Origin of the sequence: Desulforamulus aeronauticus DSM 10349 (assembly GCF_900142375.1) — a bacterium.
In the GTDB taxonomy this organism is placed as follows: Bacteria; Bacillota; Desulfotomaculia; order Desulfotomaculales; family Desulfotomaculaceae; genus Desulfotomaculum; species Desulfotomaculum aeronauticum.
The window spans coordinates 1-47,944 of record NZ_FRAR01000029.1 but is presented as its reverse complement, the minus strand read 5'-3'; the positions used below and the strand labels follow the sequence as shown (position 1 = coordinate 47,944).

Annotated in this window: 50 protein-coding genes and 2 pseudogenes; 46 read left to right on the top strand and 6 right to left on the bottom strand. The window is 43.4% G+C overall.

Going from position 1 to position 47,944, the window contains the following annotated elements; genetic code table 11:
- Nucleotides 1–516, top strand: a pseudogene (locus tag BUA78_RS17325) (collagen-like protein); the annotation flags it as partial.
- 171 nt (nt 517–687) lie between these two features.
- Here BUA78_RS17325 and BUA78_RS17320 read toward each other — a convergent pair.
- On the bottom strand, nt 688–1,602 hold the full coding sequence (locus BUA78_RS17320; RefSeq protein ID WP_072917058.1) for a choline kinase family protein: 915 nt from the start codon (nt 1,600–1,602) through the stop codon (nt 688–690).
- A gap of 388 nt (nt 1,603–1,990) precedes the next feature.
- On the opposite strand from BUA78_RS17320, the gene BUA78_RS17315 reads away from it, so the two are divergent.
- The 25 genes and pseudogenes from BUA78_RS17315 (at nt 1,991) to BUA78_RS17195 (ending at nt 22,755) form a co-directional block, all read left to right on the top strand.
- Nucleotides 1,991–3,079: a hypothetical protein gene (locus BUA78_RS17315; protein WP_072917056.1), complete on the top strand. Its 1,089-nt coding sequence runs from the start codon at nt 1,991–1,993 to the stop codon at nt 3,077–3,079.
- 4 nt (nt 3,080–3,083) lie between these two features.
- Nucleotides 3,084–3,350, top strand: a complete 267-nt coding sequence (locus BUA78_RS17310) for a hypothetical protein (RefSeq protein WP_072917054.1) — start codon at nt 3,084–3,086, stop codon at nt 3,348–3,350.
- Nucleotides 3,351–3,491: 141 nt separating this feature from the next.
- The gene (locus BUA78_RS17305; protein WP_072917053.1) at nt 3,492–3,791 is read left to right on the top strand and encodes a BMC domain-containing protein; all 300 of its coding nucleotides are present in this window, start codon (nt 3,492–3,494) and stop codon (nt 3,789–3,791) included.
- A gap of 28 nt (nt 3,792–3,819) precedes the next feature.
- Nucleotides 3,820–4,110 (top strand): BMC domain-containing protein, encoded by a 291-nt coding sequence (locus BUA78_RS17300; protein WP_072917051.1) that lies wholly within the window; start codon nt 3,820–3,822, stop codon nt 4,108–4,110.
- A 49-nt stretch (nt 4,111–4,159) separates the two neighbouring features.
- Nucleotides 4,160–5,668, top strand: coding sequence for an acetaldehyde dehydrogenase (acetylating) (locus tag BUA78_RS17295; RefSeq protein ID WP_072917049.1), 1,509 nt, complete (start codon nt 4,160–4,162; stop codon nt 5,666–5,668).
- Between the two features lie 13 nt (nt 5,669–5,681).
- A complete protein-coding gene (locus BUA78_RS17290; protein WP_072917048.1) occupies nt 5,682–6,818 on the top strand; it encodes a 1-propanol dehydrogenase PduQ in 1,137 nt (378 codons plus the stop codon).
- A 39-nt stretch (nt 6,819–6,857) separates the two neighbouring features.
- On the top strand, nt 6,858–9,401 hold the full coding sequence (cutC, locus tag BUA78_RS17285; RefSeq protein ID WP_072917046.1) for a choline trimethylamine-lyase: 2,544 nt from the start codon (nt 6,858–6,860) through the stop codon (nt 9,399–9,401).
- 75 nt (nt 9,402–9,476) lie between these two features.
- A complete protein-coding gene (gene cutD, locus BUA78_RS17280; protein ID WP_072917045.1) occupies nt 9,477–10,430 on the top strand; it encodes a choline TMA-lyase-activating enzyme in 954 nt (317 codons plus the stop codon).
- A 122-nt stretch (nt 10,431–10,552) separates the two neighbouring features.
- On the top strand, nt 10,553–10,906 hold the full coding sequence (gene eutS / locus BUA78_RS17275; RefSeq protein ID WP_072917043.1) for an ethanolamine utilization microcompartment protein EutS: 354 nt from the start codon (nt 10,553–10,555) through the stop codon (nt 10,904–10,906).
- Nucleotides 10,903–11,358: a EutP/PduV family microcompartment system protein gene (locus tag BUA78_RS17270; RefSeq protein ID WP_072917042.1), complete on the top strand. Its 456-nt coding sequence runs from the start codon at nt 10,903–10,905 to the stop codon at nt 11,356–11,358. The genes eutS and BUA78_RS17270 overlap by 4 nt, the downstream gene beginning before the upstream one ends.
- A 74-nt stretch (nt 11,359–11,432) precedes the next feature.
- Nucleotides 11,433–12,104, top strand: a complete 672-nt coding sequence (locus tag BUA78_RS17265) for a cobalamin adenosyltransferase (protein ID WP_072917040.1) — start codon at nt 11,433–11,435, stop codon at nt 12,102–12,104.
- A complete protein-coding gene (eutJ, locus tag BUA78_RS17260) occupies nt 12,092–12,934 on the top strand; it encodes an ethanolamine utilization protein EutJ (protein WP_139257442.1) in 843 nt (280 codons plus the stop codon). Before BUA78_RS17265 ends, eutJ begins: the two co-directional genes overlap by 13 nt.
- Nucleotides 12,935–12,954: 20 nt before the next feature.
- Nucleotides 12,955–13,248 (top strand): BMC domain-containing protein, encoded by a 294-nt coding sequence (locus BUA78_RS17255; RefSeq protein WP_072917035.1) that lies wholly within the window; start codon nt 12,955–12,957, stop codon nt 13,246–13,248.
- 7 nt (nt 13,249–13,255) lie between these two features.
- Nucleotides 13,256–13,516 carry a EutN/CcmL family microcompartment protein gene (locus tag BUA78_RS17250; RefSeq protein ID WP_072917032.1) on the top strand — a complete coding sequence of 87 codons (261 nt, stop codon included), beginning with the start codon at nt 13,256–13,258 and terminating at the stop codon, nt 13,514–13,516.
- 21 nt (nt 13,517–13,537) lie between these two features.
- The gene (locus BUA78_RS17245) at nt 13,538–14,875 is read left to right on the top strand and encodes a 4Fe-4S dicluster domain-containing protein (protein WP_072917030.1); all 1,338 of its coding nucleotides are present in this window, start codon (nt 13,538–13,540) and stop codon (nt 14,873–14,875) included.
- Complete coding sequence (locus tag BUA78_RS17240; protein ID WP_072917027.1) at nt 14,868–15,416, top strand: BMC domain-containing protein; 549 nt, start codon at nt 14,868–14,870, stop codon at nt 15,414–15,416. Before BUA78_RS17245 ends, BUA78_RS17240 begins: the two co-directional genes overlap by 8 nt.
- Before the next feature lie 48 nt (nt 15,417–15,464).
- Nucleotides 15,465–16,145: a cupin domain-containing protein gene (locus tag BUA78_RS17235; protein ID WP_072917026.1), complete on the top strand. Its 681-nt coding sequence runs from the start codon at nt 15,465–15,467 to the stop codon at nt 16,143–16,145.
- An 11-nt stretch (nt 16,146–16,156) separates the two neighbouring features.
- On the top strand, nt 16,157–16,735 hold the full coding sequence (locus tag BUA78_RS17230) for a BMC domain-containing protein (protein WP_072917022.1): 579 nt from the start codon (nt 16,157–16,159) through the stop codon (nt 16,733–16,735).
- 49 nt (nt 16,736–16,784) lie between these two features.
- On the top strand, nt 16,785–18,269 hold the full coding sequence (locus BUA78_RS17225) for an acetaldehyde dehydrogenase (acetylating) (RefSeq protein WP_072917020.1): 1,485 nt from the start codon (nt 16,785–16,787) through the stop codon (nt 18,267–18,269).
- A gap of 1 nt (nt 18,270) precedes the next feature.
- A complete protein-coding gene (locus BUA78_RS17220; protein ID WP_072917018.1) occupies nt 18,271–18,912 on the top strand; it encodes a phosphate propanoyltransferase in 642 nt (213 codons plus the stop codon).
- Nucleotides 18,913–18,933: 21 nt separating this feature from the next.
- Nucleotides 18,934–19,224 carry an ethanolamine utilization microcompartment protein EutM gene (eutM, locus tag BUA78_RS17215; RefSeq protein WP_072917015.1) on the top strand — a complete coding sequence of 97 codons (291 nt, stop codon included), beginning with the start codon at nt 18,934–18,936 and terminating at the stop codon, nt 19,222–19,224.
- Nucleotides 19,225–19,575: 351 nt separating this feature from the next.
- The gene (locus BUA78_RS17210; protein WP_072917013.1) at nt 19,576–20,787 is read left to right on the top strand and encodes a histidine kinase; all 1,212 of its coding nucleotides are present in this window, start codon (nt 19,576–19,578) and stop codon (nt 20,785–20,787) included.
- A gap of 2 nt (nt 20,788–20,789) precedes the next feature.
- Nucleotides 20,790–21,548: a response regulator transcription factor gene (locus BUA78_RS17205; RefSeq protein ID WP_072917011.1), complete on the top strand. Its 759-nt coding sequence runs from the start codon at nt 20,790–20,792 to the stop codon at nt 21,546–21,548.
- 84 nt (nt 21,549–21,632) lie between these two features.
- Nucleotides 21,633–21,953: pseudogene (locus BUA78_RS17200) on the top strand (DMT family transporter); the annotation flags it as partial.
- Between the two features lie 205 nt (nt 21,954–22,158).
- Nucleotides 22,159–22,755, top strand: coding sequence for a class I SAM-dependent methyltransferase (locus tag BUA78_RS17195; protein WP_072917007.1), 597 nt, complete (start codon nt 22,159–22,161; stop codon nt 22,753–22,755).
- A 96-nt stretch (nt 22,756–22,851) separates the two neighbouring features.
- Here the strand turns inward: BUA78_RS17195 and BUA78_RS17190 are convergent, their stop codons facing one another.
- Nucleotides 22,852–23,448 carry a DedA family protein gene (locus tag BUA78_RS17190; protein ID WP_072917005.1) on the bottom strand — a complete coding sequence of 199 codons (597 nt, stop codon included), beginning with the start codon at nt 23,446–23,448 and terminating at the stop codon, nt 22,852–22,854.
- Between the two features lie 569 nt (nt 23,449–24,017).
- Here BUA78_RS17190 and BUA78_RS17185 point away from each other — a divergent pair.
- The 11 genes from BUA78_RS17185 (at nt 24,018) to BUA78_RS20905 (ending at nt 35,652) form a co-directional block, all read left to right on the top strand.
- Nucleotides 24,018–24,752, top strand: coding sequence for an SDR family NAD(P)-dependent oxidoreductase (locus BUA78_RS17185; protein WP_072917002.1), 735 nt, complete (start codon nt 24,018–24,020; stop codon nt 24,750–24,752).
- Nucleotides 24,753–24,888: 136 nt separating this feature from the next.
- Nucleotides 24,889–26,079, top strand: a complete 1,191-nt coding sequence (locus tag BUA78_RS17180) for an agmatine deiminase family protein (RefSeq protein ID WP_072917000.1) — start codon at nt 24,889–24,891, stop codon at nt 26,077–26,079.
- Nucleotides 26,080–26,280: 201 nt separating this feature from the next.
- On the top strand, nt 26,281–28,905 hold the full coding sequence (locus tag BUA78_RS17175) for a heavy metal translocating P-type ATPase (RefSeq protein ID WP_072916998.1): 2,625 nt from the start codon (nt 26,281–26,283) through the stop codon (nt 28,903–28,905).
- Between the two features lie 161 nt (nt 28,906–29,066).
- Entirely contained in the window at nt 29,067–29,429 is a 363-nt protein-coding gene (locus BUA78_RS17170) for an ArsR/SmtB family transcription factor (RefSeq protein ID WP_238456863.1), read from the top strand.
- Nucleotides 29,430–30,062: 633 nt separating this feature from the next.
- Entirely contained in the window at nt 30,063–30,608 is a 546-nt protein-coding gene (locus tag BUA78_RS17165) for a TnsA endonuclease N-terminal domain-containing protein (RefSeq protein WP_139257392.1), read from the top strand.
- Nucleotides 30,590–32,653, top strand: coding sequence for a hypothetical protein (locus tag BUA78_RS17160; protein WP_072915549.1), 2,064 nt, complete (start codon nt 30,590–30,592; stop codon nt 32,651–32,653). The genes BUA78_RS17165 and BUA78_RS17160 overlap by 19 nt, the downstream gene beginning before the upstream one ends.
- Before the next feature lie 15 nt (nt 32,654–32,668).
- Nucleotides 32,669–33,655, top strand: coding sequence for an AAA family ATPase (locus BUA78_RS17155; RefSeq protein WP_072915547.1), 987 nt, complete (start codon nt 32,669–32,671; stop codon nt 33,653–33,655).
- Nucleotides 33,656–33,860: 205 nt separating this feature from the next.
- Nucleotides 33,861–35,039, top strand: a complete 1,179-nt coding sequence (locus BUA78_RS17150; protein WP_139257390.1) for a hypothetical protein — start codon at nt 33,861–33,863, stop codon at nt 35,037–35,039.
- Between the two features lie 32 nt (nt 35,040–35,071).
- Nucleotides 35,072–35,236: a YvrJ family protein gene (locus BUA78_RS20995; RefSeq protein ID WP_338011623.1), complete on the top strand. Its 165-nt coding sequence runs from the start codon at nt 35,072–35,074 to the stop codon at nt 35,234–35,236.
- Between the two features lie 71 nt (nt 35,237–35,307).
- Nucleotides 35,308–35,511: a hypothetical protein gene (locus tag BUA78_RS17140; protein WP_175549027.1), complete on the top strand. Its 204-nt coding sequence runs from the start codon at nt 35,308–35,310 to the stop codon at nt 35,509–35,511.
- A gap of 6 nt (nt 35,512–35,517) precedes the next feature.
- Nucleotides 35,518–35,652 (top strand): hypothetical protein, encoded by a 135-nt coding sequence (locus BUA78_RS20905; RefSeq protein WP_274377397.1) that lies wholly within the window; start codon nt 35,518–35,520, stop codon nt 35,650–35,652.
- A 155-nt stretch (nt 35,653–35,807) separates the two neighbouring features.
- Here the strand turns inward: BUA78_RS20905 and BUA78_RS17135 are convergent, their stop codons facing one another.
- The 4 genes from BUA78_RS17135 to BUA78_RS17120 all read right to left on the bottom strand — a co-directional run bounded on the left by BUA78_RS17135 (nt 35,808) and on the right by BUA78_RS17120 (nt 40,100).
- Nucleotides 35,808–37,328, bottom strand: coding sequence for a methyl-accepting chemotaxis protein (locus BUA78_RS17135; protein ID WP_072915544.1), 1,521 nt, complete (start codon nt 37,326–37,328; stop codon nt 35,808–35,810).
- A gap of 92 nt (nt 37,329–37,420) precedes the next feature.
- On the bottom strand, nt 37,421–38,107 hold the full coding sequence (locus tag BUA78_RS17130; protein WP_072915542.1) for a PepSY domain-containing protein: 687 nt from the start codon (nt 38,105–38,107) through the stop codon (nt 37,421–37,423).
- Nucleotides 38,108–38,214: 107 nt separating this feature from the next.
- Nucleotides 38,215–39,432 (bottom strand): sensor histidine kinase, encoded by a 1,218-nt coding sequence (locus tag BUA78_RS17125; protein WP_072915541.1) that lies wholly within the window; start codon nt 39,430–39,432, stop codon nt 38,215–38,217.
- Entirely contained in the window at nt 39,432–40,100 is a 669-nt protein-coding gene (locus BUA78_RS17120; RefSeq protein WP_072915539.1) for a response regulator transcription factor, read from the bottom strand. Before BUA78_RS17120 ends, BUA78_RS17125 begins: the two co-directional genes overlap by 1 nt.
- A 119-nt stretch (nt 40,101–40,219) precedes the next feature.
- On the opposite strand from BUA78_RS17120, the gene BUA78_RS17115 reads away from it, so the two are divergent.
- From BUA78_RS17115 to BUA78_RS19745, 9 genes are all read left to right on the top strand, one after another.
- Nucleotides 40,220–40,777, top strand: a complete 558-nt coding sequence (locus BUA78_RS17115; RefSeq protein WP_072915538.1) for a hypothetical protein — start codon at nt 40,220–40,222, stop codon at nt 40,775–40,777.
- Between the two features lie 211 nt (nt 40,778–40,988).
- Nucleotides 40,989–41,675, top strand: coding sequence for a response regulator transcription factor (locus tag BUA78_RS17110; RefSeq protein WP_072915530.1), 687 nt, complete (start codon nt 40,989–40,991; stop codon nt 41,673–41,675).
- A complete protein-coding gene (locus tag BUA78_RS17105; protein ID WP_072915528.1) occupies nt 41,665–43,029 on the top strand; it encodes a sensor histidine kinase in 1,365 nt (454 codons plus the stop codon). Before BUA78_RS17110 ends, BUA78_RS17105 begins: the two co-directional genes overlap by 11 nt.
- Nucleotides 43,022–44,320, top strand: a complete 1,299-nt coding sequence (locus BUA78_RS17100; protein ID WP_072915525.1) for a phosphatase PAP2 family protein — start codon at nt 43,022–43,024, stop codon at nt 44,318–44,320. Before BUA78_RS17105 ends, BUA78_RS17100 begins: the two co-directional genes overlap by 8 nt.
- 222 nt (nt 44,321–44,542) lie before the next feature.
- Nucleotides 44,543–45,139: a ferritin-like domain-containing protein gene (locus tag BUA78_RS17095; protein ID WP_072915523.1), complete on the top strand. Its 597-nt coding sequence runs from the start codon at nt 44,543–44,545 to the stop codon at nt 45,137–45,139.
- Between the two features lie 402 nt (nt 45,140–45,541).
- Nucleotides 45,542–45,724: a hypothetical protein gene (locus BUA78_RS20715; protein WP_238456827.1), complete on the top strand. Its 183-nt coding sequence runs from the start codon at nt 45,542–45,544 to the stop codon at nt 45,722–45,724.
- Nucleotides 45,712–46,002, top strand: a complete 291-nt coding sequence (locus tag BUA78_RS20710) for a CBS domain-containing protein (protein WP_238456826.1) — start codon at nt 45,712–45,714, stop codon at nt 46,000–46,002. Before BUA78_RS20715 ends, BUA78_RS20710 begins: the two co-directional genes overlap by 13 nt.
- A 206-nt stretch (nt 46,003–46,208) precedes the next feature.
- The gene (locus tag BUA78_RS17085; protein WP_072915520.1) at nt 46,209–47,303 is read left to right on the top strand and encodes a YVTN family beta-propeller repeat protein; all 1,095 of its coding nucleotides are present in this window, start codon (nt 46,209–46,211) and stop codon (nt 47,301–47,303) included.
- A gap of 183 nt (nt 47,304–47,486) precedes the next feature.
- Nucleotides 47,487–47,944 (top strand): four-helix bundle copper-binding protein (locus BUA78_RS19745; RefSeq protein ID WP_207650506.1); only part of this gene is annotated, 458 nt, incomplete at its 3' end.

The following is a 47,944-nucleotide window of genomic DNA, read 5'->3' as shown; positions in this document are numbered from 1 at the left end:
GGAGCAATCGGACCCACCGGTCCCATCGGTGACACTGGACCTACTGGACCCATCGGACCCACTGGACCCACGGGGGCAACCGGTCCCACTGGAGACGTCGTTTTGGCTTTTGGATCTTTAAGAGGAGCTAGTGCAGAGTTACCTGGAGCAACATTCACACCCGTACCATTCAGTGTGGTTGGACCTTTATCAAATGTCACAGTTAGTATGTCAGGCAATGGATTAGTGGTAGGAGAAAGCGGAATTTTTCAAATAACGATATCTATTAACGCTGAAGCCACTGTTGATCCGGACCCAGATCAACCATATCTTGATGCTATTATTACTGTCAATGGTCTACCAATTTTTGGCGATACTACTACTTTCTTCAAGATACCTAATAGAAGCAGTTCAACGTTTGTCGTTCAAGCCTCTTTAACAGCAGGAGATGAAGTAGGAGTAGATATTAGTACTACTTTTGGTGGTACTTTAGGTTATATGAATCGCTCTTTAACTGTTGTTCAATTAAGTAATTAAATAATGATTTTTTAGAAAAACTTGGCTTGCGCCAAGTCTTTAGACGCCGGCGGAAGCCTTGGTTTTTCTTATACTTTCTGAAAGTGCAAAAAAAGCGTAGGTTCTGGGCTATGGTTAGTCCGTGAACCTACGCTTTTTTGTGTCAACACATTTAGGGAGATTGAAATAACATCAACTCAGGACCATACTGGCAATGGAACAATGGGATGATTTGGTCATTATTTTACTATTTTTTCGGAAGCGTTCATATCGAAAACAGCAGTATTCCAGAAAATCGTCACCATTGTAATGCCTAATCAAAGCCCAGACTGTCCAGAGCAAGTCCTGTGCCATCATAAAGCTTTTTATTTTTAATTCTTCCTCCGGGGTCAATGGATGACCAAAGTAGCTCTGTGTTAAATAGTCGATAGCTTCTATAGATAGTTTAGATTCAAGAATGTAGGCTGCCACATCCCAACAGGGATCATTCATTCCGGAATACTCCCAGTCTATCAGATAGGTTCTGCCAGTGCCGTCAATGACAAAGTTCTCAGGCACCGTATCATTGTGACAGGGGACTAAACTTGTACTTTTAATATTTTTTTGCACAAAATCAATTAATTTCTCTTTTTGAGTTGTGTAATCATAGAAAAAATCACCGCGTTGTTGTTGAATAATCCGTTCGTATTTGGCAAGTTCCTTCTGCCAATCGAAGTGGTTTAAAAAATGTTTTGGAAAAGAGTGAATTTTTTTCATTAAGCCGGCCACGGCTTCCATATTTTGAGGGGTGCTTGGATTGGCTTGCGCCATATTTTGGCTATTTTTGATGCAAATACTTATTTTGATGCCGCTGTCTTCATCAAAGTAAATGCAATCGGAGTTTACACCATACTCAGAGGCAATATTATTATTTACCCCTTCAATTTTTCGATCAATAATCTGTTCCGTCATGCCGCCGGGTTGCCTGATGACATATTCGATTCCCTGAATGTTCATGATGTAGTTGTAATTGGTAAGTCCGCCGGCAAAGCGGGATTTATCGAATACAATGCTTGCGTCCTGAAAAACATGGCGCAGCTTTTCTTGAACTAATTCTTCCATTCTCATATATATTACTCCACCAAGTATAGTGAAACTTGGATTTTAGAATTATTGTAAACTTACTTTAGCAAAAAAAACTAACAAAATCAATGTATTTGGACCGATATATTGGTCTAACAATGGATTTCGGCTGGTTCCTATCGTGTGGAAGTTTCATATCTAGTATTTCGTTAAATCAACCCTCTTGTCCCTATTTTTAAATAAAGTCATCTTAGTACAATAACTAAATTTTACTGGATATAAAAGTACAAATTATAGCTATTGATTATTCAAAAAAATAATTACTGCATGCGATATCATAAAGGCAACTAATTATCTAGGGAATTATCAGTCAATTGTTATGGTGAGCAAAATGATACCCGGGCAAATCAAAAGCAAATGAAAGGAATTTTCTATGGACAACACTTCATCTTCTGCGAATGCAACTGCGGTTGCTGCGAAAAAACAGCTATCATCTAATTTTTTCAAAAAGGGAGTTACCGTCGCTATCCTTTCCGGCATGTTTTACGGACTTTATACCGCTTTTATGACTCTGGGTATGGCGAATGGCGTCTGGGCAGACTGGTATGGCGTAAATAACGCCGCTCTGTCAGCCTTTGTGATTACCTACATGCTCGGGGCGCTGGGGAGTGCGCTGAACGACACCTTAAGTGCGCTATGGTGTATCGGGATTGCCGCTTTCAAAGGAAAGCTAGGCGATTATTTCAGGACGCTGAAAACAAAACCGGGCAGAGTGATGATCTTTGCCGCCCTGCTGGGAGGACCGATTGCCAGCACCGCGTATGTTGTCGCCCTTCAAATGGCTGGTTCTATCGTAATTCCAATCACTGCTCTTTGTCCTGCCATTGGGGCAATCATGGCCAGAATCTTATTCAAGCAAAAGCTGACTCCTCGTATGCTGCTTGGTATTGCAATCTGTTTCAGTGCTGCTCTGATGATCGGCAGCACCAGCATGAGCGCTGATGCACCGCCAAACCTACTTCTCGGAATTTGTATCGCTTTCATTTGTGCCTTCGGCTGGGGTCTGGAAGGCTGTATCGCAGGTTACGGAACTTCCATGATCGACTACGAGATTGGGATTACCATCCGTCAGAGCACCTCCGGTCTTTCCAATTTGCTTATTCTGGTTCCGATTCTGGCGATGCTGGCAGGAAATATCGGTCTGGCCCCTTCACTGGTGGTCCAAGCCGTTACCAGCGGACCTGCTATCATTTGGTTTGTGGTCAGCGGTTTCTTTGCCGTATTTGCCTACAGCCTATGGTATAAGGGCAACAGCATGTGCGGTGCGGCGCTCGGCATGGCCTGTAACGGCGCCTATTCCTTCTGGGGACCGTTTTTCTGCTGGCTGGTACTCGGCGTATTTGCCGGTATGGAAGGCTGGGCTCTGCCGCCTATCGCCTGGGTGGCCGCGATCGTGATGGCATTCGGTATTTTGATCATTGCGATGAATCCGTTAGACTTATTCAGAAGGAAGGAGGCGTAAGCCAATGAAACCACTGAATTACGCTATTTTAAAGCATTTTACAAAGGTGAAGGAAGCCTGTGCCGACGACGTGATCGAAGCTTTAAAGAAGGAATACGGCCATTTCAAAGCGTTGAAAAAACCAGCTGTCATTGAAGCCATCATGACAGGGGAGGCTAATGGACTCCTGGAAGAAACGAGATATGATCTTGATGAAAAGGGAGAACTGAGAGTGTATTACCGCGCCCACGAAGAAGGAGCGGCAACGATAAACAACTACATCCCCGATTAGTCATAGTTCCTTTTTCAGGCAGGGACGGCGTTTACGACCGGTTCCTGCCTGAAGTCGAGCAAAATGTGAACGTATTTTCCTGAGAATGAATATGCCCTGATAGGTTGGCTAGGGGAGTAATGTGAAAAAGGAGTTGTTTCGATGAAATACTCTGGCGAGGAAGCATTGGGCCTTGTTGAGACAAGGGGCATGGTACCGGCCATTCAAGCGGCGGATATCATGTTGAAAACTGCTGACGTTGTTCTTGTTTCCTATGAAAACGTGGGTTCCGGTCTTGTCACAGTCATGGTGAAAGGCGATGTGGCAGCCGTGAGGTCAGCTGTGGAAAGCGGTGCAGCGGCAGCGGCAGCCATTGGTGAGCTGACGGCCTCTCACGTCATGCCACGCCCCATCAGTCGGGTAGGCAAGATTGTTTCGCAGCATGACATTGATGCGAAATAAACATTGATTAGCTGGAAGGAGAAGCCGCATGGAGAAAAATTATGCTTTAGGGTTCATAGAAACCTTTGGCTTGGTTTCAGTACTGGAAGCTGCGGATGCCATGTGCAAAGCCGCGGATGTGGAATTAATTGGTTATGAAAATGTAGCTTCCGGTTTAATTTCTGTGGTGGTTCGTGGTGACGTGGGAGCGGTGAAAGCGGCTGTGGAGGCGGGCATCAAAGAAGCCAGCAAGGTGGGTAAGATTTATAGCTCCCTGGTCATTGCCAGACCACATGCGGATATACAGAAGATTATCGCCAGGTACAGTCTCGACTACTAAATGATAAATATCCTTATTTTACGGGTGGAAAGGGGGGAGAGACTGAGATATGACTAGAATTGACAATGATTTACTCTCCGTCCAAGAGGCTCGGATTCTTGTGGAAAACGCCCGCGAGGCGCAAAAGATACTGGCGACTTTCCCCCAGGAAAAACTGGATAAAATTGTCGGACAGATGGCTAAAGCAGTGTCAGGGCAGGCCAGAGATCTAGCCATGATGTCCCAGGAAGAAACAGGCTTTGGTAAATGGCAGGACAAGCTTATTAAAAACGTTTTTGCCAGTGATTTTCTCTATCAGAAACTTAAGGATATGAAAGTCGTTGGTATTATTGCTGAAGACAAAGAAAATAAGACTCTGGATATTGGTGTACCCGTTGGCGTGGTTGTCGCTTTACCTCCGTCAACGAATCCTGTATCCACTACCATATATAAGGCTCTCATTGCCATAAAATCCGGTAATGCTATTGTTTTTTCTCCTCATCCGAAAGCTAAAAAAACCATCGCCAAAGTGCTCGATATCCTGATTCAGGCGGCGGAAGAAAGCGGCCTGCCCAGTGGTGCCCTTGGATATTTGCGGACACTGGCTGTGGACGGTACGGTTGCCTTGATGAACCACAAAGACACGTCACTTATTCTAATTACAGGTGTACCCAAGATGGTCCGGGCGGCCTATACCTCTGGAAAACCAACCATTTATGGAGGCCCGGGTAATGGCCCCGCCTTTATTGAGCGTTCTGCCGACATCAAAAAGGCCACAGCAGATATTATTGCCAGCAGAACTTTCGATAACGGAATTGTCTCGGCTTCGGAACAATCGATTGTTGCTGAGGACTGTATTGCCGATGAAGTAAGGCAAGAACTTAAGCGAAATGGAGCTTACTTCATGTCGACCCTGGAGTCGGAGCAGCTCAGTAAGTATTTTTTCCGCCGTGATGGCAGTATAAATCCAGAAATTGTCGGGAAATCGGCTACGGAGTTGGCGCGGCGCATTGGTCTGTGTGTTCCGGAAGGTACCAAAGTATTAATTTCAGAACAAAAATATGTGTCTCCCACTAATCCGTACTCCAGAGAAAAACTTTGCCCGGTCCTGGCATTTTACGTTGAAAAGGACTGGATGAATGCTTGTGAAAAATGCATAGAATTACTGGTCAATGAAGGGCGAGGACATACCCTGGTTATTCACTCGCAGAATGAGCATGTAATTCGCGAGTTTGCTCTGAAAAAACCCGTTTCAAGAATACTGGTGAATACTCCCTCCAGTTTAGGGGGAATCGGAGCAACAACCAATCTCTTTCCGGCCCTGACCTTGGGTTGCGGCGCAGCAGGCGGCGGGTTTACATCTGATAATGTCACACCCATGAACTTGATTAACATCCGCAAAGTCGGCTATGGTGTGCGGCAACTGGAGGATCTAAAAAATATCGTGCAAGTTGGGGAGGTTTCTGGAACAGGTAGAACTCGTTGCTCTAGCAATCAACCTTCCATTGAAAGCACAGATGATTTGAAAGAGTTGCTGGAAAAATTACTTAACAACCTACGCAATGCGGAGAAGATTTGAGGTGACAGTGCTAATGAAAACATTTGTCATGAAACCCAAGATTTATTTCAGTGAAGGATCCATGGAATTTCTGAAAGAAATCAAAGGATCTTGTGCGTTTATTGTTTCTGATTCGATTATGGAGAAGTTAGGCTATCTCCAAAAAACGATTGATTATCTCAATGAATCGGGCATAAAGTCTGCTGTTTTTACAGAGGTACACCCTGACCCGGATGTGAAAGTCATTGCCGCAGGAATGAAGCGATACCTGGAAACCAATGCAGATACCATTGTTGCTTTGGGCGGCGGCTCTGTCATTGATGCCGCCAAGGGTATTTTGTATTCCTTGTGGCAGTTTAGAAAAGCTGCCGGGGAGGAATTTAAAAAACCACTGTTTATTGCTATTCCCTCCACCAGTGGCACAGGCTCTGAAGTGACGAACTTCTCCGTTATTACTACGGAAGGACAAAAAGTGTGCATCGTAGATGAATGGATGGCTCCGGATATAGCCATACTTGATTCCACTTGTCTCCAACATGTTCCCCAGCAAGTGGTGGCCGATACCGGTATCGATGCGCTGGTACATGCCATTGAGGCCTATGTTTCTACCGAGGCAACCGATTGCACAGATGCCCTGGCTGAAAAGGCAGTCCAATTAATTTTTCAAAACCTTAAGACACTCTACAACGATACCAGTGATGTCTGCGCCAGAGAACGTATTCAAAATGCATCTTGTATAGCGGGTATGGCCTTTACCAATGCAAATCTCGGGATTAACCACAGTCTGGCCCATGCTTTGGGGGGAACTTTTCACATTTCCCATGGACGAGCCAATGCATTGTTATTGAGCACAGTGATTGAATATAACGCAAATTTGAATGATAGCAGCAATCGATACGCAGCTGAAAAATACGCGAAATTGGCTACTGTACTGCAATTGCCTGCTCGGACCTACCGGGAAGGAACGGTAAATTTCATGCAGGCCATCAAGGATTTGAAAAAATCTCTGGGCATTCCTACTAGCATTCGCGAGTTTGGAATTGATCAAGGCAAATTTGAGAACGAAGTGGCTACAATGGCTGACCTGGCCCTCCAGGATCGGTGTACCCCCACGAGTCCCAGACAACCGTCCAGAGAAGATCTGATCGCTATCTTGCAAAAGGCATTTTAATTATAGTAAGAAACGTATCGTGAAAGGGAGGAAAGAGGCTTGGATATAAAAGAGTTTTCCAATAGATTTGCCGATGCCACAAAACATTTGTCCCCGGAAGAAACGGCTGCCATTATGAAGCTGTTCCAGGGAATTTCCCAAGAACTAGCCACAAACAGCCCAACAACGAATGGTGACACAAAGTCACCTGTGTACGAAGGAGAAATCACCGGCTTAACACCTCGTTTGGAACGTTTACGGGCTAATTATTTAAAGGCTAAGCCCAGTGTTAGTACCTATCGTGCCAGAGCTTTTACCCAAGTGACCAAGGAAAATGCGGGTTTACCTAAAATTCTGCTGCGGGCCAAGTGCTTTAGAAAAGCCTGCGAGACTGCTCCCCTGCTGATTCAAAAGGACGAACTGATTGTCGGACATCCCTGCGGCAAACCGAGAGCTGGTGCTGTATCCCCGGATATTGCCTGGAGATGGCTTCGCGACGAACTGGACACCATGTCAACCAGAGCACAGGATCCCTTTCAAATCAGTGAAGAGGACAAGCGTATTTTACGGGAAGAGATTTTCCCCTTCTGGGAAGGTAAGAGCGTAGATGAAGTTTGTCAGCAACAATATGAAGAAGCCGGTGTATGGTCATTTTCAGGTGAAGCTTTTGTCAGTGATCTTTCTTATCATCAGGTCAATGGCGGTGGGGACACCTGCCCAGGCTATGATATCATCCTGATAAAAAAAGGCATCAATGGTGCAAGACAGGAAGCCGTCGAGAAACTCAGTAAATTGTCCATGGAAAACCCGGATGACTTAGATAAAATTTATTTCTATAAAGCGGAAATTGAGACCTGTGACGGCATTTTAGCGTATGCCAAGCGGCTTTCCGATTATGCCAGAGAACTGGCTGATAAGGAACATGATGCAGCTCGGCAAAAAGAGCTTTATAAAATTTCCGAAATTTTAACCTATGTACCGGCTAATCCGCCCCGTACCTTCCATGAAGCGCTCCAGTCCATCTGGACGCTGGAATCCCTGTTTGTGGTGGAAGAAAACCAGACCGGTATTTCCCTCGGACGTTTGGATCAATATATCTATCCCATGTTCCAGGCCGACCTGGAAGCTGGCCGCCTGAACAAACTGGAAGCCTTTGAACTGTTGAGTTGTTTTATTATTAAATGCTCTGAAGTCATGTGGCTGTCTAGTGAACTGGGAGCAAAATATTTTGCCGGCTATCAACCCTTTGTCAACTGTACCGTCGGTGGACAGAAGAGAACCGGTGGCGACGCAACCAATGACTTGACGTACCTGATCATGGATGCCATTCGTTTTACCAAAATGTATCAACCGTCCTTGGCTTGCCGGATTCACAACAAATCACCACAACAATATTTAAAGAAAATTGTCGAGGTGGTAAAAGCAGGACTTGGCTTCCCAGCCTGCCATTTTGATGATGCTCATATTAAAATGATGCTGCTTAAGGGCTTCGGCATTGAAGATGCCCGGGATTATTGCCTGATGGGTTGTGTGGAACCACAAAAATCCGGCAGAATCTATCAGTGGACCTCCACCGGCTATACCCAATGGCCCATTGCCATAGAATTTGTTCTCAATCGCGGCATGATGAAATGGCATGGCACCAGACAAGGGCTTGATACAGGGGATCTTGACAATATCAAGACCTATGAAGAATTTGACGCTGCCTGCAAAAAACAAATTGAACATATTATCCGCCTATCTGCCATCGGCACCATTGTCAGCCAGCGGATTCATAAAGACCTAGTTCCTAAGCCGCTCATGTCCCTGTTGGTAGAAGGTTGTATGGAGAAAGGTACCGATGTGACAAACGGCGGCGCTCTGGTTAATTACGGCCCCGGCCTGATCTTCTCCGGCCTCGGAACCTATGCTGATTCGATGGCAGCGATTAAAAAGTTGGTCTTTGAGGAAAAGAAATATACATTAAGCCAAATGCGGGATGCCTTGGCTGCCAATTTTGTAGGCTTTGACACCCTGCGGACGGATTGTCTGAATGCTCCGAAATACGGCAATGATGATGACTATGTTGATGATATTGCCTCGGATATCATCACCTGGACAGAACGGACGCACAACCAATTTAAAATGCTGTATTCACACTTTTCCCATGGTACCCTGTCCATCTCCAACAATACGCCCATCGGCGAAATTACTGGCGCCACGGCCAATGGACGGCTGGACTGGACACCTCTGTCAGACGGCATCAGCCCGACCCAGGGTGCGGATAAATTGGGTCCCACAGCCATCATTAAATCGGTTAGCAAGCTGAATGTTGAATCCATGAATATTGGTATGGTGCACAACTTCAAATTGTTACGTGGCATTCTGGAAACCCCGGAAGGTGAAAACGGCCTGATTACCTTGCTTAGAACAGCTTCTATTCTGGGCAACGGTCAAATGCAGTTCAGCTACGTTGATAATGAGGTTTTGAGAAAAGCTCAATTAGAACCCGAAAAATATCGTGACTTGATCATTCGTGTAGCTGGGTACAGTGCCTACTTCGTAGAACTGTGCAAAGAAGTACAGGATGAAATTATCAGTAGAACCGTATTGGATCATTTTTAAGCAAAAAAGAGGAAGCATATCTAGCCTACTGAGGCGGGAAAGTTGATTGCTGACCAGTAAAGGGATGGGGACAATATGACGACAGGAATCAGTGGCTTTTTAGAAAGAAAAGCGAGAATCTTCAATGTGCAAAAATACTCCATCTATGATGGACCGGGCGTTAGAACACTAATTTTCTTCAAAGGCTGCCCCCTACGATGCAAATGGTGTTCGAATCCCGAGGGACTGGAAAGAAAATACCAAGTCATGTACCAAGAAGAACTTTGCATTCACTGTGGCAACTGTATTCCTGTTTGTCCCGTCCACATCCATTATTTTCAAAATGAGGATACCCGGCATCAAGTAAACAGAAGCATTGATTGTGTCGGTTGCCGCAAGTGCGAAACCCTTTGCCCTAAACAGGCACTGTCCATTGTCGGCTTGGATAGAACCATTTCCGAAGTGCTGGACATCATCCAACAAGATGCACTTTTCTACCACAGTTCAGGGGGCGGCGTCACCCTAGGTGGAGGAGAGGTCACAGCACAGCCGGAATTTGCTACCCAGCTGCTGACAGAATGCCAGCGCCTGGGCATCCACACAGCCATTGAAACCTCCGGCTATACCAAACTGGAGTCGCTGCTCAAGATCGCCCAGTTTACCGATTTGTTTCTTTATGACATTAAGCATATTGACTCGGAACGGCATTATGAACTTACCGGTGTACCCAATGAACGTATCCTGGATAACCTGACAGAACTCATCCAGCGTGGGTTCACAGTGAAAGTTCGCATGCCCCTCATCCGGGGATTCAATGATAGTGCCGACATCCTACGCAGAACCATGGAATTTCTGCAACCCTTTCAACATTACAAAAATTTTCAAGGCATTGACTTACTGCCTTATCATAAATTGGGTATCAACAAATACAAGCAACTAGATATGAAATACGCCATTACCGAAGATTTGAGCTTCAAAGAAGAAGAACTTACAAAAATTGAAGAGCTTATCAAAGGATACGACTTACAGGTTGAGGTCATCAGACATTAGTAGGGGCTGGGCTCTGCTCAGCCCGTTATATGGTGCTATCGGCAACCTAACGGGAGGAGCAGAGCCCCTCCCCTACAGGATAAAACAGGCATAGAAAAAATATAGTATAGGGAGGGATTTTTATGGGCGCAGCAGATGAATTTACTAAGCAACGGATTATCCAGGAATATGTGCCAGGCAAACAAGTTACACTGGCTCACATTATTGCTTCGCCTGTACAAGACCTCTATGAACGTCTGGGTATTGAAGAAACAGGTGCCATTGGCATTTTAACCCTTACTCCCTATGAAACAGCCATTATCGCAGCCGATATTGCCACCAAGACCTCTGACGTAGAGATCGGTTTTCTGGATCGTTTTACAGGCTCTCTGGTCATATCTGGTGATGTGGCAAGTGTCGAAGCCGCCATGATGGCCATTAATGACACCCTGGAAAAATTGCTGGACTTCACGTCCGCCAAGATTACTCGTACATGAAAAAACGAATTATGGTTGTCGGTCCAACCCAATCCGGCAAATCTACACTAACCAATGTTTTAAATGATACCGAGCGACCTTTAAAAAAGACCCAGGATGTTATTTACGGAAAAAACACCATTGATACACCGGGCTCATATATTGAAAACCCATCTATGTACAAATACCTGATCGCCACAGCACAAACCGCGTCCCATGTGCTACTGCTGGTGGATCAAGCCAGACCCATTGAAGTATATCCGCCTGGTTTTGCAAAAACCTTTACTTGTCCAGTTTTGGGAGTGATTACCAAGATTGATTTGGCGCCGCAAAATGCCAATCTTTCTATCCAGCAATTGAAACGAATGGGGCTTGCCGAACCGTACTTCTGGATTTCTTTAAAGAACCATACGGGTGTGGCAGCTTTGAAAGAATATTTACTAAGAAAACAAGAAACACCTGACAAAAATTAAGTTTCTTCAATATATAACCATAAATCGCTTGGAAATCTGGTAAAAGAGGATTTCAGGAAGGGTAGGTGAGGTTTATGAAATTCATCACCGAAATGGAACTGCGAGATTTATATAAAACAGAGCCCTTTACTACGTATGTTCTGGAGCCAGATGTAAAGATCACACCAGGCGCCCGCCAATTTCTTGTAGATAGACGTGTTACGCTGGTACAAGCAGCGTGTAGTGACAGCAAACAATCCCTTTCTGACGACTCGAATCAGGAACCGGGAAGGGAAAACTGGTGCACCTTACGATTGCGTAGAAGAATGGATTGCATAGAATCTTTATTTCTCCTTATGGCCGCAGAACTTTTACACGCCGGAGATACTGCCCTGTCAGAAGAAGTCATGGCCCTGGGCAAATATTTCCAGCATGTGCGAAAGGCGGAACGGGAACAGCTAGCCCCAGAGGTTATTCGATTTTGGGACTGGTCTGCAGAGGAAATTAAAGAACGATCTAATAAACTGGAAAATTACCTTGATATCAGTGAGTTTCACGTGGGATTAGAAAATGGCAAAGAGCTTGCTTTGTTAAACCACCTACGTGCTTCCCTCCGCGAGGTTGAACCAGCCCTTCTGGAAACCTATTGGAACGAGGCGGAGCAAGTTTGCTCACGGCAAGACTTGATTGATACGGTTAATCTGATCATTAACATTCTCTGCATCATGATGTGGAAATGTTTAGGGGGGAAAGAATGGAAGCGCTAAATTCAACTTTTTTGTACTGTGATCAACTGGTGCGGGATTTTGAGAAAGTTATCAAAACACCCATAGTAAATAAATCTGCCGTTTATTACACCGGCATTGACCTAGGCACAGCTTACATTGTATTGGCTGTCCTGGATGAAAATTATCAGCCTGTGGCCGGTGCCTATCGTTTCGCCAGTGTTGTTAAAGATGGCATGGTGGTTGACTATATCGGTGCTATTCGCATTGTCAGAGAACTAAAACAAGAACTCGAACAGAAACTTGGCACAGAACTGATCTATGCAGCAGCGGCGCTTCCACCGGGAACCTTTACCCTTGACTCCGGAGCGATTAAGCATGTGGTACAGGGAGCTGGTTTCGAAATCACCAATCTGTTGGATGAACCTACGGCAGCCAATGCCGTGCTTAAGATCAAAGACGGTGCGATTGTTGATATTGGCGGCGGTACGACAGGGATTGCGATCCTGAAAGACGGTAAAGTGATTCATGTCGCTGATGAACCTACCGGCGGCACTCACTTTTCTCTCGTCATTGCCGGAGCCTATAAACTGAGCTTTGACGAGGCGGATCAATATAAGCGGGATTTCAAAAACCATCGGGAATTAACTCCCGTATTACGACCGGTTATTGAAAAAGTCTCATCTATTATCAATCGCCACGTAGCTGACTACCAAGTAAAAGAAATCTATCTGGTAGGTGGAACCTGTTGCCTGGAAGGAATCGAAGATATCATCGCCAAACAAACCAACCTTCCTACCTATAAACCGCAAAATCCCATGTTTGTAACACCTTTGGGTATTGCGTTGAACTGCACACAGGAAATCCTTTAAGATTGGGGTGACTTTTCCGCATGGAGTACCGCATCATCAAATCCCCCTCCAAGGGGACCTTAGATATTCTCTTTCGAAGAAAAAGTTCTCCTTCAACCACCTCCATTGAAAACTATGATGCTGTGGGTTTGGTTCAGGGACGGCTGATTGATATGGTCTTCGCTGCTGATATCGCAGAAAAAGCAGCTGGGGTGGTAGTAGAAGATATTCGAGGGCATTGCCCGCAAAATATGATTATGATTGCCATCTTCGGAGATACAGCGTCGGTGGAAGCAGCTATGAAAGATATACAAATTAAATTTGAAAATAGGTGAGGCCTATATGATAGCAGTCAAGGTAATCGATAATATCTGGTCAACTAGAAAAGCAGAATCCCTCATAGGACTGAAGTTCATGTTGGTGGAAGTCCTCGGCGGCATTGACGCAGGGCGTCTGATGATAGCTGCGGATACCATCGGTGCCGGCATTGGCGAGCGAGTGATTGTCTGTACTGGCAGCTCCGCCCGCAAAATGTTGGATCGGGACGATGTTCCTGTTGACGCCGTCATTGTCGGCATCATTGACGAAGACTGCGTGTTTTAAGAAATCTGGGGGTGGAGAAACTTGGATTTACTGAACCTAATCAAGGATGCAGGAGTTATTGGGGCGGGGGGAGCAGGCTTTCCAACTCACGCTAAATTAACTTCCAAAGCCGAGTATATACTACTGAATGGAGCCGAATGTGAACCACTGCTCAGGGTAGACCAACAATTGATGGAACAGTTTCCTGATGAAATCATCAAAGGACTGGAAGCTGCGGGAAGAAGCATTGAAGCTCGCAAGGCCATCATCGGTATCAAAGGCAAACACAAAGAAGTCATTCGCATTTTGCGGGAGAGAATTACTGCCCTAGGCCTGGTCGATTACATGGAAGTCATGGAACTGCGGGATGTCTATCCTGCCGGTGACGAACAGGTGCTGGTTCATGAATTAACGCAAAGAGTTGTTCCTGAAGCATCCATTCCCTTAAAAGTGGGTTGTGTGATCATCAATTCGGAAACAGCCTTAAATATCTACCACGCCATAGCTGGTAAGCCTGTTACGGAAACGTATATCACCATTGCTGGCGATATTCCCCACCCGGTGACCGTTAAAGTGCCCGTGGGCGTGCCCATCCGGGATGTCCTAAATCTTTGCGGCGTGGCAAATCTGGATGATTATACCGTAATAGACGGCGGCCCCATGATGGGCCCTGTCATGAATAACCTGGATGGGTATGTCAGCAAAAAGAACAAAGGCTACGTACTGCTGAAAAAGGATCACTTTCTGATTCGTAAAAAATCCGTGAGTCTTAATCGAGCAAGGGTAATCGGCAGAACCGCCTGCGAACAATGCCGCATGTGTACCGATTTATGTCCCCGCTATCTTTTAGGACATAATCTGCAACCCCATAAAATCATGCGGGCCCTAAGCTACAATCTGGGTGACCTGAAAGATCAGCAAATCGCTCAATTATGTTGTGAATGCAATATTTGCGAATTATTCTCCTGTCCGGCCAATCTCCATCCGAAGTCTGTCAATATTCTTTATAAGCAGAAGCTGGCAGAACAAGGCATTCGTTATCAGCCGACACAGGTGGAATTCAAACCACGATCAGCCAGAGAGTATCGCTTGATTCCAAGCAAACGCCTGATTGCCAAAATCGGTCTAACGGCTTTTGATAAACCAGCACCCCTGACGGAGATCGAATTTAGACCAGAAACCATTCGTATTGCTCTGCGCCAGCACATCGGCGCACCGGCCATACCTGTTGTGGCTGTAGGGGAACAAGTGAAAGCCGGGCAATTGATTGGAAAAATTCCTGATAACAGTCTGGGCGCTGCGGTTCACGCCAGCCTCGATGGGACAGTTGTCGAAAGCACAGAACATTCTATTGTCATAAAGGTGGGTTCGTATGTATAACGCCATAGGTATGATTGAGCTTACAAGTATTGCCAGAGGAATTTATGCCACAGATCTGATGCTCAAAACAGCCTCTGTTGAAATAGTTAGTGCAACTCCTGTCTGCCCGGGCAAATATATCGCCATTGTCCATGGCGATGTGGCTGCCGTAGACAGTTCTATCAGCGTAGGCGTCGAAGCAGCAGGAGAATATTTGGTAGATAGCTTTATCCTACCCAATGTTCATCCGGCCGTTTTCCCGGCCATTACGGCCACCACCCTGCCGGATGGCACCGGAGCTCTTGGAATTATGGAATCCTTTTCCCTGGCCTCCATGGTTATTGCAGCCGACGCAGCACTGAAAGCCGCGGACATCCAGGCTTTGGAACTCCGTATGGGCAGTGGCATAGGCGGCAAAGCCTACTTTACCTTTACCGGAGATGTTGCCGCTGTGAAGGCAGGTCTCGAAGCTGGGACAGTTGTCGCTCTAGAAAAAGGTTTGTTAGTCGATACCGAGGTAATTCCTTCTCCCTCCAATAGATTGTGGACAACCTTATTCTAACGTAACAATCACATTCTTCTATAGCAGTCAGCGAAAGGAGGTGGTACCTTGAAAAAACTGGTTTGTGCAGATGAGGTAAAAGCAGCAGCAGACAAGGGCCAGAAAGTACTTTACGTAGAAGGCAATACCATCATTACACCGGCAGCCCAGGATCTAGCCAAAGAACTGGGTGTGGAATTTGCAGCAGATTCATCTGCTACCAAAAATCACATTTGTAAAGATAGTGGTCTACAGAAAAAAGATAACCAGGAAAAAACGATTGACAAAGATTTAATCTATCAAATCGTCAAAGCGGTATTAGCGAATAGCCTCCTGGCCAATGTTCCCGCACCATCTTCTGACCCGGCTTTTCTTACCGAGGGTGACCCGAAAAGTGGCCTGAAAATTGTGCGCGGCAGGACCGTAAAATACGAGACCTTTGATACAGGAAACCCCAACACCAAGGTAGCTTATCGTGAAGTGATCAGTAAAGATGATTCCCAAATGAGCGCAGGCTTTTTGACCATTGAGAAATCCAGCTTTGAATGGGAATTGTGCTATGAAGAGATTGATATTGTGCTTGAGGGAAACCTGTCCATTACCATCAATGGTGAGACTTACGAGGCCTGCCAGGGAGATGTGCTCTTCGTACCCAAAGGTTCCAAAGTAACCTGGAGTTCTTCCGGGTATGTGAAGCTCTTCTATGCAACCTACCCGGCGAACTGGGCTGATCTTATGGCACAACAATAGGGGGGTAAGTCATGCAGGCACTTGGACTAATTGAGACACGGGGACTCCTGCCAGCTATTGAGTGTGCCGATGTCATGCTTAAAACGGCGCAAGTGGAACTTGTGGGGAGAACCTTTGTCGGTAGCGGCCTCGTAACAATTACGATAACCGGTGATGTGGGAGCTGTGAAGGCCGCCGTGGAAGCAGCTGTAACCGCGGTTGAAAAGATTAGTCAGTTGTCCTTGGTCTCTCAGCATGTAATTCCCAGACCGCATCATGAGATTGGCAGCATGGTCGAACCCATAAACGATCCCTTGGCAAACCAGGATACAGCAACAGAATCAGAACCAGCCGAGAACACAAAAGAAAGTACTCCGTCCGAGCAGATCATACTAAATCAAGTTCGTAAAGAGGTGGTAGATGCTCTCGTACAGGAATTTGGTCTTGAAAAAGTTGTGGATGTCCTGAAATCGCTTTCTGTGGTAAAACTTCGGAATCTAGCCAGAGAATACAAAGATCTTGGTCTAGCCGGTAGAGCCATCTCCAAAGCGAACAAAGAATTGCTGATCCAAAAGTTAAAGGGATATTACGAGCGGGGGAGTGAAAAGTAACTTGCACCCTGTAAAAAAAAGTTAAGACAGTGTAGAGGGGACGAGAAAATTGGAAAACTTTGATTATGATTTACAATCTGTGCAAGAGACCAGAAATTTGGCCCGTCAGGCCAAACAGGCACAAGCTGAACTTGCGAAATTTACCAGTGAACAGATTGATAAAATCATTCAGAATATGGTGAAGGTGGCCGAAGAGAATGCTGTTTCTCTGGCTAGATTAGCAGTGGAAGAAACCGGCTTTGGTAAAGTGGAGGATAAAACTTTTAAAAATCAGTTAGCTTCCACAGAGCTATATCAATTCATCAAACCAATGCAAACCGTTGGTGTCATCAATGATGATCGGGTCAACAAGGTTGTGGAAATTGCTGAACCGGTGGGACTTTTAATGGGGATTATCCCCTCCACCAATCCTACTTCCACCACCATTTACAAATCCATTATTGCTATTAAATCTCGTAACGGGATTGTCTTCTCACCGCATCCTTCAGCTCTCAAATGCACGCTGCAAGCAGCCAGACTGATGAATGGTGCTGCAGTGGCTGCTGGTGCACCGGCTAATATCATTGGCTGCATCTCCAAGCCCTCTATGAGTGCAACCAATGAGCTTATGAAATGCGATGAAGTGGACATGATTATTGCCACAGGTGGTACTGCCATGGTAAAGGCTGCCTACAGCGCCGGGAAACCGGCACTGGGTGTAGGTCCGGGCAACGTCCCCGCCTATATCGAAAGAACAGCCAATATCCAAAAAGCAGTTAAAAATATTATTACCAGTAAAACCTTTGACAACGGGACCATTTGTGCTTCTGAGCAAGCGGTTATTGTGGAAGAATGCATTCGTGATCAGGTTGTGGAAGAATTCAAACGTCAGGGCGGCTACTTCATGACTCCCGCAGAAACAGACAAAGTTGCTCAAAAACTGTTTGTCCGCGGCCATGCCATGAACGCGAAATTTGTCGGGCGATCCGCAGCAGCCATTGCAGAAAGTGCCGGCATCACCATTCCAGCCGGAACCAAAGTCCTGTTAGGTGAACAACAGGGTGTGGGACAAGGACATCCCCTGTCTTACGAAAAACTGACTACCGTGTTGGCCTTTTATACCGTCAAAGATTGGGAAGAAGCTTGTGATGTGTGCATTAAATTATTGAAAAATGGCGGTGTAGGACATAGCCTTTCCATTCATACGGAAAACCCTGAAATGGCTATGAAGTTCTCTGAAAAGCCCGTATTCAGAATCTTGGTTAACACTCCCTCCACCCATGGCGGTGTGGGTGTAAGTACCGGACTGGCTCCGGCCTTTACACTGGGTTGCGGTACCTGGGGTGGCAGTGCCACTTCCGATAATGTAACCCCCATGCACTTAATCAATAGAAAACGTGTGGCCTATGGTATCAAAGACTGCACCGAAAACACAGCTCCCGCTTCTTCAACCTGTGTGGCCCAAAGCAGCAACTCTGGTGCCATCAGCGAAGATCAAATTATGAATGTTGTGAATGAAGTCATTGCCCTGCTGAAAAAAAGAGGTGATAACTAAAGTGGGAAGGTATGACGCTTTAGCAGCGCTTCTGCTAGAAGCAATCCAAGAAGGGGGGATTTTAAAAAAAGACACAAATTCCATACCCGTGGGAATATCTAACCGTCACATTCACCTTTCCCAAACAGATTTAGAAACCCTGTTTGGTGCTGGATACCAATTAACAAAAATCAAAGAACTTTCTCAACCCGGGCAATATGCCTGTAAGGAAACCCTGACCATAGCAGGGCCGAAGGGTGCTATTGAAAAAGTACGCATCCTCGGGCCAACACGAAGCGAATCGCAGGTAGAAATACTCCAAGCAGATTGTTTCAAGCTTGGTATAACCGCACCGGTAAAGTTGTCTGGTGACCTGCAAGGAACTCCAGGAATCACTCTCATTGGTCCCAAAGGAAGTATCTATCTCTCCAAAGGCTTGATGATCGCCCAACGGCATATTCATATGACCCTGGAAGATGCAAAAAACCTTGGTGTAACCGATGGAGAAATAGTAAGTATCCAAGTAGATGGGCTTCGGGGAGGAACCTACTCGAATGTCATCATCAGAGCCAACAACACATCGGCTCTGGAGTGTCATATCGACACCGAAGAAGCAAATGCTTTGAATCTCACTGCAAGCTCAAAAATAACGATAATAAAATAAAAATTTTAGGAGGAAACAAAAATGAGTAAATCTGAAGCTTTAGGATTAATTGAAACCAAAGGTCTGGTAGGAGCCATTGAAGCAGCCGACGCCATGGTAAAAGCCGCCAACGTTCATCTGCTTGGCTATGAAAAAGTAGGCGGTGCTCTGGTAACCGTAATGGTAAGAGGCGATGTTGGTGCTGTAAAAGCAGCAACCGATGCCGGTGCTGCTGCTGCTCAGCGAGTTGGTGAACTAATCTCCGTTCATGTTATTCCCCGTCCACACAGTGATGTAGAAATGATTCTGCCAACCAGAAAAGAAGTATTATAATCATTAGATAGACGATGCAACAAAGGGCTGCCTCAATAAAAATGAGGCAGCCCTTTGCATTAGCAAGGCAAATATTACTAGGGAAGCACAAGTATTGCAAATTCAAACGATACAAAATGGGGTACTTCAATAACGTTATTCATGAAACTTGGCAGTCCCAATAAAATCATGGTATAATGAAAGCTGCATGCGATCCGTGACCTTTCTTTCTTTTAGTCAGCAACGTAAAGAATTTGGTCCACCTAGCTCGGATGCTTTCTTTTTTGCGATGGATTGACAACAATTATACCGTATACTTTATCTGAAATGCAAAATACAATCAATCAGAGAAAAGGGATTTGGGCGAAGAGCATGAACAAAACTGATACCCTAAAGGGCACAAGTAAAACATTAAAAAATTTAGTGGATTCCAATCTATATTCTCGATATAGCGGGCTTCTATCCCTCTCTAATATTTCTTTGCAGTTGATCGATACTAATGGTGATATTCTGCTTGAATTTAATCCGTCTCCTGAGTTTTGCAAACGAATCTGTCAGGAAGATGAAACACGGCTATGTAAAGACTATATTTCTAGATTAAAACCAGGTAAAGGAGACCGCTTTACCTGTCAGCACGGACTGGCAAACATTATTCTACCAGTGGATTTTGACAACCAAACGATAGGCTATGTTGTGGGAGCACAGGCTTTTTTACCGGATAGTGAATATCAGAAATACCTAATTGACATTATGGCTATAGCAAAGGATAAAAAACTCGAGCCGGAGTTTATTGCTAAAACAATAGCAGCGATAAAATCTATAGAAAAAAACAAAATTGAAATTCATGAGCAACTTTGCAACCACATTGCTAAAAATATTTCCTATGACTTCTCTGAAAGTATCAATAATACTGATACAGCTATAGAAAGATTATCTATTGAAAAAGAGATGCTGGAAAAAAAGATTCTTGACCTGGAAGCAAAAAATATGTCTTTGGTGGTTAATCCCCATTTTTTGTTTAATACGCTAAACTCCATAGCACGTATCGCCTATTTTGAAAAATCCCATACGACGGAAGAACTCATTTACTGTCTTTCCGATTTATTACGATACAATTTAAAACAAGATGATGAATTACACACCATTGGAGCTGAGATAGATAATATTGAAAAATACCTTTATATTCAAAAGGTGAGATTTAAAAATCGTCTGGAATATGAAATTAACATTGCAGACGATATTAAACCCCACAGAATACCCAATATGATCATCCAACCTATCGTTGAGAATGCTCTTATCCATGGTATTTCCCCGAAAAGAGATGGGGGCAAGATAAAAATTTATGCAGAAAAATATAAAGATGATATTAATATTTTTATCGTAGATAACGGGAATGGTTTTCCCAAAGAGGTTTTACAAAGTCTGGATCAACCGGAAAATAAACAGGGAATTGGTCTCCGCAGTACAGATAAACGGTTAAAACAATATTTCGGAGATCATTATGGGTTGAAAGTCGTAAAATCAGACTATAGTGGAAGTACTGTTACGATCTCGATTCCCACCAAACCCTATGCGAGGCGATAGCAATGAGTGTAGTTTTAATCGTAGAAGATGAATTACTCGAATTGGACTTTCTCAAATCGATTGTGGCCGAAGAACTTTCTGCTAAAGATAAAATAATCACTTGTGAAAGTGGCATTCAGGCTGTCAAGCTGGCCAAACAATATCGACCGGACATCATCGTGCTGGATATACGCATTCCTGAAATGGACGGCTTACAGGCTCTTCAGGAGATAAGGAAATTTCTCCCACAGGCATCTGTTATCATCCTATCGGCCTATTCAGACTTTTCCTATGCACAAACAGCCATTCACCTCCGCGTTCAGGAATATTTATTAAAACCTGTTAAACCATCTGTTTTCAAACAGGTATTCCATGACCTGTTAACGACTGTAACTACGTGCCAGGTACCTGTCGACGAAGAAGTTAAGGAACCGGAAACCGACCAGATCTATTTTATTGAAAAAGCATTAAAATATATTCACGATAATTTTAAACAGAAATTGCCTCTGCAAGCTGTTTCGTCCTATGTATTTTTGAATCCTCAATATTTTAGCCGCATCTTTAAAAAAGAAGTAGGGGTCTCTTTTATTGATTACGTCAATAAATTGAAGATTGAGCATGCGTGTAAATTATTAGAAACCACCAACTATCCTGCCTATCGCATTTCCAGTGAATGTGGTTTTACAGATCCCTCTTATTTTAATCGTGTCTTCGTCCAACAAATGAATATGACACCTAAAGCATACAGAAGAAACCATCTATATGACAATGCGGATAACTGAGTATCCTCCGCAAATCACAGCAGATAATCTGTGGTTTGCAGAGATAACCGACGCATTGATCTAACTACAGGAGAATAATAATCAATGGCTTTTTTATACTTGATGCTTGCAATTGTATGTGAACTTATTGGTACATCTCTACTCAAAGCCTCTGAAGGTTTTTCTAAGCTAATTCCTACTCTGGGATTGCTCGTTAGTTTTACCTTAGCTTTTTTCTTTTTGTCTTTATCACTTAAAACAATACCATTAAATTTAGCCTATGCCATCTGGTCAGGGTTAGGAACGGTAGCAACTGTTATCATCTCAATTTTAATCTGGCAGGAAAAAGTGAATGTCGCCAGTATTGCAGGAATTGCCTTAATTATTATTGGGGTTATCGTATTAAATCTTTATGGACCCGGACATAGCCAGTCTGCTGATAAGGATTATTCAGTTAATGAAATCAGCAGTAGCTTTAAACAAACAGATACGCAATAGTGAAAATTATTCTGCTTACGTTCTACCTTAGAAGGATTTCAAAATTTTTAATGGAAACTTACAAATAGCTAATGAGTGATGACATCTATTTTGGATTTCGTCACTTTTTTATTAAGAGGGAGGTTCAGCGAAGATGATAGAGGAACGTTATAAGGAAAGATATCAAGCAGGCAATACTCCTTGGGATATTGGCAAACCTGATTTTAACCTTATTCAGACGGTAACCACCATGTCCATCAAACCCTGTAAGGCACTGGATATTGGCTGCGGAACTGGTAATAATTCCATCTGGCTTTCCCAAAATAGTTTTGATGTAATAGGTATTGATACTTCAGAGCTTGCCATACAGAAAGCTGTAGAGAGGGCGGCAGTAGAAAATATCAAGTGTACCTTTATTGTGAATGACATCCGTTTAAACAACATTGAAGGGGCTCCCTTTAGCTTTGCTTTTGACAGAGGTTGTTTTCATTCATTTAATACGGATGAAGAGCGGAAGGTTTTTGCTGAAAAAGTAGCTGCTCACTTAGAAAACGAGGGTCTATGGCTTAGCCTAGTTGGCAATGCGGATGAACAACGTGATGTCCCAGGTCCACCGCAGCGTACTGCCAGAGATATTGTTAACTCCGTGGAGCCCTACTTTGAAATCCTTTCGCTGGTTTCAAGCCATTTTGGCTCTAACCGACCAAACCCGCCCAGAGCTTGGGTTTGCCTAATGCGGAAACGGAAATAGTAACGGCTATCACACACAGATGAATAGAGATCTTATTGCATATTGCCCTGGAGTCAGACTCCGGGGCATTCCTTTGCTAAGTTTGTTGCACGCTAGTTATTCCAAAGATCGCCAATGAACCATTCTTTTTACTAGCCAGACAACAGCTGCGAGCAGTACCAGAATGATTGCGATACTCCAAGAATAACGCTCAATGTCATATAACAAATGATCCCATTGTGAGCCAAACATGTATCCCAGGCCTATGAAAATAATACACCAAAACAAGGCGCCGCTATAAGCATAGACTGCAAAGATCCGAAACGAAGAACCCAAAATACCTGTTAAATAACCGGTTATATGCCGAACAACGGGAATAAAATAGCCGATGAAGACAAGAAAATGACCAAGTCTGCTGAACCATTCTTTCGTTTTATCAAATTTACCGGGTGTAATGAACCCCCATTTGCCAACATACTGAATAAAAGGCATCCCCACTTTTAGACCGACAAAATATGTCACGGTCATCCCAAATATCGTGCCGATAAACGCTAAAAAAAGTGCTGTCCATCCATTTAACACTCCCAGATAAGACAGATACCCTGCATACAGCATTGCTATTTCACCTGGAAAGGGAAGAGCAATGAACTCCAACAGCAATCCTATGAATAGGATTGCATATCCATACTGCTCAAATAGTGCTTCAATATTCATTGATATCCCATCCTTTAATACCTTTCACGTAAGGAAAAACACTCCATGATAAATGGTTGCCCTGGTAAATGAATCATTACCAGAAGAAAAGTCGGTTTTCACACAAGAAGACCGACTTTTCAAATATAAAGTCCTGCACCGCCAATTATCAGGACGATGATTATAATGGAAATCGTTATTTTCTTTTTACCATATTTCTGTAAAGAGATCCATCTGAAAAATACAATTGCATCTGTTCACGAAAGAACCAACCCAGATAATTTATCACGTACTTGTATTATTCCTTATCTAATAGATACGAAAACATTATTTACCAGAGATCATTGAAGAATTGTTGGAAATTAGTTCAATAAGGTAAGGTGTCGTCTACGACTTTACCTTCAAGTTTTTGACTCCATTTCTTTGCATAAGTTGGCTCAGTCTAAATGGTAGCTTTCGGTTTTCTAGAGATAATAAAGCTGTAGACTTGGGTGGTGGCGTTACGCCAAGGATTGATTAGGGTTACTAGGAGAGGCAGATGATATAATTTAGTAAATATGATACATAAAATTGTGAGAGGAGTTCTTGAAATGCTACGAAATAAAAAAGTAATCGTAACGGGGGCGGCTTCTGGAATCGGAAAAGAAGTTGTCAAACATTGCTTACAGGAGGGCGCTTCAATAATTGCCTGCGATATTAATGAACAATCTTTACATGATTTAAAATGTTCAATGGATGACCGCTATAACCTACATACCTATCAGTTAGATGTAAGCAAATATAAAGAGGTCGCTAAATTTTTTGTATATGTAGAAACAGAACATTCCGACGTGAATGGTTTAGTTAATAATGCAGGGATTTATTTAGCAAAAAATTTACTAGACTATCAAGCAGATGAAATCGATAGAGTCCTTAATATAAATGTTAAGGGATTTATCTATTTCTCTCAGATGTTCGGCAAGAAATTGTTCCATAGCCAAAGTAAAGGTGTGATCGTGAATATGTCTTCCGTTTCAGGTATAGAAGGCAGTTCAGATGCAATCTATGGATTATCAAAAGCAGCCATCCTGGGTTTGACTAAAAGCTGTGCCATGAATTTCTCACCATACATTCGAGTGAACGCTGTTGCTCCTACGATGGTTGACACTCCAATGATGGATACAATACCTGACTGGAGAAAAAAGGAGTATGTAAGTCACCAACTCATCGATACACCGGTATTGCCTGAAGATGTTGCTGAAACTGTTCTCTTTTTATTATCTGATAAATCTAAGCATTATACCGGTGCTACATTCGATATTAACAACGGAGGATATCTAAGATAGATTCTAATTCTTGTTCAACAAACCGGATCGATAGCTGAATAGCGAACAGTGGTATCCATAACTATAAATAGCTATCTGAAAATAATTTTCATAATCCCGTGGTATATTATCTTTAAAAATTAAGGATAGATAGCACATGAAAAAGACATATTCAATCATCCTAGTTACTTTTGTTTGTGTAGTGGTGATCATGGCGGTCCGAGGTTTTAAGTACCCGCCATCTAGAAAAGCAGAAAATCTTCAAACCAAGCCACCTGCTACAGCTTATACTTTTCCCGCCGAGTTTGATAGACAGCAGGCCATCTGGCTGCAGTGGCCCCCTGAAATCTATAATACCGACCGCCCGGTTTATCCAGTAACCCTTACGATCATGAAAGCTCTGGAGCCGTACATTCGCGTTAATCTGATGGTACGGAGCCAGGAAGAAATTAACCAAGTTAAAGACCTGCTTAAAAGTAACGGCTACACCGGTAACAAGGTACACTACTACGTCGTTAACCACATGTCCATTTGGACCCGGGATGTGGGACCAATTTTTATCAAGGATCCGCAAAATAAGCTCCAGGTAGTGGACTTTGGCTTTAACAACTACAGCCGGGGTGGCGACCCGAACTACCTTGCTACCGAAAGCCAGGTGGATAGACTGGCCGCGGAGCAGCTTAACCTACCTGTCATTAAGGCTAACCTGATTTCCGAAGGTGGCGCCATAGAGTCTAACGGCCGGGGTACCATGCTGGTTACCGAATCTGTGGCTTTAAGCCGTAATCCAAAGATGAGCAAAGAAGAAATAGAAAAGGAATATCAACGGGTGCTGGGAGTTAAGAAAATCATCTGGCTAAAAAAAGGGCTAGCAGAAGATGACCATATCACCACCGGACACATTAATGAAATAGCCCGTTTTGCCAATCCCAATACCATTTTATTAGCACAAATTCTGCCTGCGGACAGGTATATCAACACGATAACGCAGGAATCTTACCGTCGTATGGAGGAAAACTACCAAATACTACGTAATGCCACTGACCAGGATGGCAAACCCTTCCACATTATCAGAATTCCTATGCCGCCCACTCTTTATGGACAAGTTGATGAAACCGGCAAAATACCCCTACTCAGCTATTTAAACTACGCGGTTACCAATGGGGCAGTACTAATGCAGACTTATTGGCAGCCGGGCCGAAGTGATACTCTTAAAACCACGGAAAACCAGGTTAAAAATACCCTGCAGAAGGTGTTTCCGGGTCGTCGCATCATTGGTATTAACGCTGAAAATGTAAATCGTTGGGGTGGCGGTATCCACTGTATTACCCAGCACATGCCAGAGTAAAGTACAATGGAGCTAACAAAGTTACATTTATCATATTTAGATATTCCTAACACTCGCCGTTAACTCGGAGAGTGTTTTTTTAGCGGCAATTATTATGCAAAAAACAGGTGACAAAGGATGCCACTTGTGATATTTTAATATTAAAGCGAACGTTTGAATGTTTGTCGGAAATAATTAGGTAACATTTCAGGAGGGATTATTGTGAAAATAGCCCATAATCATACCCATGGCCGGACAGCCTGTGCTTGTAACAGCAACTGTTGTTCTGGAAAAGATAAAACGGTAATAGATAATTTACAAGAGACCAAGACAGTTAGCTCCACTGGCGTGGAACTGCATAGTAAGAGCAGTGTTCTGCCGGGATTAACACTGGGGAAAATTAACTATACCTCAGTATTAGCGAAAGAATCTGCTGTTCTAACCCAGGTTCCTGCAAAGACCCCTGTAGCAAAACAAGACTCATTGAAGAAAACTCAATTTCGCCTGAGCGGATTGGATTGTGCCGATTGTGCAGCAAAGTTGGAAAAAAGAATCAAAGACCTGCCTGGTGTGATGGAGGCCAATATCAACTTCGGAGCAGGTAAGATGACCGTCAGCCATACTACTGCCCTGGAGACAATTTTAGATACCGTGAAGGTAGCAGGCTACCGGGCTGAATTAGATGGTCAAGCCAAAAGCACCGTCTTCCGTATAAGTGGGATGGACTGTGCTGATTGTGCCGCAAAGTTAGAAAAAAAGCTGCAAGCACTACCCGGAGTAACGGAAGCTCAAGTAAATTTTGGGGCAGGCAAACTAAGTGTTAGGCATACAGCCTCAGTAGAAACGATTTTGCAGGCCATCAAAGCCGCTGGATATGAAGGCCAGTTAGCTAACGAAAAAGGGCAGCCATCTCAAAAGAGTTTATTCGGAGATCATAAAGTGCTGCTCACTATCCTTTCCGGTTTCTTCGTGTTAACTGGTTTTATCCTCACTTATTTTCATATGTCCGAGCCCATTGTAACTGGCATTTACCTTGCTGCTATGATTAGTGGGGGATTTTATACAGCCAGAAGCGGTCTATATTCTCTTCGGTCCCTGTCCCTCGATATGAATTTCCTGATGATGGTAGCGGTGGTGGGTGCAGCAGCCATCGGAGAATGGGCCGAAGGTGCTACCGTGGTATTTCTTTTTGCGCTAGGCAATGCCCTGCAGAGTTACACCATGGATAAGACCCGTAATTCTATCCGAGCACTGATGGATCTCTCTCCCAAAGAAGCTCTGGTACGGCGTAATGGTCAAGAGCTAAGACTGCCGGTGGAGGAACTTGTGGTAGGCGATATCCTTATCGTCAAACCTGGTGAGCGTATTCCGATGGATGGTGAGGTCGTGGCAGGGCAAACTGATGTGAATCAAGCCCCCATCACCGGTGAATCCATGCCGGTGGAGAAGACCGTTGGTCTGGAGGTTTATGCAGGCACCATCAATGGTCAGGGTTCTATTGAAATCAACGTTACCAAACTGGTGGAAGATACCACCCTGGCTAAAATTATTAACCTGGTGGAAGAGGCGCAGGCCCAGAAGGCACCGTCCCAACAGTTTGTGGATGTTTTTGCCAAGTACTACACACCGGCGGTGATCATCGCAGCTATTCTGGTTGCAGTATTGCCCTGGCTTTTCTTCGGCCAACCCTTCCAGCTTTGGTTTGAGCGGGCACTGATTCTTTTAGTGGTTTCTTGTCCTTGTGCCCTGGTTATATCAACTCCGGTGTCAATTGTAGCAGCCATTGGCAGTGCCGCTAAAAAAGGTGTCTTGATTAAAGGCGGAGCTTATCTGGAGGAAGCAGGTGGCCTCAAGGTAATTGCCTTTGACAAGACAGGCACGCTCACCGAGGGTAAGCCAGAAGTAAACTCGGTTATCCCAGTGGAAGGTATTCGCCAAGAGCAAGTAATTGAAATTGCTGCCGCCATCGAAAAACGTTCTCAGCATCCCCTGGCGGAGGCTATTCTAAGGTATGCCGGAGAACAGAACATTCAAATGTCAGAGGGCACTGATTTTCAATCCTTTACTGGTAAAGGTGCCGGCTTGCAACTTGGCAGGGAATACTATTTCATTGGTAACAACCGGTTATTTGAAGAGATGAAGATACCCCTACATTCCCTGCAAGAACAAATTGCTGCCCTACAAAAGCGGGGCAACACTGTGATGATTGTGGGCAGCAGCCAAGAGCCCCTGGGACTGATTGCCGTGGCTGATAAAGTCAGGGAAAGTAGCCGGGCAGCATTAGCGGGCCTGCACGCTGCGGGGATCACTAAACTGGTGATGCTAACAGGGGATAACACGGGAACCGCTAGGATGATTGCTGAAGAATTGGGTCTTGACGATTATCGGGCAGAACTGTTGCCCGACAACAAGCTCACTGCTATTCAGCAGCTACAGCAGCAGTATGGTAAAGTGGCAATGGTGGGAGACGGTGTGAACGATGCTCCAGCTCTCGCCACAGCCACCGTGGGTATTGCCATGGGCGGTGCCGGTACGGACACCGCTCTGGAAACCGCAGATATTGCTTTAATGGCAGACGACCTAACCAAGTTACCCTATGCTATGCATCTAAGCCGTAAAGCTTTAGGGGTTATCAAACAAAACATTGGTTTCTCCTTGGTGGTAAAGGCTGTGTTCCTAGTGGCCACTTTCCTGGGCCTGGCCAACCTGTGGATGGCAGTCTTTGCCGATACCGGCGCAGCATTACTTGTGATTGCTAACGGCATGCGATTAATGAAAGTGGGCGATCCCTACAGTGATGCAGCAACTAAGCCAAACCAATCTTCTGTAGCCTACGCCAATGCGTAAACCTCCTTTGATAGACGAGCCCGCATCCCCATATAAGGGATGCGGGCTTACGATTTTAAAAGTAAATACTAATAAATTCTTGTGAAGGGAACAATGGAAATACTATAATGATAAAGTGAATGTTTCTATAACACTAGGGAAGATTCATGGGAGGTGATTCTGTGACTGAAACAAAACAGCCCGACACCTGTGAAATCTTTTGTTTTAACGAGGAAAAGGTTGAACGGTTAAAAACAGAAGTAAAGGTCACTGAGGGACTGGCGGAAATCTTTAAAGCTTTAGCTGATGACACTAGAATGAAAATTATCTACGCCCTGTCTCGGGAGGAGCTTTGCGTTTGTGATGTGGCATCAATTATCGGTTCTACGGTGGCGGCGGCTTCTCACCACCTACGGTACTTAAAAAATGTAGGGCTGGCCAAACAGCGCAAACAAGGTAAAATGGTCTTTTATTCCCTGCATGATGATTGTGTCAAAACCATTATCGAAACTGCCCTGTCACATCATCACCATGATGGAAAATAATTAATAGTAGATTTCAAGCTTATTGTAGGTAACCCATTATGGGGGAGGTTAGATAGACTATGCTGGCTGGTGGATTTTCCGTTCATTGGAAATAGAAAATTCCTGCTGTGCCTGGCCCGGTGAAGAACAGTCTTAACAATACCATAACTAGTAAAGGCGGAGAATCTCCGTCTTTTTCCTTTTCATAAAGGTTTTTTAGGAGATACATCATATTAGTAAAACCGTTCCCGTTTACGAAAGTTCTCAGCCCTGCAATATCAAGGGTTGAGGATTTTTTAGTTTTTATATGAGAATATATTTCTTATAAAACCGAATAACTTAATATGTTCCCATAGCGTAAAAAATAAGTAAATTTATTCCCATATGTTTGGTATTAAAACAGAGTTTTATAAAAAATTCCAATAAGTTATGAACATTTTGGATAATTTTAACGTCTGTATAATTGAAAGTCGAAATAGCATATAAAAAGTCATATCAAGTCGAAAAACAAAATTTGAGAGGTATTGAATGAGCCGAAAGATCCCTGTTTGGATACCCCCAAGAGGTAAGTATGGGAGTACCATATATGAAGACTATAGTCCAAAGTTAAAAAGAATTGTTCGTTCATACAGTTCACTGGAAAGAGATCATTTTGTGTTAGTAGAAACCGCTCCCCAAATAATTGATTTTTGTGAACAGTGCGAAAGAATACAGGGAGTCGTGAATGGGGAGTTGGTTGAATCTATCATTGATTATTGGTTGTTATATGCAGATGGAACAGAAGTGTATCGTGAAATAAAATACTCTGCTGATCTACAACCTTCCTCAAAAAAATTTGGAAAAGCACTCCGGCAAATATCGGCACAAAAAGAATACTGCTCTAGAAACTCTTACAATCACGAAGTCTTTACAGATGAAAATATTAGAGATAAACGACTACTCATTACTAATTTGAGGTTTTTAATACCATTTGGTAGGGATGAAAGACGTTGCAAAGAAGCTGAAAAGCTAGTTCTTAAAGAGTTGATGAAATTCGAGCAACTCAGCATTTATAAATTATACAAGAATATCAATTATAATGAAGAATCGCTTAAATACGCCGTATATTACCTGCTTTACAAAAGAAGACTTCAAGCAGATTTAGATAATCAACCACTGGGACCTAGAACGGAGGTTAGATTGTGCCAAAACCAAGAGTAACTTCTAAAGCTTTAATGAGCATTGACAGAATAGATACTTCCGTTTGGAAACAAGTTTTTCCTGATTCATTACCAGAAAAGGAAAGGGAAATTTATTTAAATAGAAAAAGTGCTGTTGATGATTATCTCCAGGGAAAAAGGAAAGTGGAGGATATTGCTACAATACACGGGATCTCCAGAAGATGGCTAAGTACACTCGTAAATAGATGTTTAATGGAACATCCAGATGGGGATATTTGGGGATATCGTGCATTAATACCAAACACAACTGTTAAAGAGAGAAAAAGCAAAGATTTATCAGAATGCAAACCGCATTCGAAATATGGAGGCCTGTCAGGTGCATTTAGAAACCTATTAGACTCTTATCCAGAATTAGAAGATTATATAAAAAAAGAATGGCTCGGAATTAAAAAGCACAAAGATCCTGAACTTCTTTTAGAGAATAGAATTAGTTTTAAGGTTATGCACAGAAGGTTTAGGGATAAATGCCGGGCGCTTGGTATTGAGAGTCATATGTATCCTTTTAATACTAAAAAAATCGCGTGGAGTTCATTAAGAACTTTTTGTAAACTTCTTGAAGAACGACATTTCGCAACTGCTGCCAAATCACGTTATGGAGAAAGAGCTGGAAGACTAGCCCGAAATGTACCGCAAGAAGAGAGGTACTATGTTGACCGTCCATATCATAGAGTGGAATTTGACGCTCATAGAATAGATTACTTAATGATGGTAATTTTCAAATTACCCAACGGAGATACTCAAACTCAATTATTAAAAAGACTATGGATTTTAACTATTATAGATACTGCAACACGGTGCATATTGGGTAAATACATTTCCTTTCACGAAAATTACACATCTGAAGATGTGTTAAGGTGCATTCAAAATGCAATAGTTCCGTGGAAAAAAAAGGAACTTCAAATACCTGGGCTTACATATAATAAAGATGCTGGCATGCCATCGGATATTAAAGAATGTGCTTGGGGCCTATGGGATGAGATAAGTTATGATAATGCAAAATCAAATATTTCTCAGATCGTTGTAGACAGATTAGAAAACTACTTATATTCATCCGTAATTAGAGGTCCTGTTGAAACGCCGGAATTTAGATCAATACAAGAGACCTTTTACCGAACGTTGGAGGAAAGTTTTGGTCATAGGTTGCCAAGCACTACAGGATCTTCAACAAGTGATATAAGAAGACAGAATCCCGAAAAAATGGCTTTACAATATAAAATAACCCACGATGAATTGGAAGAACTATCAGATGTAGTTATAGCAAATTATAATGGAGAGCCCCATTCTGAACTGTATTGGCATTCCCCACTTGAGACTTTAAAACAAAGATTAACACCGTATGAATCTGAGGAACCCAGATTTGAGATAAGAATATTGCCTGAATCTGAGAGAGATAATCTTAGGTTTTTCACAATGACTGATAAGAGAAAAGTCGTAGGTAATATTAAGCAAGGCAGAAGACCTTATATTAATTGGAAGAACGCAAGATATACCAGTTCAATATTAGCTGATTCCCCAGATCTAATTGGCAAAACCTTGAGTCTGGAGATTGATATTGACGATGTAAGAAGAATTCGTGCATATTTACCTAGTGGCGCAGAACTTGGAGAATTATATGCTGTAGGTGGGTGGGGGAGAACTAAACACAGTTTAAAAACTAGAGAAACTATAATACAGCTATATAATGAAAAACAACTACATTACCTTTCAAATGATGACCCTATTATAATATATCAAAATTTTCTACGCGAGAAAAGCAAAAAAGATAGAGCTTCCGCTAATGCATTGGTCACTTTAATAAGAGGTGCGGAAGAATCTGGAGACTATGATAATATTGTCCATGAAGACAACCTAACCCCCACTAACGCTAATAATAAATCCAAAAAAGCAAATACAGAAAATAATATTACAAAAGATGAAGCAAGTGAGAGATCAAATGAAACAAACTTTAACAAAATAGACAACGGTGATAATAATTCGGTTAATACACCTAAGTTAAGATTGTTGAAAAAAGCAATAGTATTTTAAAGAGGTGAGATTCGATTGGTAAAACCAAGCATTTTAAACGGAATCAATATAGATTTACTAGACCCTAAACTTCATCCGATTAATACCAAAAGATATATCCTATCAACTCCTCCTGTCAATGAAGTTATCCAGAATATATCTGCCTGTATTGATAAAAAAGACACAGGTGCAATAATATACGGACGACCACGTTTAGGAAAAACTTTTGCATTGAGGGCTCTAAAGGTATATTTACAGGATGGCTATGGTGATATTCCAATTTTCACCATAAACCAAACATGGCAGCAGTATGCAAGAGAAAAAAGATTTTATGAAGATTTGCTAGCTTCTTCAGGACATGACCTGATAAGTAAAGGAAACTCCGATGAAAAAAGGAGAAGGTTAATAAACCATCTTTCTAATGAAATTGATAAAAGTCAAAAGGGTATGATGGTTTTGTTTATTGATGAAGCCCAACATCTTCTTGAACCTCACTATTATTGGCTTATGGATATCTATAATGCGTTAGAATCTAAGGGGTATTACGTGTTCTACCTTTTGGTGGGTCAAAAAGAATTACGACACCGTAGAAGTACTTTTATTGAGCAAGAACGCCAACAGATAGTTGGTAGATTCATGGTAAGAGAGTATGCATTTAGTGGTATCAGAACTGAAGAAGATATTAAAGAATTACTCGAAGGCTACGATGAATTGACTGAATATCCAGAAGGGAGTAATATTTCTTTTACAAATTACTTCTTTCCGGAGGCTTTTAGTACTGGGCATAGAATTAGTACATTCTCTGAAAAAATGTTCAATATTTTTACTAATAAAAGAATTGAAGTAAAGTTAAGTGGAAAACCTGAGATACCCATGAAATATCTCACTAGTACGATTGAGTATCTCTTCAAGGAATACGGACTGCACAGTAAAAAGCCATCCGAATGGATTAATCACAGTATGCTTGAAGAATCCATAAGGCAATCTGGTTATATTCAGGCAGAACTAGGACTCCAAGGGTAAGGTAGTGAAGCAATAAATGTTCTTTAAGTTGATAAGTCCATCTAGCAGTAATCAAAGTTCAATTACATGGAATAATGCATGGGTAAAAAATGGGGAATCTCTAAGAAATATAATCATAAAATTAGCGTTTTCAAACATGTGGAATGTTAGGGATCTTAGAAAACTAATACTAAATGCAAAAGATCCTTTTGAAGAGGAGATGTGCTTGAAAATAGGCACTAGAAATATTGCATTTTTTGAAAGACTTAATTTTGACTTGGAAATAATAAGGAATAGTAGTTATGCCCCAATATTAGAATATCTAGAGGAAAATAACTATTATTTAGGAAGATATAGACCAGTGAGGGAATTTCAATCAAATTTTTTAAATAACTACACAGATCATAATCTTAGGTATTGCCCAATTTGTATGTCAATGGGGCATCACTATACCTATTTTCAGACTAAATCTGTTAAGAATTGCTTGATTCATAACGAAAAATTACATTCAGTATGTCCCACTTGCAAAAAACCTATTCCATATATAATAAATAATTATAACATTAAAGCTATTAATAAGTTAAGCATTGATTCAATGGAAGAGTGTACAAACATCTGCTTAAATTGTTTTGGACCCTTATCAAATGTTAAAAACATAAAAAACCCCTCCTCTTTTGAAGACCGTATAGCTTCAAAAACAACTTCATTCTTTATTCATAATATATTGTTGCTTGACAATGAATTAGTTATTGATAAGAGTTCTAGTTGGGCAGTGAATAGTTATTTCTCTAAAGTTGGTTCTAATATAATATATTTTAATGTAAAAACTGGCCGCAATAAGTTTTCGGCTCGACTAAATGAGAGTCAATACATAGATATAAATGATTGTTATTGGAAAATATATAAATCGGTTTGCAGATTTATAAGAAAACAAATTATCAATAAAAAACACCAGAGATATTTACATAATATTACAACCTGGGGAACTGAAGAAATTATATTAGAACCGTTCAGTTATGTCTATTTCAGATGTATAGTTGAAAAGAAAGATAGATTTTATCGCATTGATAAAAAACCTGAAAATTGGCCCCCGGAAGAAATAGATGAAGGTTCTTACATACCTGACAAAAACTGTATAGGATATATATATAGTATTCAAAAACAATTTGTTGAAGGGGATATAGATTATAATACTGCCCAGCTAACAATTAATAACGTTTTAGCATGGGCATTCCTTAAACTTTATAAGCGTTGTCAATCTTATGTACAAAAAGAAAACAGAATTCTTGTCTACTTTGATGATTTAACAAAAGAATTGGGTAGACCTGTTTATTTATTGAAGAAATCTCCAAAAGGGAACTTTGACACTGTAGTGTATAGTCCAAATCTAGATCAGCTTGAATGATCACCAACAACATTCCGGGCTAAAATGAGCTAATGGGTGGCTCTGACACGGCGGAATATACAATAAAGAAGGGAAAAGCAATGGAGGAACTTTTTAGACTAGCCTCGAACTATGGTTTCCCAATGGTGGTGGTGGGTTACCTGCTACTCCGCCTGGAACCACCATTCGGGAATTGCAAAAAAGTATTAACCTCTTAAGTATCACCATCGCCCGGCAAATGGACATGAAAGAGATTAACGAATTGATCGATAACCTCTAGGAGGGAGCAGTGGAAGTAGCTAAGAAAGCTAAACCCGGCCAGCAGCTATCGCCCCACTTTACAGAAGGAGAGCTGGCTTGCCGATGTTGTGGTAGGTTGCTCATTCAAGGGGAGTTAGTCAGTAGGCTTGAAATCCTTCACCTGCCAGTTGGAAAACCAGTACTGGTGAATAGCGCTACCGCTGCCCCACCCCCAATGTCTGCCGACCTGTGAGCCTTTGTGCCGACCCAGAAGACCAGCCAGCGTGGGCTGGCACGAAGGCCAGGACCCGGAGGAAAGGCAGGGTGTCAGACCCAGGGAAATACCCTAAAAGGCACGCTGCCGCAGGTGACCGATGGAAATGAAAGAAACTAACATGATGGTGAGGATAAAAAGGTTCTAGAATAGATACCCTGGTAAAAGCTGGCGTAGGGGGAATTAACGTTCTATGCGTATGACCGATAATATAAAACACGAACATCCTTTCAAAAGAGGTTCGTGTTTATATTTCGGAAGTGATCCGTCGTATGTCAAATTTTAAATTTTTCCGTTGCCCGATCGATCTCATTTGATATTTGTGAAAGATGCACAGAAGCAGAGGCCACATTCTCTAATGCGGCGGTCTGCTCCCTGGTGCTGTCGACAATGTTTTCGACTCCTTCAGGGATTTGCTTAACAGCTGCCGCTAAACTTTGAAACTGTGTGACCACTTGATCCATCAGTTGGATAATATTTTGAAAATCTTGACCCACTTCTCGCATAACCGTGACTCCAGCTTTTACCCGGGTATTGCCACCCATTATGGTTTCTAACCCTTTTTGGGAATCCAGGCGAACCCTTGCGATCAATTGGTCAATTTCCCCGGCTGCTGTGGACGATTGCTCTGCTAACCGCTTAACTTCTTCAGCTACTACGCTAAAACCATAGCCATGCTCACCGGCCCGAGCGGCCTCAATGGTGGCATTTAGGGCTAGGATGTTGGTTCGTTCGGTAATCTCTTGAATAACCACCACAATTTGATTTACCTTCCCTAGGGTTTTATTTAGATCACCAATGACTCGAACCGTTTCTTCGCTGGACTGAATTATGGCGTCCATCTGTTGATTCACCTGCTCCATATTTTGCATGCCTCGATTGGCACTTTGAGAAACCTCCTCGGCAGTTGAGGAAACTTGATTAGCATCCTGAGCCACCTGAACCACTGTAGATAAAATTTCCTCGGAAACGGTTTCATTTCTGGTTGCCCCTTCTTTAATATACCTGACCTGCTGTGTAAGCTCCAGGGCAGAGGTTGTGAGGGCTTTAGACATGCCAACTTGCTGACTCATAATATCCTTTAAGCTGTTTTTCATTTTACTAAAGGACTGTGCTAAACGGCCTATTTCATCTGGGTGTCCCTTAAGATGAATATCCCCTACGGTTAGATTACCAGCTGCAACGTGATCGGCCAGCAGGCTTAAATTCTGAACAGGCTTAACCACTAATTTTAAAATCAGCCAGGAAAGAAAAAGAATCGATACAATCCAGCCCAGGGTCATGGTAATAAAGGTGGCTCTGATAATCGCTGAAGTTTTGCGTGCCACGGAGGCCATACTAATTTTAATGCCAGCTGAGCCAATTAACTGGTTGCCCTCATGGAGAGGAGCGGTAATATCCATGATCCGTTGACCGTTTTCTACCGTCTCAAGCATCACCACTTGGTCTTTCTTCGCAGCAGCAATGTCCTCCGGATCGGCCTTTTCACCAACTTTTTTAGGGTCGGAACTAGCTGTTACCTCATAGTTATGATTTGCTTCATGCAAGCTAATTTCTTCTACAATGCCTCTGGTGGCCAGCCGTTTCACTAAACCCTGCAGCCAAAGGTGGTCGGCCATGCGGTCGGCCGAGCCAATACTGGCATCTAAAGCAGTCACGATACTTTGGGCCTGTTCCTGGGCCATTGTATCAATTTCTTCCTTGCCCTGTTGCCAGGTGTAGTAGCCCACTAGAAGAAAAATGATAGCCAATGTAACGCCCAATAAGAGGGGGATTTTTTTGCTTAGGGACTTCATGGTAGCGGTCTCCTTGTTATATGTAAAATGAAGCATAGGCTATCATTTCGGCAAGAAATGATAGCCTATGCGTACTGTTTTAACCGATTAGGCTAGTCTTGATCATCATCATCTTCCTGGTCGCCTTGCTCATTGGAGCTTTGTTCGGTGTCCTGGTCGTGGCTATCGTTATCTTGGCTGTCATTATCTTGGATATCAGTATCTTCCTTATCCGCTGACTCTAATTCGTTATACAGCACCTTGCCATTACCAGGATCTACAACAACCTCCTGCAGACCAGCGCTGGTGAGAACATCTACGGAGTAGATTAGTTGACCATCTTCCTCCTCCAGTTCAGCCTTCACAACTTGGCCTGGGAAAGCGGTTAAGGCATTATTGATGGCATCGGTCAGGTTGATTTTAGTGAGGGACAGGAGTAATTTGGATTCTTCCTGGTCGTTTAACTCCTGACCGGCTGCTTCCTGTACCAGAACACTGGAGCGGTATGCCAACTTTTCAGCCTTGTCTTGCAGAATTTTACCATCAACGGAATTTATGGTAACCTCGTACTTTTGGGTCTGGTCGGCCAAGTCTACGGAAAAGATCACTTTACCAGCTTCCTTTTCCTGCTCGACATTCAGAATGCTTGCTCCGGGGTGTGCCTTCTGGGCAATGGCCTGGGCATTTTGCTCGGACAAATTAGCTTGTCCCATGCCCTTATCAGCATAAGCAATGCCACCAAGCATACTGGAAGCAACGAGACCTAAACCGGCAATGGTACCTAACATTTTTTTGTTCATTATGGATGACCTCCTGTTTTTTGATTCTCCTTCATTCTAGCAGGGGTTTCTGAGAATACTCGGAGAAACAGGGGGAGAAAAATGAGAGTTTTCTCATCTAGCTCACTTTATAATGGCAAAGTAACAAGAAAAGAGGTTCCTTTGCCAGGAGAGCTCTTTACCTGGATGGAGCCGTGGTGGCTTTTCACAATCCAATCTGCGATGGAGAGCCCAAGGCCGGTGCCTTCCAGGTTGTTGGAGCGGGCGTTGTCGATGCGGTAAAAACGTTCAAAAATCTTGCTTAAATGCTCGGAGGCCATGCCCACTCCGGTATCCTTTACCAGAAGCTCCAGGCAGGTGCCACGGGTTCTTAACGCTAGGGTAACTTCACCGCCAGCAGGGGTGTGCTTCAGGGCGTTGTCAATTAAGATAACAACCAGCTGTTTGATTCTTTTTTCATCCCCACTAAAATCCACGTCTGCCTCGATTTCTTGCTTCAACTGTATGCCTTTAGCCGCGGCTAAGGGAAGCAACGGTCTAATGACTTCGCCAATGGCCCTGTCCAGGGAGAACCGACTGAGTTCCAGTAACTGCTGTTCCGAGTCCACTCTGGCTAAGAAAAGCAAATCATCCACCAACTTGGCCATGTGGGTGACTTCTGTGCCAATATTTTCTAACCAGACTGCTTGTTCCTCCACCGTTTCCTTGGGATTTCCCAGCACTAATTCCAGGTTTGTTTGCATCACCGCCAGAGGGGTACGCAGCTCGTGGGAAGCATCAGCCACAAAATCCCTCTGCCTCTGCCAGGATTTTTTTATGGGGACCAGCGCCTTATCCGCCAGAAACAGACTGCTATAAAATGCCAATGCCAGACAGACCAAACCGGCAATGGCCAGGGCTGCTAAAAGAAAGCCCAGGATTTCCATATCCCGCTCAATGCTAACAAAGACCACCAAAAATCCCGACCCTTTTTGCAGGGGAACCCTTAAAAAGCTATAGGAATGATCGTGCCAGTCAAAATCACCCTTGTCTCTTTTGCCAGAAACTATTTTTTGCACAATTTCACTATACTTTCTCTGATCTAGATCCGACCTAGCAAAATAAGTCTTAAGGATGATACCCGATTGGTTGGTGGTTACATAAAAATATTCTGTACGGTCAAATTCCGCTAACCGATCCGCTGAACCAGACTCGATGGCTGCCACTAGGTTCCGCAGGACCCCTTCGGACTGCTTGATAATCTGCCGCTCCATCAGAAAATAGGTGCCCAGGATAAACAGCAGCAAAAGAATGCCCATGATCAAGATGTTGATCAAAGTAAGCTTTAAGCGAAGGTTGCGAAACATTAGATCCCCTTTAAACAATAGCCAACACCTCGAATCGTTCCAATGGAAACCTCCGAAAAAGTTAACTTCTTACGCAGGTAATGGACATAAGTTTCTACATTGCTGATTTCTACATCTGAGTCTAGGCCCCATACCCGATCCAGGATTTGTTCTTTGGTAATCACCTGGCCGACATTGCGCATCAGAAGCTCCAAGAGCAAGGACTCCTTTAAAGTGAGTTTGATGACTTCTTCACCTTTGGTTAGCTCGCAGCGGAGTGGGTCCAACGTCAAGCCATAGGCCTCAATTTTTTCGCCTCCCAGTTGAGCAAGCTTTCTTCTGCCCAAAGCCCGCACCCTGGCCAGTAACTCCCCGGTGGAAAAGGGCTTGATCAGATAATCATCAGCCCCGGCATCCAGCCCTTCGATGCGATTTTCCACGGAATCTTTGGCCGTTAATAAGAGCACTGGGGTGCTAATACCCTGCGTGCGTAAAGCCTTGACGATTTCCACACCCTCTTTGTAGGGCAACATCCGATCCAGAATAATGACATCATATACGCCGGTCTCGGCCATAGCCTGGCCGGTTTCCCCATCGTAGGCTGTATCCACGCCGTAATTATTTTTCTTTAAAATATAGGTTAGAGCATCCGCTAACCTTTTTTCATCTTCCACCAATAGTAGTCTCATCACATCACCCCATGCTTATGATATAACAAATTCCTTTAAATCACCTTTAAATAGTAGTTTTTTCAAAGGGAATTTTAAGTTTTGCTGTTTATACTGAGGAAAAGGAAAGGAGAGGTAACATGCAATTATTTGAAAAACTTAAAAAGATCAACAAAAAGTGGTACCTAACATTGGCCGCCATCCTGGTCATAGGGGCGACGGGAAGTGCAGGGGCAGAGTATTATTTCGATCAGCAAGCTGCTGCAGCAAAGACCGAAAGGGTGAGTCTGCAGGCTAGTCGGGAGGCCGTAGAAGATTTACTCTATCTTGAAAAGCAGGAAACACTGAAGCTTTCCCCGGACCAAGCAAAGACTCTCTTGCCACTGGTAGAGAAAATATCCACTACCTCGGACGCCACTTCCAGAACCGATTTAGCTAAACAAATTTACCAAACCCTAACCCCCGACCAATACCAAGCAGTGTCAGAACAGAATAAGCAGGACCATCGTGATGTTAGGGTGAAAAAGGATGGCAAAGACAGACATGATGACGAGAGGGAGCATGAGTTTAAGGGAGAAGCAGACCTCAAAGGTACGCAGAGCCCTAAAGCAGACGCTTTAAATCAGGTGGTTATCCAAATGTTGAAAACTAGAGGTTCTGAAACACAATCCAGTGCCGCTGCTCCTGTAAACAGTTAATGTTAGAAAAAAAGCCAAGCCCGGTGCTATTATGGTACCGGGCTTGGCTTTTTCGTTCAGCTACTGCATTTTTATTTAAATCACTTGAGTTCACAGACGCACCTTTGATAGTACAGCTATATTAACCTGAAAAATGAGAGTTTTCTAATGTTTCAGCATTGCTGTATTGGCTATAATGAAAAGAGCCAATAAACAGGAGAGGGATATTGGAATGGGAAGAATTTTAGTAATCGAAGATGATAAGAATATCCAACGGTTTGTCACAATGGAACTAACCCTGGAAGGTTATGAGGTGGCATCTGCTTATACTGGCAGGGAAGGATTAAAGAAAGCGGTGGAGGAAGCCTGGGATCTGATCCTTTTGGATATTATGCTGCCGGAATTAAGCGGCCTGGAGGTCTGCCGTAGGATTCGACAGGTCAAAAACACGCCCATCCTGATGTTAACTGCTCGGGCAGCGGTGCCGGATAAAATTGCCGGGCTGGATTCCGGGGCCAATGATTATATCACCAAACCCTTTTCCATCGAAGAACTGCTGGCCCGGGTAAGGGTTTACTTTCGAGAAAATAAACTTCCCGTGCCAGACGACATCTCGATCAAAATAGCGGATCTAACCATCAATTTGCGAACCAGAGAAGTAACCCGGAATGAGAGAAAAATCGAGCTGACCCCCAGGGAATTTAATCTGCTGCAATATTTTGCGGAAAATCAACGGACCGTTCTCAGCCGGGATCAATTATTACAGCAGGTTTGGGGCTATGATTATTACGATTCCAATGTGGTGGATGTATATGTCCGTTACCTAAGAAACAAAATTGAATTTGCCCAGGAAACCAAGCTTATTCACACCGTCCGTGGTGTAGGCTATGTGCTGGAGGAGAGAAGCCTTGAAAATTAAGTGGAGACTTACGCTAATTGCTTCACTCTTTTCTCTCCTGGCCATTCTAGTATTGTCCGTGGTCCTTTACTTTGTCCTGAGTAATTTTGATACGGTCTATGAGCAGCGAATCCTCACAATTCAGCTCAGCTTATTAGAAAAGAACATGGTTGAAACAGGCCAGCTACCTTCTGGCAATACCCTCAAAACCTTTCTGCAGCCACACCAGCAAATCCGCATTTTAGATGGAAAGCAACAAATTGTGGCCGCAGGGGAAGACGATTTTGAATCCGCTGAGTATGACTTTCCCCTAGATCGTAAAGGGAATTTCCAAGTCTTTCGCAAGGAAGGAGATTCCCTCTATATACAGAGAAGGCAGCTAGATGTAGGGGGCCATGCCTATAGCCTGGAGATTCTTTCAGAAAACGAGTACTTTAGTGATGTGATGGAGAAGGTTTGGTCTTTGCTTGCCATGATCAGTGGCGTTTTTTTAATAGTGGCCACGGTCAGTGGCTATATGGTATCACGGCTGGCCTTGTCTCCGGTACATGCTTTAATCCGCAGCGTAAAGCAAAAGGAACTTACACAATTATCCGAGGGTTTGCCACTGCCACGCTCGAAGGATGAAATTTATGAGTTAGCAGAAACCTTTAATTATCTATTAAAAAGAGTAAACAACTCCATTGAACAACAAAAGCTATTTATTGATAACGCATCCCACGAACTGCGGACACCCCTGACGGTTCTAGAAGGGTTTATCTCAACCCTGGAGAGAAGGGAATTGGACGCAGCCACGAAGGCGGAATTTTTTCAAACCATTCATCAAGAAATCGAGCACCTGCGGCATTTAGCCAATGAATTATTAGAGATATCTGTGTTGGAAAGAATCCCTTCCTGGGATAACCAGTGGGTGCAATTAAAGCCAGTTGCGGAGGAAAGCCTTCAGGCATTTACGACTTTGGCACCCGAGATGCAGTTTCAAAGTCAAATTCCCGAGGAAATGCAAGTACTGTTTGACCCTTACCGACTGAAGCAGGTCCTCAAAATTTTGTTAGACAACGCCGTTAAATATGCCAATGCTTCGTTGGTGGAGATTGTGGCACGGCAGGAGTTGGCGAAAACTTTGATCGAAGTAAGGGATAACGGTGTAGGTATTCCCCTGGAAGATCAGCCCCAACTCTTTGATCGCTTTTACCGGGTGGATAAATCCCGTAGCAGAGAGCTGGGGGGAGCGGGGCTAGGGCTTAGCATTGCCCGAACCCTGGTGGAACGGCAGGGGGGAGTTCTTTGGTTGGCCAGTACACCGGGAAGCGGCACGGTATTTACTATAGAATTACCCAATACAAAGGTACCAGGGGGGATAAAGGGTGCTTAGCCAGTTGTTTCAGAGCTCCGTAGCGTTTTTTCAAATTTACGGCACAGTGGGTTTGTTTTTGATGTCCTTTGCAGAGTCTTCCTTTTTTCCAGTGCCACCGGATATTTTACTGATTGCTATGTCCTTAAGCCAGCCCAAGCTAGCCCTGTGGTACGCCCTGATTACCTCGGTGGCTTCGGTATTGGGTGGTATCTTCGGCTACTTTATTGGGGCTAAGGCAGGTCGGCCTCTACTAGACCGCTGGGTGCCTGCCAAGCGAGTGGCCCAGATTGAGTCGCTATTTCAACGCTACGGTGGTTGGGCTGTTGCCATTGCTGGCTTTACACCCATCCCCTACAAGGTATTTACCATTGGGGCAGGGGTCTTTCAGATTCAAAAAACGGTATTTGTGGTGGCGTCTATTCTCAGCCGAAGTGCCCGTTTTTTCCTGGAAGGCTTACTGATTTTCTATCTGGGGTCGGCTGCCAAGCATTTTTTAAGCAGTTATTTAGAAATACTGACCATCGGTCTGTCCCTGGTGATACTGTTGCTCTATTTTGTTTTACGACATACCAAAACCATGCAGTATTTAAATGGTTTTTGGGTAAAGTTACGGGAACGTTTGGAACGATATTACAACGAAAAGATGTCCCCCCTGGGTGCCTTTGGTAACTACCTGCTGGTGGGTTCAGTGCTGGGAATCGGCAGTATGCTCCTCTTTGCCAAATTGGCCAGTGAACTGTTGGAGAATGAACTAAAATGGTTTGATAATGCAGTGATTGATTTGGTTCATCGGCTGGACAGCCCCCTTACCACGGAGGTAATGAAGGGACTTAGTACCATAGGCTCGTCAACGGTCATGATTGGAGTAGCCCTGGTGGCAGCACTACTGCTTTGGTGGGTAAAACGACATTTTTGGGATGCCCTGATGGTGCCAGTTGCGTTAATTGGCAGTTACAGCCTCAATGAATTGTTGAAATGGATTTTTCGGCGAGACAGGCCGAATGTTGCTCGCCTGGTGGAGGCCACTGGCTACAGCTTCCCCAGCGGGCATGCGATGGTTTCCATGACTGTCTTTGGTCTGCTGGCCTATCTGGCCTGGATTAACCTTCGTCAACCGCTCCTGCGCTACCTGCTAACCTGCACCCTTGTCCTATTGGCAGTGGCCATCGGAATCAGCCGTATTTACCTGGGGGTCCATTATCCCAGTGACGTGCTGGCAGGCTTTGCTGCGGGTGGCTTCTGGTTGGTAGGTTGCATTCTGGGGTTGCAGGCCATTCGGTATTACAAAGCAGATGCTGATAAAGGATAGCTTTTCTGTTGCTTTTTGGGCAGTCAGTAACGTGCTGAGATGTCTTTTGTATAAAGCTTGCCACCCAGGAAGATTAGGAATTTAATAATATCAGCTAAAAAGGAGGCATTTGATTTGCCTCTTTTTTTAATTAACTATATAGTAGCGGAAATGATATGTTAAATGCTGGAACCTTTCTAATTAAATTACATAATATGGAATAAACAAGAGGAGGTTTTGCCAATGACAGAGGATATTAAGACAAAAAGTCAGGAGAATGGCCCCATTAAAACCAATGCTGCCAACTATTTTTGTCCCTCCTGCGGCCCAGGAGCGAATCCTTTACAACCACCCTATCCGGGATATCCCTGTGTAAATTATAAGTACTACCCGACCTATATGTTTGTGGCACAATACGCCTATCCCGAAGCGTTAAACTTAATAGTTCAATCCGTTGGCGGGGAGCGGGAGGATGAATTGTTTTATACCTACATGCTCAATGTGGCACCGCCGGGTCAAAAGGAAATTATCGCAGCCATTCGGGATGATGAAATCAAACATAACAAAATGCTTAGGGAGTTGTATTGGGAATTAACCGGGCAAGACATACTACCAGCCCAGGAGGAACCCTTTCAACAACCTCAAAGCTATTGTGATGGACTTGTCCGGGCTTTATTTGGAGAATTGTCCGCCGTAGAAAGATATCGCAAGATTTTATTTGGCTTGGAATTCTTACCCTATCGGAATATGATTACAGAAATTTATACCGATGAGTTGAAACACGCAACAAAATGGAACTATCTCTATTCGTTAAATTGCGTGAGAGGTAACGGTTATTAGTGAAGCATTGATACTAGAAAGGGGGCCGTTGCACGATGACTAACCAAATTGAGGGCTTAGGAGGACACAACTGGCTGCCCGTTTGCTGTTGCTTTTTACTGTTCCTGTTTTTTGTGTTGATCATATGTTGCTGCATTTTCTTTTTTTAGTTAGGCGTTCATCATTCAGAAAATCTATCGAAATAAATAATGAATTAGCAGAACCCAGTCAAATAGAGACTGGGTTCTGTAACAGCAAGGTAATTTTCCCACCAGTTGGAATATATTATTATTACTGATGTGACAGTGCTTCCAACCGTATGCCACGATTTCATTCCTATTCAAAAAGCAGCACCGCAGGTTGTAAAACAGCCATTATTGGTAAGAAACTCTCTGGTTACTGTGTAGTAAAGGGTGACTTGACATGATTTCCATACGAGAAATTATGGTTCCCATTTCTGAGTATTCGGTGGTAGATGAAAACTCATTGGTTCGAGAGGCCATCAAGGTCTTGAAAAAGTCCTTCTACAAGGATGAAAACGGTGGTATTGTGGGTCACCGTTCTTTGCTGGTGACCAATAAAAAAATGAACTGGTGGGGATCGTAACCCTGCGAAATATTCTTAAAGCAGTGCTAACCAAGTATGATTTGCCAGAGAGTTATTTATGGATTTACTCGGTTAGTTCTTCTGGCTCCAATATGCCCGTTAAGAGTGTAATGCGGGCCACTAAAATTGTGTTTGTGGATGTCGAGGATGACCTATACAGAGCGGTGGATTTGTTTTTAACCAAAAAGGTTAATTCTTTGCCAGTATTAGAAAAAGGAAAGCTAATTGGTATTATCCGTACCATTGATGTTTTTGGGGTAATAGGGATGTTGTTGTAATTTTTTAGAACCCAGTCTAATAAGGACTGGGTTCTCTAACGGAGAGTAGTTTTATATGCCTCGAAGGCAGAATTAGATTACCCATTTTGGGTAAAAAATTACATAGGTAAATATACCCAGGTATTATATTGATTAGCCAATAGCTGTTTGCTTTGCATAAAGCTTGTATTTTTGTAGCATAATTTTCTGTGAAAGGGGGCTTGTCATTGTACAATCTTAAGAAATTCAATGCTATCTTCATTTTACTTACCCTATTCATCATAACTTTGGTTGGTTGTGCGAAAGAGGCACCTCAAACCCAGGAGAAAAAGCAAGAAACACCGGCACCACAGAAAGCAGCGGAAGTATCTTATCCGGCTGGCCGTATTTACACAGCCGATGAGGATGGTAATACCGTCAGTGTAATTGATACAACGGAAAATAAAGTAGTGAAATCCGTTGAGGTCAAGAGTATGCCCCATAATGTGCAAATATCGCCCAATGGGAAAGAAGTATGGGTGGCAGTGGTACAACCAGGTATGGAAGCCATGTCTGGTATGGAGCATGGGGCAACGGGCATGGCCGGGCAAGTATGGGTGATTGACACTTCAACCAATGAAGTCACTCAGAAAATTACCATTGGCAATGGGCCTGCCCATGTTATTTTAACGCCGGATGGCAAGGAAGCCTATGTAACCAATGGGGTGGACAATAATGTTAGTGTTATTGATACCGCCACCTACAAGGTAAAGTCAACGGTACAAGTAGGCATGGGCCCCCACGGTTTGCGCCCTTCGCCGGATGGCAAGGTGGTGGCTGTGGCCAACTTGAAGGAAGACACCGTATCGGTTATTGATACAACTACCAAGAAAGTCACTCAGGTGAAGGTAGGTAATAAACCCGCCCAGGTGGCCTTCGACCCAGATGGAAAACAATTGTATGTCTCCTTAACGGCGGAAAATGCCGTAGCAATGGTGGACACTGGCACCTGGAAGAAAACCATGACCATACCTGTGGGAAAAGTACCAATCCAGCTCTTTGTAACCCCGGATAATAAATATGTTTACGTGGCCAACCAGGGAACCAAAGAAGATCCAGATAACCGAGTGAGTGTCATCGATGTCCAAAAGATGGCGGTAGTTAAAACCTTAGAAACCGGCAAAGGGGCCCACGGAGTGGTGGTATCCCCCGACGGGAAGTTTGCTTATATCACCAATATCTATGAAAATACGGTTTCCGTAATTGATACAAATAAAAATGAAGTGGTCAAGAACATTCAAGTAGGCAAAGGGCCAAACGGCATCACCTTTAAAAAACAATAGGGTAATAGGTGTGTTAGGGTAAATCATAGCAAGAACTGGCATTTTGTTGCCGGTTCTTTTTTATAGGGTATTCTTTGGCATTCAATTTGTAACACTTTATTTGTACATGGAATATTATGGCATTAAGGGTTGGTGCGAATCTTAAACTGCATCAGTTAAACCCTTCAGAAAGGGGAATGAATCATGTTTTACCGCAATCAACATCCGGTTCAGCCAACTAGTCAAATGGTATTGCCTGCTGTACAACACTGTGAAGTGGTATGTGAGTATACCCATACCGTCATTCTGGGAAGACAAGATGTTCACATGCGTACGCAGCAATTGCAATTACTACATGACTGCGCTGACGTTTGTACCTTAACTGCGAAACTGATAGCCCGGTGTAGTACCTTTGCCAGGGAAATGGCAGCTCTTTGTGCACAGGTTTGTGAAGTATGTGGAAATCATTGCTTAAGGCACCCGGATCAGGAGTCTCAATACTGTGGTCGTGTTTGTTGTCATTGTGCGGAAGTATGTAGAGCCTTTGCGGCTTCAGCAAGTCCTGGTCACCACCCCGGTGCTTGCCCTGGTTCTGAATGCCCGGTACCTGGCTACCCCGGAATGGGGCCTGGCATGGGAATGGGGCCTGGCATGGGAATGGG

Bases quoted from the DNA above. Each gene is read 5' to 3' on its own strand.
- BUA78_RS17240 (WP_072917027.1), top strand. From the start codon at position 14,868: ATGTATAACGCCATAGGTATGATTGAGCTTACAAGTATTGCCAGAGGA.
- BUA78_RS17255 (WP_072917035.1), top strand. From the start codon at position 12,955: ATGGAGTACCGCATCATCAAATCCCCCTCCAAGGGGACCTTAGATATT.
- BUA78_RS17120 (WP_072915539.1), bottom strand. From the start codon at position 40,100: ATGAGACTACTATTGGTGGAAGATGAAAAAAGGTTAGCGGATGCTCTA.
- eutM (WP_072917015.1), top strand. From the start codon at position 18,934: ATGAGTAAATCTGAAGCTTTAGGATTAATTGAAACCAAAGGTCTGGTA.
- BUA78_RS17300 (WP_072917051.1), top strand. From the start codon at position 3,820: ATGGAGAAAAATTATGCTTTAGGGTTCATAGAAACCTTTGGCTTGGTT.
- BUA78_RS17250 (WP_072917032.1), top strand. From the start codon at position 13,256: ATGATAGCAGTCAAGGTAATCGATAATATCTGGTCAACTAGAAAAGCA.
- BUA78_RS17320 (WP_072917058.1), bottom strand. From the start codon at position 1,602: ATGAGAATGGAAGAATTAGTTCAAGAAAAGCTGCGCCATGTTTTTCAG.
- BUA78_RS17130 (WP_072915542.1), bottom strand. From the start codon at position 38,107: ATGAACAAAAAAATGTTAGGTACCATTGCCGGTTTAGGTCTCGTTGCT.
- BUA78_RS17290 (WP_072917048.1), top strand. From the start codon at position 5,682: ATGAAAACATTTGTCATGAAACCCAAGATTTATTTCAGTGAAGGATCC.
- BUA78_RS17185 (WP_072917002.1), top strand. From the start codon at position 24,018: ATGCTACGAAATAAAAAAGTAATCGTAACGGGGGCGGCTTCTGGAATC.
- BUA78_RS17205 (WP_072917011.1), top strand. From the start codon at position 20,790: ATGAGTGTAGTTTTAATCGTAGAAGATGAATTACTCGAATTGGACTTT.
- BUA78_RS17210 (WP_072917013.1), top strand. From the start codon at position 19,576: ATGAACAAAACTGATACCCTAAAGGGCACAAGTAAAACATTAAAAAAT.
- cutD (WP_072917045.1), top strand. From the start codon at position 9,477: ATGACGACAGGAATCAGTGGCTTTTTAGAAAGAAAAGCGAGAATCTTC.
- BUA78_RS17315 (WP_072917056.1), top strand. From the start codon at position 1,991: ATGGACAACACTTCATCTTCTGCGAATGCAACTGCGGTTGCTGCGAAA.
- eutS (WP_072917043.1), top strand. From the start codon at position 10,553: ATGGGCGCAGCAGATGAATTTACTAAGCAACGGATTATCCAGGAATAT.
- BUA78_RS17295 (WP_072917049.1), top strand. From the start codon at position 4,160: ATGACTAGAATTGACAATGATTTACTCTCCGTCCAAGAGGCTCGGATT.
- BUA78_RS17095 (WP_072915523.1), top strand. From the start codon at position 44,543: ATGACAGAGGATATTAAGACAAAAAGTCAGGAGAATGGCCCCATTAAA.
- BUA78_RS17195 (WP_072917007.1), top strand. From the start codon at position 22,159: ATGATAGAGGAACGTTATAAGGAAAGATATCAAGCAGGCAATACTCCT.
- eutJ (WP_139257442.1), top strand. From the start codon at position 12,092: ATGGAAGCGCTAAATTCAACTTTTTTGTACTGTGATCAACTGGTGCGG.
- BUA78_RS17180 (WP_072917000.1), top strand. From the start codon at position 24,889: ATGAAAAAGACATATTCAATCATCCTAGTTACTTTTGTTTGTGTAGTG.
- BUA78_RS17135 (WP_072915544.1), bottom strand. From the start codon at position 37,328: ATGAAGTCCCTAAGCAAAAAAATCCCCCTCTTATTGGGCGTTACATTG.
- BUA78_RS17230 (WP_072917022.1), top strand. From the start codon at position 16,157: ATGCAGGCACTTGGACTAATTGAGACACGGGGACTCCTGCCAGCTATT.
- BUA78_RS17125 (WP_072915541.1), bottom strand. From the start codon at position 39,432: ATGTTTCGCAACCTTCGCTTAAAGCTTACTTTGATCAACATCTTGATC.
- BUA78_RS17305 (WP_072917053.1), top strand. From the start codon at position 3,492: ATGAAATACTCTGGCGAGGAAGCATTGGGCCTTGTTGAGACAAGGGGC.
- BUA78_RS17265 (WP_072917040.1), top strand. From the start codon at position 11,433: ATGAAATTCATCACCGAAATGGAACTGCGAGATTTATATAAAACAGAG.
- BUA78_RS17110 (WP_072915530.1), top strand. From the start codon at position 40,989: ATGGGAAGAATTTTAGTAATCGAAGATGATAAGAATATCCAACGGTTT.
- BUA78_RS20715 (WP_238456827.1), top strand. From the start codon at position 45,542: ATGATTTCCATACGAGAAATTATGGTTCCCATTTCTGAGTATTCGGTG.
- BUA78_RS17115 (WP_072915538.1), top strand. From the start codon at position 40,220: ATGCAATTATTTGAAAAACTTAAAAAGATCAACAAAAAGTGGTACCTA.
- BUA78_RS17190 (WP_072917005.1), bottom strand. From the start codon at position 23,448: ATGAATATTGAAGCACTATTTGAGCAGTATGGATATGCAATCCTATTC.
- BUA78_RS17310 (WP_072917054.1), top strand. From the start codon at position 3,084: ATGAAACCACTGAATTACGCTATTTTAAAGCATTTTACAAAGGTGAAG.
- BUA78_RS17270 (WP_072917042.1), top strand. From the start codon at position 10,903: ATGAAAAAACGAATTATGGTTGTCGGTCCAACCCAATCCGGCAAATCT.
- BUA78_RS20995 (WP_338011623.1), top strand. From the start codon at position 35,072: ATGGGTGGCTCTGACACGGCGGAATATACAATAAAGAAGGGAAAAGCA.